Here is a 54,689-nt window from a genome sequence, read left to right as displayed (position 1 = left end):
CGGAGCCGCCCGGCCGCTTGCCGGTGACGCCTTCGAAGTGGCGCTTGCCGGCTTCGGCACTCTCGAAGACGAAGGTCGAGGTGAGGAAGATGGGCGGCTTCAACGCGCCTTCGGAGAGCGCCGGATCATAGCCGTGGCCCATCATCAGGGTGGACGGCTTGAGCCGGCGGCCGCCGATCTCGAGGACGTCGGGCTTCGGACGGCGGCGAGGGGTCGCGCCGGTCAGCTTGGCTTCGTCTACCATCATGGTCTCCGGCCCTCGCCGCGCGCATCGGCTCGCAAGCGCGCCGGCATCGGGGCCTCTCGAGGTTTTGATGGCGGTGCCCTAGCCGAAGCAGGGCGCGGCTATCTAGCCCCGGCGAAAGCCGCCGGCGGCGGATCTCCGGCCTCAGGCGGGGAGCGAGACGAGCGAGATCTGGCGGCCGTAATCGGCCTCGCTGCGATGGGTGGCGCGCCTGAAGCTGAAGAATCGGTCGGCGTCGCCATAGGTGTCCAGGCCGAGAGCCTCGACCCGCCGCAGCCCGGCCGCGCCGAGCCGGGCGGCGACATAGCCTTCCAGGTCGAACTGGTGATGCCCTTCGCGTCCCGACGAGAAGAAGCGGTCATTGTCCGGATCGGCCTCGGCGAAGCGCCGCGCGAAGCCATCGTCGACCTCGTAGCTCCGGCGCGCGATGCACGGGCCGATCGCCGCGGCGATGCGGCCGCGATCGGCGCCGAGCCCCTCCATCGCCGCCAGCACCGATTCGACGACTCCGCCGAACGCCCCCTTCCATCCGGCATGGGCGGCGCCGACCACCCCCGCCTGCGCATCGGCCAGCAGGACGGGCGCGCAATCCGCGGTGAGAATGCCGAGGACGAGGCCCGGCCGATCGGTGACGACCGCGTCGGCGCGGGGCCGCGCGTCGTCCGGCCAGGGCCCGACGGCGACCTCGGTCTGCGCGGAATGGACCTGATGGACGGTGACCAGCTGCGCGCCCGGCGCCACCGCTGCGACCGCGCGGCGGCGGTTCTCGACGATCGCGGTGCGGTCGTCGTCGGAGCCGAGGCCGACATTCAAGCCCGAGCAGATGCCCCGGGAGACACCGCCGCGCCGGCCGAGGAAGCCGTGCGGCACCGCCAGCAATCCGGACGTGATGACTTCGACCGTCACGAGGCCAGCCTCTTTCGCATGATCAGATCCTCGTCCGCATGGGTGCCGACCATGAAGGCATAGGTGCCGACATAGTCGAAGCCGTAGCGTTCGTAGAAGCGCCGCGCACGCTGGTTGTCGATGAAGACGGACAGATAGACGTCGCCGGCGCCGCGGGTGCGGGCCTCGTCGAGCACCCAATCCATTAGTTCCGCGGCGACCCCGGCGCCGTGCCAGGGCCGCAGCACGTAGAATTGGCGAAGCTCGATGCTGGCGGGACCGGCCTCGACCGGGAGCGACGGCGGCGCGAGCTTGGCATAGGCCGCCGGCCTGCCCTCCGATTCGCCGAGACGGACGGCGAAGCCCGGATCGGCCAGCTCCCGGCGCCATTTCTCCTCGGAATGATTGGCGAGAAAGGCGGCGAGATTCTCCGGCGTGTAGAGGTGGCCGAACGTCTCGATGAAGGTATCGCGGCCGAGATCCGCCAGGATCGGAGCATCGTCGGGGCCCGCCATCCGCCAGCTGATCGCCGCCATCAGAACCCCACCGGTTCCGGCCAGGACGGCGCGACCAGCGCCATCGCCTTGAACAGCCGGCCCATTTGCGACGGCGCGATCAGACGGTGGCGCGCGGCGGCGATCTCCGCGGTCCGCTCCGGCGCGGCCTTGGCGAGCGAAGCGGCGCGGATCTGGATCCCCATCGCCTCCAGCCAATCGCCCTGCGTCGTCGGACCGCAGATCCGGACACCTTCCGATCGCGCGGCCGCCGCCAGCGCGGCGAAATCGACATGAGCGGTGAGATCGCGGCTCCCCGGCGCCTCCCATGGATCGGCAAAGGCATGGCCGGCGACCGCCTGCAGCGTATCGCCGACCCCGGTCCGGTCGTGACCGTAATCGACGATGAGGGCGGCCCCGCTTTGGGCGACGAGGCGGCGCGAAAGATCCCGCACGATCGCGACCGACGCGGGCGAGGCCTCGGTGACCGGGGAGCCGTTCTCGCGGACGAACCGCCCGCCTTCGAGATGGACCCGGAGCTCGCGACCGTCGCCATATTGATGCACCGGCAGCGCATCGAAGAATTCGTTGGCGACGATCAGGAGCGGCCCCCGGTCGGGGACGGTGGAAAGATCGTCGTGCCAGCGGGCGGGCGGCAGCCGCTCCGACTGGGCCCGGCGCAGCACGGGGCTGGTCTCGACCAGCTCGAGCGGCGGCTCGAGCCCGGCGCCGCGCATCGCCCTCAGCGCATCCTGCGCGAGGGTACCCCGCCCCGGGCCGAGCTCGACATAGCGCAGGCCCGAAGGCCGGCCGGCGCGGATCCAGAGGTCGGCAAGCCAGATGCCGATCAGCTCTCCGAACATCTGGCTGATCTCCGGCGCGGTGACGAAATCGCCCGCGCGCCCGAACGGATCGCGGGTCGCGTAATAATGCGCGTTCGCCTCCGCCATATAGTCGGCGACGCTGATCGGGCCCTCGCGCGCGATCCGGCCGGCGAGGCGTTCGGCGACGTCCCCCCCAGCCGCGGCCGGGCGAGCCGACTCAGGCATTTTCGGGCACCGGCCGGACATTGGCCGCGCGCCGCCCGGCGGTCAGCACAAGATAAAGGCCGCCGAGGATCATCGGCAGGGACAGCCACTGGCCCATGTGGAGGTGGGTCATCCGGGCGAACTCCATCAGCTGGGCATCGGCTTCGCGGAAGAATTCGACGAAGAAGCGGCTGAGGCCGTAGACGAGCAGGAACGCGCCGACGAGCCGGCCGGGCTGGTAGCGCGCCCGCGTCCGCCAGAACATGTACCAGAGGATGAGGAAGAGGACGATGCCCTCGAGCAACGCCTCGTAGAGCTGGCTGGGATGACGGGGAAAGGGGCCGCCATCGGGAAAGACGATCGCCCAGGGCACGTCGGTGGTGCGCCCCCACAATTCGCCGTTCACGAAATTGGCGACGCGGCCAAGAAACAGCCCGAACGGGACGCAGCAGGCGACGTAGTCGTGGATCCGCAGCCAGTCGAGCTTGTGCTGGCGGGCCATCCACAGGATGCCGAGCGTGACGCCGATGACGCCGCCGTGGAAGGACATGCCGCCGTCCCACAGCTGCGGGATCTCGATCGGGTTCTGGAGATAGTAAAGCGGCCGGTAGAAGAGCACGTAGCCGAGGCGGCCGCCGAGGATGATCCCGAGCGTGGCGTAGAAGACCATGTCGTCGGCGTGACGCCGGGCCATGGGCGCCCCGGGCTGGCCGAGCAGCTTCATCAGGTACCACCAGCCGAGGACGATGCCCGCCAGGTAGGCGAGGCTGTACCAGCGCAGCTGGAAGAAGCCGAGGTCGAGCGCGATCGGGCTGAGACCGAGCTCTTCGAACCGGATCGCGCCCGTACTTATTGTCAGCGTTGTCAGTAGGACGTCGATCAAGGCTTCCCCCTCAAGGCTCGCGCCTTCATAGAGGGGGGAGAAAGAAAGGCAAAGCGAAGGAGAGGCGCGGAAATGCCGAGCATGCTCGACCGCAAGTATGACGCGGTCCTGGCCAAGGTGATCGGCGAGGGCGGCCGAGTCCAGATCGGGCGCGATCCCGACGGCCGCGCGATCGTCGCCAATTTCCCGCCCGCCCTGCCGGCCCTGTTCGATATCTTCTGCGCGCTCAACGGCGCCGCCGAGGGCGTCGTCGCCGGCGACGAACGGCTGACCTTCGCCGAGCTCAACCAGCATGCCACCCGCCTGGCGCGGGCGCTCGCCGGGTCCGGAATCGCCAAGGGCGACCGGATCGCCATCGCGATGCGCAATTGTCCGGCCTGGATCGTCTGCTGGATGGCCGTCCTCAAGGCCGGCGGGATCGCGACCTTGATCAACGGCTGGTGGCAGGCCGACGAGATGCGCCACGCCCTCGCCCTGACCGAGCCGAAGCTGGTCGTCGCCGACGCGCCGCGCGCGAAGCGGATCGAGGCGACCGGACTCGGCATGCCGGTGGTGACGCTCGACATCGACCGGCCGGTCGGCGAGGCGATCGCACCTTTGGTCGGCGAGGCCGAGGCGGACCTGCCGGAGATCGCGCCCGAGGACGACGCCACCATCCTGTTCACCTCGGGCTCGACCGGGCTGGCCAAGGGCGCGGTCTCCACCCACCGCGCCGTCACCACCGGCGTCTACGCCTATGCGATCGGCCTGATGACCCTGCTCGGCATCAAGGAAAGCGAAGGCCAGCCGCCGGTGTCGCCGCCGAGGACGCTGGTCAACGTCCCGCTGTTCCACGTCACCGGCGAGGTGCCGGTGCTGCTCAACAGCTTCGTCATCGGCCGGACCATGGTGCTGATGCCGCGATGGGATGCGGGCGAGGCGCTGCGCCTGATCGAGCGCGAGAAGATCACCTATTTCGTCGGCGTCCCGACGATGAGCCTGGAGCTGATGCAGCATCCGGACCGGGAGAAATACGACCTGTCCAGCCTCACCGACATCGCCGCCGGGGGCGCGCCCCGGCCGGTCTCGCACGTGACCCGGCTGGAGGAGAGCTTCACGGCGGCGCAGCCCGCTCTGGGCTACGGCCTGACCGAGACCAATGCGGTCGGGTGCAGCAATTTCTGGTCGAACTATCATGAAAAGCCGGCCTCGACCGGCCGGGCGCAGCAGCCGCTGGTGGAGATCGCGATCCTCGGCGACGGCGACCTCCATCTGCCGGCCGGGGAGCGGGGCGAGATCGCGATCCGATCCGCCGCGAACATCCGCGGATACTGGCGCGACGAAACGGCGACGCGCGCCGCTTTGACCGAGGACGGCTATGTGCGCACCGGCGACATCGGCTATCTCGACGAGGACGGCTACCTCTTCATCGTCGACCGCAAGAAGGACATCATCATCCGCGGCGGCGAGAATATCAGCGCCCAGGAGGTGGAGGCGGCGATCTACGCGCATCCGGCGGTATCCGAAGCGGCGGTGTTCGGGGTTCCGGACGAAAGGCTCGGCGAGGTGCCCGGAGCGGTCGTCTACAGCGAGACCGGCGGGGTCGATCCGGACGGACTGCTCGCCTTCCTCTCGGAGCATATCGCCCAGTTCAAGCTGCCGGCTTATGTCTGGATGGACGGCGAGCCGCTGCCCAAGCTCGGCACCGGCAAGATCGACAAGGTCGAGCTGAGGGAGCGCTATCACAAGCTGGCGGCCGAGGCCGCATGAGCCGGGAAGGCCGGGGCGCACGCCCCATTCAACGGAGAGCATGGTGAAGAATGCGGCGAGGGCCGAGGACATGAGGCGGGCGGCGAGGCAGGGGCTCATCGGAATGGCGGTCCTGGCCGCCGCCGGCTGCGATTCGCCGCCGGCGGCCGAGCCGCGGCCCCCGATCAAGATCACCAATCCCCATCACGACCAGCTGACCGCGCTGACTCCCGACATGCAGCGGCTCGGGCTGATGCGGGCGATCCGCGACAATGGCCGCCGCTGCCAGCGGGTCGAGGCGGCCGGCTACCAGGAGGATTACCGCCAGATGGCGCTGTGGGTGGCGCTGTGCAACGACGAGCGCCGGTGGGCCGTGTTCATCGCCCCCAATGGCGACACCCAGGTCCGGCAGTGCACCGAGATGCGCCAGCTCGGCCTGCCGGAATGCCGGCCGCTCGACGGTCCGCCGGCGGCGGCGTCGCGCGAGGGCTGAGCCGCACGCGCCTCAGCAATTCTCGTATTTCCAGTGGCGGCGCTTGCCCTCGGCCAGCCACTCGACGGCCAAAGCGAGCCGCTTCGTCCGCGTCTCGTCGCGCTTGGCGCCGCCGATCCAGTCGACATAGTCGCGCTGCGCCCCCGGCGGGAAGCCGTCGAAGGTCGCGGCCGCGGCGGCATTGGCATCGAGGGCGGCGCGCATGTCCTGCGGCACGGCGAGAGGCGCCTTGGGCTTCGTCGCGCGAGGCGGCCTCACGCCCGATTCGGCGAGCTCCATCGCCTTGCGGACCATCGCTTCGAGCTCGGCCTGCGGCGGCAGATCCTCGACACTGCGCAGGCGGCCGAACTGTCCCATCCCCTCGCCCTGCGCGCCGCCTTCGCCGACGATCTGGCTGCCCCGCCAGAAGCCGAAGGCGGCGTGCGTCCTGAACGCCGACATGCCGGCGAGCAGGATGCCGCGATAGGTGAAATAGGGCATGCCCCATTTCAGCGTCTCGACGCCGTCGGGACAGGCCGCGTGAACCAGCGCGCGCAGATGCTCGAGGATCGGCCGGGCGAAATCCGCCTGCCGCGCGATATAGGCGTCCACCCTGGGATCGGTCTGCATGTCGCCGCCTCCTGCCGGTCGCCTGAGGATAAGGCGATTCGCGGCGCCGACAAAGACGTCAGGAAGGAATCTTGGCGGTCCGGGAGCGGGCCGCCCGCACGCCTTCGACCGTGAAGATGGCGAGGGCAGTCCAGATCGCGCCGAAGCAGACCAGGTGCGGGACGGTCAGCGGCTCGCCGAACGCCAGCACCGCGAGCAGGAACTGGAGCGACGGCGCGACATATTGGAGAAATCCGAGGGTCGAATAAGGCAGCCGGCGCGCGGCGGCGGTGAAGAGAAGCAGGGGAATGGCGGTGATCATGCCGCCGAGCGCGAGCAGGATATCGGTGCCGAGTCCGACATGGCCGAAGGCGAGCTCCCCGGAAGCGCGCATCCACAGCAGCCAGGCGAGCGCGACCGGCGCGAGCATCGCCGTCTCGATCGACAGGCCCTCGGCCGAATCGACCGGCGCGACCTTGCGGACAAAGCCGTAGAGACCGAAGCTCGCGGCGAGGGTGAGGCTGATCCACAGCCCCGAACCTGCGCCGACCGCGAGCACCGCCACGCCGGCCCCGGCCAGCACGGTGGCGAAGACCTGCGGCCGGGTGAGACGCTCCCCGAGCAGGACGACGCCGAGCAGGACGTTGATCAGCGGGTTGAGATAATAGCCGAGGCTTCCTTCGAGCACATGGCCGCTGACCACCGCATAGATGTAGGTCAGCCAGTTGATCGCGATGAGCAGCGAAGTGACGATCAGGGTGACGACGACGCGGCCGCTGCCCAGCGCCGCACGGATCGCCGACCAGCGCCGCCAGAAGGTGATCAGCAAGGCCAGGAAGGCGATCGACCAGACGATCCGATGGGCGACGATCTCGAGTGCCGACACATGGGCGAGCGCCTTGAAATAGAGCGGGAGCACGCCCCAGAGGAGATAGGCGGTGAAGCCGAGCAGGAGCCCGGTGCGCTGGCTTCCGGCATCGGATGGCATGGCGCGCGCCCTAGGGTCCAAGCTCGATTAGGAGGCGGATCGGGATCGGCCGGAGGCGGCGGCTGGATAGGAGAGCGGCGCAGGCCGGGCTGGGGACCCGGCCGAGCCGATCGACGACGCCAGCCGCCGCCTCCGGCCGACCGCGAAGCGGCGGGCTGTGCACAGGTGCGGATTGCCCCCGGCAATCCGCAGCCATGTCCGGGGGACATGGCGACCTGCTGCACTTTGCCGCCCGGACGGCGTCGCTGCGTCGGTCACGATGCACAAGCATCGCTCCCTCCTTGCTCCTTGCCGGACAACAAAATCGAACCCGTCACGACCGTCTCCTAATCGAGCTTGGGCCCTAAGCCTCGCGCCAAGGGCCGGCAAGCCGGCGATTGTATTATGCATGTAACACAGCTAGTCTGACGCGAGGAGGTACGCCATGGCCCTACGTCTCACCCTGCTCACCGCGGCCGCGGCCGCCGCGCTCGGCGGCTGCGAGGCCCGGATCGGCAACGATGCGCCGCCCGTCGCCGAGAATGCCTCGGCCGAGGGCCGTGCCGAGGAAGGCCGCCTCACCGTCGAGGCCCCCGGCTTCAACCTGTCGATCGCCATTCCCGAGGGCGTCAGGTCAGACGTCGACCAGCAGGACGGGCTCATCTATCCGGGCTCGACCATGGCCGGCATCCACGTCCAGGGCCGTCCGGACCAAAGCGGCGGCGAGGGCGACGGCGAGGTCGAGCTTCGCTTCAGCTCCGGCGACGCGGTCGACAGGGTCGCCGCCTGGTATCGGGATCCCGCCCGCCGCGAGGACATCAGCGTCGAGGCGCAGGCGCCGGAGGGGAGCGGCCTGAGGCTCTCCGGAACCGCCGGCCGCGACGGCGGCCGGTTCACCTTGCGCCTGGCGCCGCGCGACGGCGGCGGGACGGAGGGCCGGTTGCTCCTGTCCGACCGCAATTGACAGGAGCGGCGGCGGCGGCAGGCTGGACGCCATGTCGCCGCTCGCCGATCCCGACGAAGTCCGCGCCCATCTCGTCGCCGCCGCGAAGGCGGGGATCGCCCTGACCTATTCGGAGCTGCTCGAGCGGCTCGGCTACGCCTTCTCCCGTCCGAAGATGCGGCAATTGTGCGCGATGCTCGGCGAGATCGACCGGGCCGCGGCGGCGCGCGGCGAGCCCGAGCTCGCGGTCCTCGTCGTGCGGCAGAGCGACGGCCTCCCGGGCCAGGGCTGGTGGGTGGGCGGCGGCGCCCGCGGCCGCTTCTACGAGGGGCCGTGGAAGGGTCCGGAAGCGGCGCGGTTCATCGCCGGCGTCCAGGCGGAAACCTTTGCCTGGTGGCGGTCCCGTTCCGGGACGGACGGGGCGGGCGGCACGGATTAACCATGGTTGGACACGCCTTGGCGGCCCGGCCTGGGTTATGAGGCGGCCAAGAGGAGCGACCACCATGCCCGACCGCCTTGCCAGACTGGCCCTCCCGGCCGCCTTCGCCGCCCTGCTCGCGCTCGGCGCCTGCAGCGGCGGAAGCGAGAACAATCTCGCCGAGATCGACAATGCCTTGCTCGCCAACGGCGCCGATCCCGCGCTGACCAGCGCGCTGGAGGACCAGATCCTGGTCGACCCCAATCTCGTCCAGCAGGCCCATCCGAACACGGTGCGCCCGCCGGAGGCACCAATGCAGGCGCAATATCCGGCCGGATCCGCCGCCGAGGGCGCCGGCCAGGCCGGCCGCGCCGGCGGGGGCGCGAGCGTCGCCCCGGCCTCGCTGTCGGCGAACGGCTGCGGCGTGCCGTTCGACTATGGCGCGCAATGGGCGCAGCGGCTGCCGCGGGAATTCCCGCTCTATCCGGGCGGACGGCTGACCGAGGCCGCCGGCAGCGATTCGGGCGACTGCCGGATGCGGGTGGTCACCTTCCGCACCGCCGATGCCTATGCGCGCGTGCTCGATCATTATCGCGCCCTCGCCAGCCGGGCCGGCTTCTCGGCCGAGCACCAGGTCCGCGGCGGCGACCATGTCCTCGGCGGGGTCAATCCGTCGACCGACGGCGCCTTCTACCTGATCGTCACCCCGCTCGCGCGGGGATCGGACGTCGCGCTGATCGTCAATCGCGGCGCCTGAGGCCTCCGGCGGGGCCGCCGCACTGGCGCGGCCGCCGGGGCATCGCTACATGCGCGGCGATGCCCGCTCACCTTTCCGTCCCACCAGAAGGCGCGCCCGCCTCGCGCAGGGCGGGGCACTGACATGGGCGCGTCCGACCAGGTCCGCACCTTCCGCGTGAACGAGGAGGATGACGGCATCCGCCTCGACCGCTGGTTCAAGCGCAACCTTCCGGAGGCGAGCTTCGGCATGGTGTCGCGCTGGGCGCGGACCGGGCAGATCAGGCTCGACGGCAAGCGCGCGGCCCCGGGCGACCGGATCGAGGCGGGGCAGACGATCCGAGTCCCGCCGATCGAGGAAAGCGAGAAGCCGCGGGCGCCGGCAGGGCCGAAGCGGGAGTCGCTCAGCCCGGACGAGATCGAGTTCGTCCGCTCCCTCGTCATCCACCGCGATGCGGCGGCGATCGTCGTCGACAAGCCGCCGGGGCTCGCGACGCAGGGCGGGACGCGCACCAACGTCCATCTCGACCGGCTGCTCGACGGCCTCGTCGAGGATGAGGAGGCGCCCCGGCCCAAGCTCGTCCACCGCCTGGACAAAGACACTTCGGGCGTGCTGCTGGTCGCCCGCACCGCCCGTGCGGCAGCCTTCTTCTCAAAGGCCTTTTCAGGCCGCACGGCCCGCAAGGTCTATTGGGCGCTGGTGGTCGGCGTGCCGTCGATCGAGGACGGGATGATCGAGCTTCCCATCTCCAAGCAGCCGGGCACGGGGGGCGAGAAGATGCATGTCGACGAGGAGAACGGGCAGCCGGCCCGGACCCGCTACCGCGTCCTCGAGCGGGCCGGCAACCGGGCGGCCTGGGTCGAGCTCCAGCCTTATACCGGCCGGACCCATCAATTGCGCGTCCATATGGCGGCGATCGGCCATCCGATCGTCGGCGACGGCAAATATGCGGGTCAGGAGGCGTTCCTGACCGGATCGATCAGCCGCAAGCTCCATCTCCACGCGCGCCGCCTCAGGATCGATCATCCGGACGGCGGCCGGATCGAGGTGACGGCCGAGCCGCCCGAGCATTTTCGCGAGAGCCTGGCCTCCCTGGGCTTCGATCCCGCGCTCGGCGACCTGCCCCTCGACGAGGTCCGCTTTTCCGAGACGCCCGAAGGCAAGCGCAAGGCCGTGTCGGCGGCGGCGAAGGCGAGACGCAAGGAGAGGCGAGGCGAGCGCCGCAGCCGGAGGCGCGGCTAATGCATCCCAATCGCGCCTTCACCTGGGAGGAACGCGGCGAGATGCTGGATTTCGTCCGGCGGATCTCCTTCTGCACGATCTGCGCCGAGGGCCCCGCAATCGCCCATGCTCCGGTCGTCGTCCTCGGCCAGGAGCGGCTGCTCTTTCACCTGTCACGGGCCAATAGCTGCGCTCGGCTGCTCGACGGATCCCGGGCGATCGTCTCCTGCCTGGGCGCCGATTCCTATATCAGCCCGGACTGGTACGGCACCGACGACCAGGTGCCGACCTGGAACTATGTCGCGGTCGAGGCAGAAGGCCCGGTGCGCCAGGTGGAGGAAGCGGAGCTGGCGGACATGCTCGATCGGCTCAGCGAGGAGCACGAGTCGCGGCTGGCGCCGAAGCCGGCCTGGACGCGCGGCAAGATGACGCCCGGACGTTTCGAGGCCATGCTCAAAGCCATCGTCGGATTCGAGCTGCGCATCGACGCGCTGAGGGGACGCGAAAGCTCGGCCAGAACAAGAAAGTCGCCGAGCGAGAGGGGGCCGCCGACGGCCTGGCGCCGCACCACCCGGCCATGGCCGAAATGATGCGCCCCGTGCCGGCGGCGAAGCCGGAGCGGTGAATCGCCTCGTCATCTTCGACTGCGACGGCACCCTCGTCGACAGCCAGCACAATATCTGTGCGGCGATGGAAGACTGCTTCGTCTCGGCGGGGCTCGAGCCGCCGGCGCGGGAGCGCACCCGCTCCATCGTCGGCCTCAGCCTGGTCGAGGCGATGCGCGAGATGCTTCCCGAGGCGGAGCCGGACTTCCACGCGGCGCTGGCGGAATCCTACAAGGCGACCTTCCTGGCGATGCGGCGGCAGGGGCTTGCCGACGAGCCGCTCTACGAGGGCATAAGCGACCTGCTCGCCCGGCTCGATGGCGCAGGCTGGCTGCTCGGCGTCGCCACCGGCAAGTCGGACCGCGGCCTCGCCTTGTGCCTCGAGCATCACGGCCTTTCCAGCCGATTCGTCACCTTGCAGACCGCCGACCGCCATCCGTCCAAGCCGCATCCCTCGATGGTGCTGCAGGCGATCGCCGACGCGGGCGCGGCGCCGGAGACCACGCTGGTGATCGGCGACACCAGCTACGACATGGCGATGGCATGCTCCGCCGGTGCGACGGCGATCGGCGCCACTTGGGGCTATCATGAGACGGATCGGCTGCTGCAGGCGGGGGCGCACCATCTCGCGGAACACCCGCTCGACATCCTCGAACTGACGAAGGTGCTCGCATGACCTCCCCCGACCAGGAACGGATGTGGCGGAACCGCTTCATCCTGATGAACCTGCTGCGCATCGGCGCGACCATCGCGGTCCTGCTCTCGCTCGCTCTGTGGCAAAGCGACCTGTTCGTCGCCGGCGGCTCGATCATCGGCTTCCCGCTCGCTCTGATCTTCCTCGTCATCAGCTTCTACGGCCCGAAATGGCTGGCTCGTCGCTGGCGAGAACCCGAGGCTTGAAGCGCTTCTACGAGGCGGCCCGCGTCGCGGCCGGCAGCACGATCGAGCTCGATGGGCGGCCGATCCGCACGCCAGGCCGGCAGCCGCTCGCCGTGCCGACCGCTGCGCTGGCCGAAGCCATATCCGAGGAATGGAACGCGCAGGGCGAGACGATCGACCCGCGATCGATGCCGTTGACCGGGCTCGCCAATGCGGCGATCGACCGGGTGGCGCCATCGGCCGAGGCGTTCGCCGGCGGCCTCGCCGTCTATGGCGAGAGCGACCTTCTCTGCTATCGCGCCGAAGCGCCGCCTCTGCTGGTCGAACGGCAAGCGCAGCGCTGGGACCCGCTCCTCGCCTGGGCGCGCCGCCGCTACGACATCGACTTCGAGATCGTCCCCGGAATCCTGCACCGGGCGCAGTCGCCGGTGACGGTGGAGCGCCTCGCCGCCGCGGTGCGGGCACGCGGCCCGTTCGAGCTGGCCGGCCTGTCCCCGCTGGTGACCGTTTCCGGCTCGCTCGTCATCGCGCTGGCGCTGGCGGAGGGCGAGTTCGATCCCGGCACGGCCTGGGCCGCCGCCTCGCTCGACGAGGAATGGCAGGCGGAGCAATGGGGCGAGGATGCCGAGGCCGCGAAGGCGCTCGAAGCCCGCCGCCGGGACTTCGAGGCCGGATATCGATTCCTGACCCTGCTCGCCGAAAAGCCGTAGCGGGCCTTGCCCCGTCAGACGTCCGTGGGGGCGTCGGCGGGCGGCGCCGACCGGGATACCGGCAGGAACCAGGCGACGACGATTCCGGCGGCGGCCAGCGCGAGCGAATCGGCGATGAACAGGTAGATGAAATGGCCCCAGCCATGGTGGAAGTAGATGGGCGACCCGAGGTGGGTGAAGGCCGCCGCGGCCACCGCGATGATCACCGCCACTCTCGCCCGCGAGCCGAAATCGGGCACGCGCCGGTCGATTCCGATCAGGGCCGCGCCGATCATCAGCGCCACCAGGAAGTTGAACACCAGGCCACCGAGCAGGGCGCCGGGATCGGTCGCGGCGAATCCGCCGGTATTGTAGTGGATCGTCGCGATCGGGCCCTGCCCGTACATCACCGTCTGCGCCGCGGAGCGCTCCGGCGAGGGCACGAAATAGGTGCCGGTGCCGGGGAGGTTGGCCGCCATCGTCTGCTGGACCGCGGCGGCCTGGCTATCGTCGAGGCTGCCGCTGGCGAGCCCGCTCAGGCCGACGGGCCCGAAGAAGATGAAGCCGATGACGAACATCGCGACCGATGCGGCCACCGACCCGATGATGACGCGTATCATGGACGATCCTCCCTGCTTTCGCCGGGAGCGTAAACCAGATCGGCGGCGCGGGGAATTGAGTCCGGCCAAGTGTGACGATTCGGAAATTCGCCAGAGCCGATGGCACGCCCAGTGCGAACTTCAAATCCGGCGCATCAGCCGATCAGCTCGCGGACGAAATCGTGCAGGAAGACCCGCCGGGTCGCCTTCAGCCGCTCGGCCTTGAGGATGTTGTGGACGAGCTCGCGGCACTTCTCGGCATTGTTGTTGATCAGCACATAATCATATTCGGCCCAATGGCTGATCTCCGCCGAGGCCCGCTCCATCCGGCGGCGGATCACTTCTTCCGCATCGGTGCCGCGCGAGCGCAGGCGGCGCTCCAGCTCCGCCATGGACGGCGGCAGGATGAAGACGCGGACGATGTCTGGATCGACCTGCTTGAGCTGCTGCGTTCCCTGCCAGTCGATGTCGAGCAGCACGTCGCGGCCCGACTCGATCGTCTTCAGGACCTCGCGCTTGAGGGTGCCGTAGCGATGGCCGAAGACATGGGCCCATTCGAGGAACTCGCCCTCGGCGACCATCGAATCGAACTCGGAATCGCTGACGAAGTGATAATCGCGGCCGTCCACCTCGCCCGGCCGGATCGGCCGCGTCGTGGCCGACACCGACATGGCGATCCCTTCGTCGGTGACGAGGAGCATGCGCGCGATGGTGGATTTGCCGGCACCGCTCGGGCTGGAGAGGACGAAGAGCAGCCCTCGGCGTTTAAAGGCGCTTGCGATTTCCATGCGCGCTAGTGGCGGAGCGCAAAGCCGGGCGTCAAGGTATTCGGGCGGGCCTCGGGCGGACAAACGTCATGAATCGTCGCGAAACCGGAAGCCGATTCGGGGAAGACGCGCGCGCCACACATGGTAGGATCGACTTATGGGGCGGATGATCGCGCTGCTGCGCGGGATCAATGTCGGGGGGCGGTCGCTGCCGATGGCGGAGCTTCGCACGCTCTGCGCCAAGCTCGGCTGGCAGGACGTCGCGACCTACATCCAGAGCGGCAACGTCGTCTTCTCGGCCGATGGCGAGCCGGCGGCTCTCGAGACAGCGCTCGAGCGGACCATCGCCGACCGGTTCGGGATGGAGGTCCCGACCATCGTCCGTGGGGAGGCGGAATGGCGCGCCTGCATCGAGGCCAATCCCTTTCCCGAGGTCGCGCGCGACACGCCCAACTGGCTGCTGCTCATGGTCGGCAAGACGGCGCCGCCGGAGGGGATCGCCCCGGCAATGGAAGCCACCGGCCAGGCCGGGGAGCGCGTGCGCAGCGCCGGCGGCCTCTTGTGGATCCACTATCCGGAAGGGATAGGCCGATCGAAGCTCAGCTGGCCGAGCAAATATGAAGGCCGGCCCTTCGTCGCGACGACGCGCAACTATCGGACGGCCGTGAAGCTTCGGGAGATGCTGTGACCGCGGGAACGATCCCGAGCCCCGCCGCCTCCCGGGTACCGGTGATCGAGCGCCGCTACTGGTGGATCGCCCTGGCCATGGTCGCGGCGACGGCGCTGATCCTGCTGTGGATGGGGCGGCCGCTCATCTGCACCTGCGGCGAGGTGAAGCCGTGGGTCGGCGAGGTGCACGGTCCCGACAACAGCCAGCATCTCGCCGACTGGTACACGCCCAGCCACATCATCCACGGCTTCCTCTTCTACGCCCTCGGCTGGCTGTTCCTGCGCCGCAATCCCGCCGGCGACCGGCTCATCGCGGCCGTGGCAATCGAGGCGTCGTGGGAAATATTGGAGAACACCAACTGGGTGATCGACCGCTATCGCGAGGCGACGATGGCGCTCGGCTATAACGGCGACAGCGTCGTCAACTCGGTCGCCGACATCGCCTGGATGATCGTCGGCTTCGCGCTGGCGCGACGGCTGCCTGTCTGGGCCACGATCGCGATCGCGCTGGCCTTCGAGCTGCTCACCCTCGCCATCATCCGCGACAACCTGACCCTCAACGTGCTGATGCTGGTGGCGCCGATCGACGCGATCGCGCAGTGGCAGGCGGACGGATAGGCAGCCGAGGCGGGTCAGCCGCCGGCCAGACCTTCGGTCACCTTGCCGGTGCCGCCACAGACCGGGCAGGGCTCGCCGTCATGCTCGCCGGTGCCGTTGCAGTGGCGGCAGAGATTCTCGCCCGTCCCGGGCGTGCCAGGCTCGGCTTCGTCGCCCGGTTCGGTTGGCGTCGGCATCGTCATCGGCCAGCTCCTGCGATGACGGAACAACCTCCCATCGGCCGGGAAGGTTTCGTCGCGCCCTCGGACATCTTCGTCGGGAGCCCGATTGATGCGGCGCGCCAGCTTTGCGAGGCGGCGCGGGTTGGAAGCGGGGGGGAAGGGAATGGCGCAGGTCCGCGCGATCTTCTGGTTCAGGTGGGTGTTCGTCGGCATCGGGCTGCTCGTCGCGGCCGGAACCGGCGCCTGGTATCTTGCCGAAAGCCGCGCGGCGGGCGCTGCCGCAGCCTGGCCGCAGGTCTCCGGCACCGTCGTCGAGACGCGGGTCGATCAGCGGCGAAGCCGCCATCGCAATACCGCCAGCTCGGCCTCCGCCCGCCGCTACCGCTACACCCCTGTCATCATCTACGACTACCGCGTCGAGGGCCAATCCTATCGCGGCGAGCGCGTCTGGCTGACCGACGACCGGGAGTGGCCGGATTCCCGCCCGGCGCGGGCTTTCCTCGCCGACTATCCACCGGGTCGCGAGGTCACGGTCCGCTACGATCCGGAGGAGCCCGGGGAAGCCGCTCTCATCGTCGACGGTCCGCCCGTCTGGATGCTGCTCTTCCCGGTGCTTGGCCTGCTCTTCGTGGTGGCGGGGTTGCTCCTGCCCCGCTTCGCACGCAGACCGACCTGAAGAGGAACCGCCGCCGAGCAGCAGCCGCGGGCGAGACGGGATCGGGATGGCGTCATGACGCCAGCGGCCAGGCGGCTCCGCCCGCGGGAAGCGGGCGAGCCGCCGCGCCCTCAGGCGGCGCCGGCCGGCTCGGGCGCCGGCTGCGCCGGGACCTCGCCATCTGCCGCGCGCTCCAGCGCCGCGACGTCGATCTTGACCATCTGCAGCATCGCCTGGGTCGCCCGACGCGCCCGATCGGGGTCCTTGTCGCTCATCAGCTCGAACAGCCGGCGCGGCGTGATCTGCCAGGACAGGCCCCAGCGATCCTTGAGCCAGCCGCACACGCTCTCCTGGCCGCCGCCGGCGGTCAGCGCCTGCCAAAGCCGATCGGTTTCCGCCTGATCCTCGGTCACCACCTGGATCGAGAATGCCTCGGTGTGGGGGAAGATCGGTCCGCCGTTGAGGCCCACATATTTGTTGCCGGCGAGGGTGAACTCGACGACGAGCACCGAGCCTTCGGGGCCGGACGGCGTGTCGGCCGGCGCCAGGACGATATTGTCGATGCGGCTGTCCGGCAGCAGCGTGACGTAGAAGCGTGCCGCCTCTTCGGCATTGTGGTCGTACCAAAGGCACTGTTTGATCTCGGTCATCATTCCTCTCCTCTCGAGCTTGCTCAGCGCCTGGTGGCGACAAGCGCGAAATGGGCACCCTGCGGATCGACGCACTGGACGATCCAGCTCCCGCCCGGCACCTCGTGCGGACCCATCAGGATCTGTCCGCCGCGCTCGGTGACTCGCGCGGCGGCGGCATCGATGGCCTCGACGTTGAAGTAATAGGCCCAGGCCGGCACGGGGATGTTCGGGGGCTTGTCCATCAGGCCGCCCATCTGGACACCGCCGCGGCCGAAGATGCGGTAGGTGCCCATCTCGCCCATCGGCATCTCGACGAGCGTCTCCCAGCCGAAAAGGCGGGAATAGAAAGCGAAGGCCAGCTCCTGCCCGTTTCCGGCATAGAGCTCGCGCCAGCTGACCAACCCGTCCGCATCCGGATCGTCCGGCGGAGGCATGTCGTCCGGGAAAGGCGCCATCACCTGGAAGACCGCGCCGCCCGGGTCGGCGACGACCGCAAAGCGGCCGACCTCGGGAATGTCGGCGGGCGGGCGATGGACGGTGCCGCCGGCGGCGATGATCCGATCGACCACGGAATCGCAGTCGGCAACGTGGATGTAGCCGACCCAGAATGGCGCGCCGCCGGCCTGGCAGACATGCTCCGGGAGGGCCATCGTCCCGGCCACGCCGCGCTCGCCGGCCGAGAAGACGGTGTAACCGCTATTCGGTCCACCAAAATCGGCAGCGGCCCAGCCGACGACATGGGTGTAAAAATCGGCCGCGGCCGCCGGATCCGTGGTCATCAGCTCGTACCAGAAGAACTGGCCGTCCCACGGGCTGGGGGACCGGGGCTGGCGCTGGGATGGGGCCGGGCCAGTCATCTGAATTGCGTCGGACATGGGTCAAGTCCTTTCGACGCGCCGGGGCGGCGCCTTCGCCGCCCAGGCGCCAGGGGTTCAAGCCGGCATCGGCTGCGCGGACTGTTCGGCGAGGTTGCCGGCCACGTCGAGGACCGGCGCGAATCCGCCGTAGATCATCCGCTTGCCGTCGAAGGGCGTGTTGGCGGGGTCGTGCTTCATCCGCTCGTCCGCCATCACCTTCTCCCAGGCGGCATCGCGGGCCTCCTTGGATGGCCATTCGATCCACGAAAAGACGACCTTCTCGCCATCCTCGCCGATGACGGCGCCGCGGAAATCGGTGACCTTCCCGTCCGGAACGTCATCACCCCAGGCCTCGACGACGCGCACCGCGCCATGATCGATGAAGACCTCCGACGCCTTCTGCGCCATGTCCCGGTAAGCCTCGCGATTCTGCTCGGGCACGGGGACGAGGAAGCCGTCGACATAGCCGGCCGCGCCGGTGCCGCCTTCCTGGACCATCGGCTCGAAGCCGGCGAAGATCATCCGCTGGCCGTCGAACGGCATGTCGCCGAGCGCCTGCATGCGCGGGTCGCTCCGGATCCGCTCGTTGGCGGCGTCGCGCGCCTCCTTCGACGGATATTCGAGCCAGGAGAAGACGACGACCTCGTCCTCCTTCGCCTTCACCGAACCCCTGAAGTCGTTGACCTTCCCCTCGGGGATGTCGTCGCCCCAGCATTCGACCAGCCGGGTGGCCCCGAACTCGCCGAAGAGCGGCGCCGCGGCCGCGGCATGCTTGCGATAGGCTTCCTTGTTCGCGGCGGGAACGGCTGCGACGAATCCTTCGATGTAACGCATAGTCTCTCTCCTCATTGATGGTTGTCGTGGTCGATCATCGGCGGAGCGGCAGCAGCGCACGCACCCGCGGATCCCGCAGCCAGAGGCCGCCCCATGCGAGGAGGCCGATATACACCCCGAACAGGACATGGCTGAAGAGGGGGCTGGCGATCCGAACGTGCGTAGCGACCGCTCCGCCGAGATATCCGGTGAGCAGGATCGCGCCGAGCATGGCTGTGCGCGGCACCGCATAGAGCAGGGTCGAGCCCAGGAGCAGGATGCCGAGCAGGTTGATCGTCGCGGGATCGTTCGGCCAGCCGAGCTGGCCGCTGGTCTCGCTGACGATCGGCAGCTGCGACAGCTTCATCGCCCCGTCCATGGCCAAAAAGGCGATGACGAGGCCGGACATCGCCCAGCCCGCGCGGAAGGCGGTGTTGCGGGAACGCGGCAGCGCGGCGTCAGGCGCGGGCGTTTGCAGTGCAAGGGTCATGGCTCCACTCCTTCAGGTGGCCGCCCATGCCAATGACGGCACGGACGGGCTCAAGCCGCACTCGGCTCCGGCTGCATTTCCATCGCGGCGGTGGCGGCGGCGAGGTCCATCCACATCGGCTCCCAGATATGTCCGTCCGGATCCTCGAAGCTGCGGCTGTACATGAAGCCGTAGTCCTGGCGGTCGCGCGACTCGCGGCCCCCGGCGGCGAGCGCGCGATCGGTGATGTCGTCCACCCCCTCGCGACTGTCGGCCGAGATGGCGATCAGCACCTCGCTCGTCTGGTGGGCATCGGCGATCCGCTTCGGCGTGAACTGAGCGAACTTTTCGTGGGTGAGCAGCATCACGTGGATGGTGTCCGAGAAGACCATGCAGGCCGCGGTCTCGTCGGTGAACTGCGGATTATTGGCCGCGCCGATGGCCTCGTAGAAGGCCTTGGCGCGGGGCAGGTCGGCAACGGGCAGGTTCACGAAGATCAGCTTGGTCATCTCGTCTCTCCTTGCGAATCGGGTTTGACGCTGATGCGCCTTTGAGTTATGAAAAGCAACTATGGAGTTAGATAAAATAACTGATTCGTCCACAGCCTCCCGTCGGCGCTATGACGACGCCTGCGGCACCGCCCACGCGCTCGACCTAGTCGGCGAGCGTTGGGCCTTGCTCGTGATTCGCGAGCTTATGCTCGGGCCGAAACGGTTCAGTGACATCCGCGCCGACCTGCCGGGGATCAGCGCCAACGTTCTGACCCAGCGGCTGGAGGGACTCGAAGCGTCCGGAATCGTGGTGCGCCGCCGGCTGCCGCCGCCGGCCTCGACCCAGGTCTACGAGCTGACCGATTGGGGCTACGAGGCCGAGCCGATCATCCAGGAGCTGGGCCGGTGGGCGGCGCGATCCCCGGCCCACGATCCATCGCTCCAGCTCAGCGGCACCTCGCTGATGCTTTCCTTCCGGACGATGTTCGATGCGGCGCGCGCGCAGGCGATGAACGGAACCGCGGGCTTCCGGATCGGCAACGAGACTCTGGTGGCGCGGGTGGCGGACGGCCGGCTGGAAGCGGGCCGGGGCGATACCGCGCAGGCGGACGTCGTCTTCACCGGGCCCGCGCCCGCCGTCGCCGCCTTCGTCTATGGCGGCGTCCCGCTCGCGGCGCTCGAAGCCGAAGCGGGACTGGCGGTGACAGGCGACCGCGGCTTCGCCGCCCGCTTCGCCGGGCTGTTCAACCTGCCCGCGAAAGCGGTCGTGCCGGCGGCGGACGCCTAGTCGCGATTGGCCAGCGCCTGCCCGACCGCGCGCGCCAGGGCGACGCCGATGCCGATCACGTTGAGGCCCGACGTGCATTGCTGGTCGCGGCCGACCGGAGTGCAGCGGCTCGAATCGACCGCCAGCGCGGCACGCTGCTCGCCGCCGGCGCGATCGGCTCCCTGCGGCGAGGCCGAGACGATGGGCTCGACCCGATAGCGGCGAGTGTCGTCGCGGCGGCCGCAGACGACGATCTCCTCCTCGTCGCCGGCCTCGCTCGCCGGCGGACAGTCGAGACGCAGCGCCTCGCGCATGGCGGAGCGCTGCGCCTCGATCCTCTGCTCGACGAGGCTCGACTGGGCGGGGGCCGGCACGGCCCAGACCGCGATCAAAGCGGGGATCGCCATTCTCGACTTTGTCATGACGCTCGCCTATCCGCTCGGCCCACACACTCCCCGCCAGGAAGGATGACAGGAATCATGATGAAGGGAAGCCACGTTCTCGACCGACTGCTGGTGCTGGAGATGGTTCGCGTCACCGAGGCGGCGGCCGTGGCGGCCTCGAACCTGGTCGGCCGCGGCGACGAGCGCGCCGCCGACCATGCGGCGGTGGAGGCGATGCGCAACGCGCTCAACGAGCTCGATCTCGACGGCACGATCGTCATTGGCGAGGGCGAGCGCGACGAGGCACCGATGCTCTATATCGGCGAGAAGGTCGGCGCCCGCCGCGACGATCCAAACGCGCCGCGCATCGATATCGCGCTCGATCCGCTCGAGGGGACCACGATCACCGCCAAGGCCGGCGCCAACGCGCTCGCCGTGCTTGCCATCGCCGAGGAAGGCGGCCTGCTCAACGCGCCCGACGTCTATATGGAGAAGCTCGCCATCGGGCCGGGCTATCCCGAGGGAACGATCGACCTGTCGCGCTCCGCTTCCGAGAATATCCGGTCGATCGCCAAGGCGAAGGGCGTGGATCCGTCGGAGATCATCGTCTGCGTCCTCGACCGTCCCCGCCATGCGGCGCTGATCGCCGAGCTGCGCGGCCTCGGCTGCGGCATCAACCTTATTCCCGACGGCGACGTCGCCGGCGTCATCGCGGTCACCGATCCCGACACCACCATCGACGTCTATATGGGCCAGGGCGGCGCGCCCGAAGGCGTGCTGGCGGCGGCGGCCCTGCGCTGCGTCGGCGGGCAGTTCCAGGGCCGGCTCGTCTTCCGCAACGACGACGAGCGTGCCCGCGCCGCGAAATGGGGCGTCACCGACCTCAACCGGATCTACAGCCTCGAGGAGCTCGCCCAAGGCGACGTCATCTTCGCCGCCACCGGCGTCACCGACGGAACGCTGCTGGAAGGCGTGAAGCGGCGGAAGAATGCGATCACGACCGAAAGCGTCGTAATGCGGGCCAGCACCGGAACCGTCCGCTGGGTGCGCGGCGAGCACCGGCGCGAGCCGGGCGGTCAGGACTAAGGGCTTCCCTCGCGCGGCTCCCGCTGCGCTTACTGCACCGTCACCGCCAGCTCGAGATCGCTGCCGTCGCTGCCGCGGAAGCGCAGATGCGCCGGCTCGCCCGTCTCCACCCGAAGCGCGGGCGAGCCGAGCAAGGCGCCGCTGCCGGCCCGGTAGAGGGTGGAGCGGACCATATAGGCTCCGCTTTGGCCCGTGCCGGGGGCGATCGGATCCATGCGAAGCCGGAGCGCAAAGGCGCCGGCGCTGAGCGCCGCCGGCCGACCGGCCCGGACCGTCAGCCGTTCCGCGGCGACGAGCTGATCGTCCTCCCGCAGCTCCAGCGATACGGTTCGGCCCGGATCGGGCACCAATGCCGGCTGGACCGCCGCCGCCATGTCAGCGAAGGCGACGATCAGGCAGATCGGAAGGACGAAGCTGCGCATGGGAGGGCTCCACAACCAATTCCCCAGGCCACCATCCACCCGCGGCGGTAAAGGCATAAGTAAGAAGCACGGTTAATGCGCGGGCGGGGGATTCACGCGGGGCGGTCGATCGCCTAGAGTAGCGACATGCTCATGAGCCCGTCCTTCGTCTGCGGCGTATCGCGATCGATCCTAGGCCAGCCGTGGCGCTGGCGCGGGGCCGGCGATGGAGATGCGGGATTCCAGCCGGACGCGCTCGTCGATCAGCTCTTGCTCGGCCGCGGCGTGCCGCGCGACGATCTCGAGCGGCACCGGCGGCCGACGCTGCGCGCCTTCATGCCCGATCCGTCGGGCTTCCGCGACATGGACAAGGCCGCCGAACGGCTCGCCGACGCCGTCGAGGCGCGCGAGCCGGTCACCATCTTCGGCGACTATGACGTCGACGGCGCCACCTCCGCGGCGCTGCTCGTGCGGCTGCTGCGCCAGGTCGGATCCGACCCGGGCACCTACATCCCTGATCGGCTGATGGAGGGCTATGGCCCGTCCGGCGAGGCGCTGGTCCGGATCGCACAGGGCGGCGCTCGCCTCATCGTCACCGTCGATTGCGGCGCCCAGGCGTTCGAGGCGCTGGACATGGCGAAGGCGGCCGGTGTCGACGTCATCGTGATCGACCATCACAAATGCGCCAGCCGCCTTCCGGCCGGCCTCGCCATCGTCAATCCGAACCGTCTCGACGAGGAAGCCGGAGCGGCTGCGCACGGGCACCTCGCCGCCGTCGGCGTCGCCTTCCTCCTCGGCGCTGCGCTGCTGCGAACCCTGCGCGGCCGCGGCTTCTTCGCGCGGCGCGACGAGCCGAAGCTGATCGAGCTTCTGGATCTCGTCGCGCTCGGCACGGTCGCCGACGTCGCCCAGCTCAAGGGGCTCAACCGCGCCTTCGTCACCCAGGGGCTCAAGGTGATGGCGCAACGCCGGAATATCGGCCTCGCCGCTCTCGCCGATGCCGCCCGGCTGACCCGGGCGCCGACCTGCACCGATCTCGGCTTCGCGCTCGGGCCCCGGATCAATGCCGGCGGCCGCGTCGGCAAATCGGATCTGGGCGTACGGCTGCTCGTCACCGAGGATCCCGCCGAGGCGGAGGCGATCGCCGCCGAGCTGGACCGGCTCAACGAGGAACGCCGCGCGATCGAGGCGCTGGTGTGCGAAGCCGCCGAGGGGCTGTGCGCCGCGCAGGGGAACCGTGCCGTCGTCACCGTCGCCGCATTGGGCTGGCATCCCGGGGTGATCGGGATCGTTGCCGGCCGGCTGAAGGAGCGGCTGCACAAGCCCGCCATCGTCATTGCCCTCGACGAGGACGGCGTCGGCAAGGGCTCCGGCCGATCCATCTCCGGAGTCGACCTCGGCGCCGCCGTGCTCGCGGCCAAGGATAGCGGCCTGCTCGTCGCCGGCGGCGGCCACGCCATGGCGGCCGGGCTGACCGTAGCGCCGGGCCGGATCGAGGCGCTCGCGGAATTCCTCGACGCGCGACTGGCGGAGGACGTCGCCCGCAGTCGTGACGACCGCGCCCTCACTCTCGACGCCCTGGTGGCGCCGCGGGGAGTCTGCCCCGACCTGTGCGACGCCCTGGATTCCGGCGGCCCCTATGGCGCCGGCTGGCCAGCGCCGCGGATCGCCGCCGGCCCGGTGGGAATCGTCAAGGCGGACATCGTCGGCAACGGCCATCTTCGGCTGATCGCTGCCGGAGACGACGGCCGCCGGATCAAGGCGATCGCCTTCAGAATGGCGGACACTCCGCTCGGCGAGGCGATCCTCGCCGCGCCGCCCCACCGCAAGCTGTGGCTGGCCGGCCGGGTGCGCCGCGACGAATATGGCGGCAATGTCGCGGCCGAGCTCCATCTCGAGGACGCCGCCTGGGCCGATTGAAAATCGCAGCAGGCCACAGCCCGCCCTGACACAGACAATGACGGCCCCGAACGGCTGACGTACGCGTCACTTGCGGCGGAGCGATTCTTCGTTTCTAAAGATCGTGACGCGGGAGCAACGGCAAAGCCGGCCCGCTCATCCGGCAATTCGCGAAGACTAGGGGAGGCGCGACGTGATCGGCAAGTGGATGACAGCGCTGTCGGCGGCTTTGTGCCTCGCCGTCGCAGGGCAGGCCGAGACGGCGCAGACCTCGCCGAGGATCGAGCGGCTGATGTCGCGGATGACGGCCGCCGAAAAGGTCGGCCAGCTCAACCAGATCGCCGGCGGGCGCCAGAAAGCGGTGAACAGCCGGATCGACGACGCCCTGCGCGAACGGGTCCGCCGCGGCGAGATCGGATCGCTGCTGAACGTCGCCGGGGCCGAGGCGACGCGAAACCTCCAGCGCATCGCCGTCGAGGAATCGCGGCTCGGGATTCCGCTCCTCTACGGCCTCGACGTCATCCACGGCTATCGCACCATCTTCCCGGTGCCGCTCGCCATGGCGGGGAGCTTCGATCCCGCCGTTCCGCAGCGGGCAGCCGAGGTCGCGGCGGCGGAGAGCCACGCCGCCGGCGTCCACTGGACCTTCTCGCCGATGGTCGACATCGCACCTGACCCGCGCTGGGGCCGGATCGTCGAGGGCGCCGGCGAAGATCCCTATCTCGGCTCGGTCATGGCCGTCGCCCAGGTGCGCGGCTATCAGGGCGAAAGCCTCTCCGCGCCCGGGACGATCATGGCGACGGCCAAGCATTTCGCCGCCTACGGCGCCGCGATCGGCGGGCGGGATTATGATTCGGCCGACATCAGCCGGCGCAGCCTCGAGGAGGTCTATCTCCCCCCTTTCCACGCCGCCGCCCGCGCCGGGGCAGGCACGTTCATGGCCGCGTTCAACACCGTCGGCGGCGTGCCGATGCATGCCCATGAAGCGCTGCTTCGCGGCACCTTGCGCGATCTTTGGGGCTGGCACGGCCCGGTCGTCAGCGACTGGATGGGTGTCGCCGAGCTGGTTCCGCACGGCGTCGCCGCGGACGGCGCCGAGGCGGCGGTGCGGGCGCTGTCCGCTGGAATCGACATCGACATGGCGAGCCAGCTTTATTCCGGGGAGCTCGCCGCGGCGGCGGCGCGCGATCCGGCGCTGATGGCGCGCCTGGACGAGGCGGTGCGGCGGGTGCTCGCGGCCAAGGAGCGGCTCGGCCTGTTCGACGATCCCTATCGCGGCGCCGATCCGGCGCGGGAGACCGCCACCCTGCTGTCGCCGGCGCATCGCGAAGCCGCGGCCGAGGCGGCCCGGCGATCGATCGTCCTGCTCAAGAACGAAGGCGAGCTGCTGCCCCTGGCCGGAAATGCGCGCCGGATCCTCGTCGCCGGCGCGCTGGCGGACGATGCCAACAGCCAGCTCGGCTCGTGGCGGGCGCTCGGCCGCGCCGAGGACGTCCGGCCGCTGCTGCCGGCGCTGCGGGCAGCCCTGCCCGCGAGCACCGAGCTGACCTACCGGGCCGGCGCCTCCCCGCGCAGCGACGACACCTCCGGAATCGGCGCCGCCGTCGAGGCCGCCCGGGACGCCGACCTCGTCCTCCTCGTCGTCGGCGAGGATTTCGACCATAGCGGCGAGGCGCGCAGCCGGTCCGATCTCGGCCTTCCGGGCGCGCAACAGGCGCTCGCCGACGCCTTGCTCGATACCGGCAAGCCGGTGGTCGTCCTGCTGATGAACGGGCGGCCCCTCGCCATCGACCGGCTGGCCGAGCGGGCCCCTGCCATCCTCGAAACCTGGTTCCTGGGCGTCGAGGCCGGACCGGCGATCGCGGACGTCCTGATCGGCCGGTCCTCCCCCGGCGGGCGTCTGCCGGTCAGCTTTCCGCGCCGCAGCGGCGCCGTTCCCTTCACTTACAACCGCCTGCCGAGCGGCCGCCCTGCCGATCCGGACCCCACACGGGACACCGTCCGCTACGGCGACCTCCCGATCACGCCGCTCTTCCCGTTCGGTCACGGCCTCAGCTATTCGCGGTTCGACTATGGCGAGCTGGCGATCGACCGCGAACGCGTAGGGCCAAGCGAGCAGGTCACGGTCAGCGTCACCGTCCGCAATGCCGGGACCCGGCCGGCCGACGAGGTCGTCCAGCTTTATGCCCGCGACCCGGTCGCCAGCGTCTCGCGCCCCATCCAGGAATTGCGCGGCTTTCGACGGGTCTCGCTCCGGCCGGGCGAGGCGAGGCGGATCCGCTTCACGCTCGATCCGGCCCAGTTCGCCGTCTGGCACGAAGCGGGCTGGCGGATCGAAGCGGGCGAAATCCAGTTGATGGTCGGCGCCTCGTCGGCCGACATACGCCGCCGCGGGGCCTTCCGGATCGAAGGCCATGGGACGAGCGACCGGCCGGCGGCGGCGATCGAGACACGGATCGAGGAGGAGGTGATCGGATGAAGACCTTGCTGATGGCGACCGCCTTGATCCTGGGCGCCTGCACCGCCGCCGCCTCGACCCCGCGGGCGAAGATCGGCGAGGTCGTGCGCGAGGCACCGGCGCTCGACGCGCTGATCGCGCCGGGTGCCGAAATCGAGAAGCTCGCCGAGGGCTTTGCCTGGGCGGAGGGACCGGTCTGGATCGGCGGCGACGACGGCTATCTGTTGTTCACCGACGTCCCCGGCAACCGCATGCATCGCTGGTCGGAGGCGGACGGCGCCTCGGTCTTCCTCGAGCCCTCGGGACTTGCGGGCGGCGACCTCTCGGCCTTCCGCGAACCCGGCGCGAACGGCCTTATCCGGGGAAACGAGGGGACGATCCTCCTCGCCGATCACGGCAATCGCGCCATCGCCAGCCTCGATCTGACGACGAGGGAGAAGAGGCTGCTGGCAACGCAGTATCAGGACCGGCGGTTCAGCTCGCCCAACGACCTCGTCCGCGCGCGCAATGGAGCGATCTACTTCACCGATCCGCCTTACGGCCTGGCGGGACTCGACGAGTCGCCGCTCAAGGAGCAGCCGCATAACGGCGTCTACCGGCTGGCCCCCGACGGCAGCGTGACGCTGATCGACGCCGAGCTCAGCCGGCCCAACGGCATCCTGCTGTCGCCGGACGAGCGCACGCTCTACGTCGCCAATTCCGATCCCGAACGCGCGATCTGGGTCGCCTACGCGCTGGACGAAAGCGGCAACGTCGCCAGCCGCCGCCTCTTCGCCGACGCCACGGCACAAGTCGGCGAGGCCAATCCCGGCCTTCCCGACGGCATGGCGATCGACGTCGAGGGGAATCTGTTCGCAACCGGGCCTGGGGGGGTCATCGTCTTCTCGCCCGACGGGCGCCGGCTGGGCCTGATCCGCACCGGCACCGCGGTCGCCAATTGCACCTTCGGCGGCGGCGACGGATCGACGCTCTATCTCGCCTCGCACAACATGCTGGCGCGGATGCCGACGCGGACGAAGGGGCTGGGGTTCTAGCGCAATCCCCGCGCCTTGACCGCATCGGAGGCAGCGCTTAAGTCGCGGCCTCGCTTCACGGCCCCATCGTCTAGCGGTCTAGGACGTCGCCCTTTCACGGCGAAAACACGGGTTCGAGTCCCGTTGGGGTCACCACATCCAGGGGGTGGCAGTCTGGTTCGGCGTTCCGGCTCGGACGTGCAGAATTGTCCCCAAGGCGCCCTGGCTCACCGGCCGATTTCCGCAGCGCCCTCACGCATCGCCTTTTCGCCGGCATCCGAAACCTCGACCCATTTCTCGTCGGGCACGGCATCGGCGACATAGGAATCGTGCCAGTTCCACCATTTGTAAGGCGGGGTCTGCGGATAGCCGGCGGGCGAGTCTTCCCAGGTTTCCTGGCGGCCCAGCGGGGTGATGTCGAGATAGTTCCAGGTACCTCCCATCTGCTCGTCGCCGCGCTTGTCGACGAAGTAGGTCCGGAACACGCGGTCGCCGTCGCGGAAGAAGACGTTGGTGCCGTGCCACTCGTCCACGCCGAAATCGGCGTCGAAGCGGTCGGTGAGGGTGAACCAGGGCATCGTCCAGGCCATCCGCGCCTTCAGCCGCGCGATGTCCGCCTGCGGCGCGCGAGAGACGAAGACGAGGCTGGTATCGCGCGCGTTCAGATGTGCCGGATGCGCCACCTGGTCCGCGACCATCGAACAACCGCGGCAGCCATGTTCGGGCCAGCCGAACACGCCCGGCTCGAAGAAGGCGCGGTACACGATCAGCTGGCGCCGGCCGTCGAAAAGATCGAGCAGGCTCGCCTTGCCTGCCGGGCCGGCGAAGACATAATCCGTGCGCACCTCCATCCACGGCATCCGTCGGCGCTCGGCGGCGAGAGCGTCGCGGGCGCGGGTCAGCGCCTTCTCCTTGACGAGCAACTGCGCGCGCGCCGCTTCCCATTCCGAGGGAGGGACGATGGCGGGTGTTTGCATGGCGGGGCCTCCACCGGGCCCTCCGTTTGCTGCCGATCTGGTCATGATGTCGAATCCTCCTCATCTTGCCGCTCACGCCCGAAGGCCGTCGGTCGAGGCGGTGGTGAGCGGGATAGGCGCGAACGCGCGGGCCGGAGGAGTAACAAGTGTGGCGGCATTCCGCGAAGAGGCAGCGGCCCTGGCCCTTTCAGCGGAGGCCCGGCGACCATCGATCGACGTCGCGCGCAAGCTCCGCCGGCCGACGCGTCAGCGACCGATGAACGGCTTCGCCTGGATAATCTGCTCCTTCTCGAACGCGTCGAGGATGAAGGCCGGGTCCTCGCGAAGCGCAGAACGCGTCACTCCTCGAACGCGCGCTTCAGTTCCTCGAGCCATGGGCCTGCCGTGCCGTCGCTCGGCGCGCGCCAGTCGCCGCGGGGGCTCAGCGCGCCGCCGGCCGAGACCTTGGGCGAGTTGGGAATCGCCGAGCGCTTGAACTGGCTGATCTGGAAGAAGCGGAAGAGGAAGACCTCGAGCCATTTGCGGATGGTGGCGAGGTCGTATTCGCGCTTGAGCCCTTCGGGATAGTCGATCGGCCACAGGCCCGCCTTGGCGTCCTTCCACGCCTGCCAGGCCATGAAGGCGACCTTCGACGGCGGCTGGCCGCTGCGAAGGGTGTGGAACAGGAAGAAATCGTGCAGCTCGTAGGGGCCGATCCGCTCCTCGGTGCTCTGCATGCCGCTCTTGTCGTCCGCCGGCACCAATTCGGGCGAGATCTTGGTTTCAAGGATCGCCTGGAGCACCGTGTCGGTCGTCTCATCGAACTGGTTCGAGGCGATCGCCCAGCGGATCAGATACTGGATCAGCGTCTTGGGCACGCCGGCATTGACGCCATAATGGCTCATCTGGTCGCCGACGCCGTAGGTCGACCACCCCAAGGCGATCTCCGACAGATCGCCGGTGCCGACGACGAAGCCGCCGCGCTGGTTGGCGAGGCGGAAGAGGTAGTCGGTGCGCAGGCCCGCCTGCACATTCTCGAAGGTGACGTCGTAGACCGCCTCGCCCTTGGCGAAGGGGTGGCCCATATCGCCGAGCATCTGGCGGGCGGCGGGACGGATGTCGATCTCCTCGCCGACGATGCCCAAGGCGTCCATCAGCTTCCAGGCATTGCCCTTGGTCTCCTCGCCGGTGGCGAAGCCGGGCATGGTGAAGCCGAGGATGGTCGAGCGCGGCAGGCCGAGATAGTCGCAGGTCTTGGCGGCGACGATCAAAGCGTGGGTCGAATCGAGGCCGCCGGAGACGCCGATGACGAGATGGGTGCCGCTGGTCGCCTGGAAGCGGCGGGCGAGCCCCTGCACCTGGATGTTGAACGCCTCGTAGCAATCCAAATCGAGCTGCTCGCGGCGATTGGGCACGTAGGGAAAGCGGCGCAGCCGGCGCGCGAAGCCGATGTCGGCGAAGCTCGGCTGATGCTCGAAGCGGACCACGCGCACCCTTTTCTCGGGATGGCCGGCGGCGAGCGCATTGTCGTTGAAGGTGGCGTTGCGCATCCGCTCGAGCCGCAGCCGCTGGACGTCGACATCGGCGACGCACAATTCCGGCTCGCACGAGAAGCGCGACGATTCGCACAGCAAATCGCCCAGCTCGTAGATCGAACCCTGGCCGTCCCAGGCGAGGTCGGTGGTGCTCTCGCCCGGCCCGGCGGCGGAGAAGATGTAGGCGGCGAGGCAGCGGCTCGCCTGGCTGGCGCAGAGCAACTTGCGCTCGTCCGCCTTGCCGATCGTGATGTTGGACGCTGAGAGATTGCAGAGGATGGTCGCGCCGGCGAGCGCGCCGACCGTCGAGGGCGGCTGCGGCGCCCAATAATCCTCGCATATCTCGATGTGGAAGACGAAGTCGGGAAGATCGTCGGCGGCGAAGATCAGGTCGGGGCCGAACGGCACCCCCTGCCCGGCCACCTCCATCTTCAGTCCCTCGAGGCCGATCCCCTGCGCGAACCAGCGCTTCTCGTAATATTCGCGGTAATTGGGAAGGAAGCTTTTCGGCACCACGCCGAGGATTCGGCCGCGCGAGAGAGCGAGGCCGCAATTGTAGAGGCGGCCGTTGCGCCTGAGCGGGGCGCCGACGACCAGGACCGGCGCGAGCGAAGCCGTTTCCGCGGCGATGCGGGCGATTCCGCGCTCGACCTCGTCGAGGAAGGCGTCCTGGAGGAAGAGATCGTCGACGGAATAGGAGCTGATGTTGAGCTCCGGGAAGACGAGGATGTCGATGCCGCGCTCGTCTGCCTGGCGGGCGAGGGCCATCGTCTGATCGACGTTGAGGGCGACGTCGCCCGCCGAGGCGACAGGCGTCGCCGCGGCGACCCGGACGAAGCCGTGGCGGTGGATGGCGCCGAACGGCGCCTTGCGCGTGCCTGGAACATCCTGGCCCTCCGCCATCACAGCATCTCCGTCATCATCTCGACCGCCACCCGCATGCATTCGATCCGGGTGGCGCCACGCCCGATGGGCCCGAAATGCTCCTCCCGGTGCGCCGTCTTACGACCGGCGCGGGCGCAGGCAAAGTGGACGAGGCCCGGCTCGTCGCCGCTGTCGGCGAAGCCGGTGATCGCCAGGGCAATATTGGCATCGGAGCGTGCAAGGGCGCCTTCGGCCATGGCAAGGGCGACCTCGCGCGACACCGCGCCCTTCTCGGCAATGAGCGCCGCAGGAACGCCAAGCAGGTCGGTCTTGGCCGCCTCGCTATAGGTGACGAAGCCGCGGTCGAACGAATGGGCGACCCCCTGCACGTCGGTCAGCATGGAGGCGAGCATGCCGCCGGTGCAGCTCTCTGCCGTCGCGAAGGCGATGTCGCGCTCGCACGCCTTCGACAGCAGACGTCGCGTCGCTTCCTCGATCGCGTCCGGGAGCACCGGCGAGAGAGTCTCGGTATCGTTCAATTCTTGATCCTCGTCTGCGCCTAACCGCGGAACCGGCGCCTTGCTCCGATTGTTCCACCCCCGCAATCAGGAGATGAAGAGTGGCGAGCGCAGACAAGCTGGACGGGCTGCAATTACTGGCAGCCGATCACCGGAAGGTGGAAGATCTGTTCGAGCAGTTCGAGAAAGCGAGCGGCGACGGCGCGAAGGAGAGGATCGTCCGCCAGATCTGCACCGAATTGAAGGTGCATACGATGATCGAGGAGGAGATCTATTACCCGGCGGTGCGCGGCAAGGTGGAGGACGGGGATCTCGACGAGGCCTATGTCGAGCATGACAGCGCCAAGCTGCTGGTCAACGAGCTCGAGGCGGCGGAGCCGGACGAGAGCTATTACGACGCCAAGGTGAAGGTGCTGAAGGAGCTGATCGAGCATCACGTCAAGGAAGAGGAAAAGCAGCGCGACAACCTCTTCCAGCAGACCCGCGCCGCGGATATCGACTTGGAGGCGCTCGGCGAGCAGCTCGCCGCGCGCAAGGCGGAACTGATGGCGCAGGCCGAAAGCGGCGGGCTCGGCCCGGCCGAGCCGGCGACGCTGAAGCACGAAGAGGTGTGACCATGCCCTGGAATCGAAACCGGACCTATTTCGCGGCCGCCGGCGCCGCCGTCGCCGGACTGGCCGGCGCGCTATTCGCGCGGCGCTGGTGGGGGCGCGAGGAAGACGAGCGGCCAGCGGCCGCCCATGCCCGCGGCAAGACGGCGCCGGGCCCGGTCGGTCATTCCGGAAGCGCCCGTTCGGCCGGCGCGGACGCCATGCGAGACCCGCCGAAGGATTGGGACAAGATCGACGAATCGGTCGACGAGAGCTTCCCCGCGAGCGATCCGCCCGCAGTCAGCCCGAAGGTGGATTGACGACGGGCGCCACCGAGGCCCGCCGCGACAGCGGTGCATCGCGATCGGGCCCGGCGGCGAAGATCGTCTCGCGCGCATCGACAAGCTCGCAGATCGCCGTGGCGGTGGCGCTGCCCCAGACCAGATGCGCGCCGATCATCAGCGCGTTCCGCCGCGCCGGATGATCGGTGGCGGGCTTGAGCAGGCTCACCGCCGGGATCCAGCCCATATAGCTCGCGACCCAGATCGCCGCGCCGGCGGCGGCGCCGCTCGCCTTTCCGGGCCGCTCGCTCGCCGCCGCCAGCAACGCGCCGCAGGCGGCGCCGTAGAGGAAATGCGCGACGAGGGTGAGGTCCCGTGCAGCCTCGTCCTCGCCCACCCCGGCGGAATCGATGATCTCGCGCGGGGTGAGCGGGTAGCGCTCCTTGCCCGGGAGACGGGCGTGAAGCTTCCGCATCGCGCCGGTCATCGCCATGGTGCCGACGAAGCCGGCGACCGCGCCGACGACGAGACGCGAGGACAGCCTCACCAGTTGATCTCCGGACGGGCGATCATCAGCCAGAAAATGGCGAGGACCGCGAAGAAGGCGGGAAAGCCGAAGGCGAACCAGAGCCGGTAGAGGCGATGATAGGCGGCCGGCAACGGCGCTCCCGCCGCCACCGCCGCCGTCGCCAGATCGCGCATTCGAACCTGCATCCAAACCACCGGCAACCAGAAAGCCCCGGTGAACAGGTAGAGCGCGATCGAGGCCAGAATCCAGCCCTCGGCGAACGAATAGCCGACGCTGCGCACGAGCAGGATACCGGTGACCGGCTGCGCGACCACCGCCGTGGCGGTGAAGACGAAATCGGCGATGACGACGATGCGCGCCGTGGCGGCCACCGCGGCAGGATCGCCGGTGCGGTGGGCCATCAACATGAAGAAGGCGATCCCGGCACCGGTGCCCAGCAGAATGGTCGAGCCGATGACGTGCAGCCATTTGAGGATCAGATATTCGATCATCTCTCGTCCAGTATCGCCAGGCAGACCAGGTTGAGGGCGAGAATCGGCCAGACCTTCATCATCGGCCCGAGCGAGTCCGCCCACAAGGGCGGCAGCAGCCAGCTGCCGAGCAGCAAATAGAGCAGCGACACGCCGAGCGCGGCGATCAGCGCCGGCTTCGTGGTGCGGCGATAGAGCATGGCGGCACCGACGACGAGATCGATCAGCGCGCCGGCGACGACGGTGAGCTCGGCGAAGGGCGCGGCCACCGTCATCTCCATCACGCTGACGGCATGGGCCCAGCCGGGACCGAGCGAGACGAGGCCGGTCATCAGCCAGAACAAGGCGAAGGTGCCGATCGCCACCGGCTTCAGCAGATAGAGCCGCGCGAACCAGCGCTCCTGGACCGAGGCCGGAGCGGCGGCCAAGGCGGCGCCGAGGGCCTGCGGCCGAATCCCCGTCGCCTCGATCCACGCGCGCGGATCGCCGGTCGCGCCGCGCACGATCTCGCGGCGGCCGGTGCTCCGGACCGGCGGGCGCCACCCCAGCCGGCCGGCGAGGTCGCCGAGCCGCCATCCCAGTCCCAGGACGAATCGCGGGACCGAGATTTCGCGGGCGGGCGGCCAGCCAAGCCAGTGCCGATAGGCGGCGACCACTTCGCCGAAGGTCAGCCGTTCCGGCCCGGCGAGCTCGAGTGCCACACGCGACGCCGCCGCCGGTTCGAGCAGCCGGCTCACCGTCTCCGCCACGTCGTCGAGCTGGACCACGTCGATCGGCCCGGCTTCGGGGATGCGGGGGAGGATGGGGAGCGAGGCAAGGCCGCGGAACAGCGCGCTGCCGCCATAAGCGGCGGGGCCGACCACGACCGACGGCCGGAGGATTACCCAGTCGAGCCCGCTCGCCTGCAGAGCGGCATCGCCCCGGGCCTTGCTATCGGAAAAGGCGCTGAGGCCGCCGCGGTCGACGCCTATCGCCGAGAAATGGATGACGCGCCTCACTCCCGCCCGGGCGCAAGCCGCCCACAAGGCGGAGGGCGCCTGGTCATGGACCCGACCCGTCGAATCGCGTCCGCTGTCCTGCAGGACGCCCGCGCAATTCACCACCGCTTCGACCCCGGCGAGGTGGGGAAGCCAGTCTTCCGCCCGGAGCAGATCGCGCAGGTCGAGCAGGAGCCAGCGATCGACCGGAACCCGCCGGGCAAGGCTGTCGAGCCGCCGGGCGATTCCGGTCACCGCGTGACCGTCGGCACGGAGCCGCGCCGCGACGGCCGATCCGATCAGGCCGGTTGCGCCGATCAGCAGAACGCGCATCCTGTCTCCTCAGCCGGGGATGGGAATTACCGGTGGAAGCCCGTGCGTCCCACTTCCGTCGCGGCGAGGCAAGAGCGCCTTTGCCAGGGCCCAAACCCTACAACTCCACCCCGCTGGCGATCGCCTCGAGCTTCTTCACGCGTTCGCGCATCGCGGCCATTTCGATCCGCATGCCGACATCCTCTTCGGCGGGCTGCCGCCTCGGCTCCTGGCCCAGCTCAAGACGGCGAAGGCCGAGCCAGCCATGCCAGGCGTGAAGGCCGGCGCCGCAGACCATGGCGGTGACGCCGAGGGTGGTGAGGGAGGGGAGAAGCTGTTCGAACATCGGATATCCTATTCGTACCTGAGAGCCTTGATCGGGTTGGTCCGGGAAATGCGCAAAGCGTGGCTGGCGACCGTGCCTACGGCGATGGCGAGGGCGAGGAGGCCGGCGAAGAGGAACGGGCCGACGCCCAGGTCGATGCGCGCGTCGAAGCCGTTGAGCCAGTCGCGCATGACCCACCAGGCGACCGGCCACGCGATCAGGTTCGCGACGATCACCGGCTTCGAGAATTGCCAGGCGAGCAGGCGGACGATGTCCGCCGAACGGGCGCCGAACACCTTCCGGATCCCGATCTCGCGAGTGCGCCGCTCGGCGGTGAAGGCGGCGAGGCCGAACAGGCCGAGGCAGGCGATCACCACGGCGAGCGCCGCGAAGCCGGCAAAGGCCTGGCCGCGGGCGGCATCCGTCGCGTAGAGCTCGGCCAGCTGGTCATCGGCATATTCCCCCTCGAAGGGCACGTCTGGCACCGTGCTGCGCCACAGGCGCGCGATGCTCTGCCGGACGGCCTCAGGGTTCGACGAACGATAGCGAACGACCATTCCACGATAGATGCCGCGATCGTAGAACAGGCTGGGCTCGACCGACTCCCTCACCGACCGGAAGCGGCTATTCTCGACGACGCCGACGATCGTCGCCGGAAGCAATCCGATCTCGTCGGGAAAGACGTCGAGCCGGAGTTGGCGGCCGATCGCCGCCTGCGGATCGGCAAAGCCCATCTGTTCGGCCGCGAGCCGGTTGACGACGATATTGAGCCCGCGATCGACCAGCAGGCGCATCGCCGGCTCCGGATCGGCGTCAGGCCCCCAGGGAAGGTCGAGCCGGTCGCGCGCCTGCGCCGGCGACAGCGTCCGGCCTGCGAGCAACGGCACACCCATGGTCCGGAAGAAGTCGGGATGGACGCTGTAGTTGCCGAGCAACAGCGGATCGGACCGCCCGGGCACCAGGGCATTGGTGTTGGTGGTGTTGCCGGTGGCGACGGTGATGCTGGCGCCGGCAGCGCTCTCGACCCCGTCGATGGCGGCGATGCGGCGCAGGAGCGTCTCGGTCTGCGGAATGACCTCGGTCCGGTTCATGTTGGCGATCTGGATGAGGCCGGCCCGCTCGAAGCCGAGGTCGGTGGTCTGGGCGAACCGGGTCTGCGAATAGACGACGATGGTGCAGATGATGAGCCCGATCGACACCGCGAACTGACCCACCACAAGCAGGCTGCGCAACCGGCCGCTGCCGAGCGGCTCCGCCGTCGATTTGTTCGCCTTCAAGATCAAAGCCGGCTGGTAACGGGACAGATAGAAGGCCGGGTAGAGTCCGCCGGCGAGGCCGACGAGGAGGAACATGGCGATCACCGGCAGCAGGACCCCGTCCGGGCCGAGATAGACCAGTTCGAGGTCGGCATCCAGGAAGACGCCGAGCCAGGGCAGGCCGACCTCGACCAGAGCGAGCGCGATCAGGGTGGCCAAGCCGGTGATCAAGAGCGATTCGCCGAGGAACTGGGCGACGAGCTGCTTGCGCCGAGCGCCGAGGACCTTGCGCAGCGCGACCTCGCGGGCGCGTTGGCTGGCGCGCGCGGTGGCGAGATTGACGAAGTTGATCGAGGCCATGGCCAGGATGAGCAGGGCCACTACGCTGAAGGTGAGGATCGTCCGCCGGTCGTTTCCAGGCCGCTCCAGCTCCCCCTCGGCCCCGCTGAGATGGACGTCGCGGACATTGACCAGTCGCCAGTCGAACAGGTCGCCCTCGCTCACCTGGCGGCCGCCGACATCGACCGGCGGGATATTGCGCCGCTCCCAGGCGTGGAGGTGGCCGTTGATCGCCTCGGCATCCGCGCCGGGCCGAAGCTTGAGATAGACGTAGCCGTTGATGCAGCTCCACCCGCAATCGGCCTTCTCCGCCTCGCTGATCCGACCGATCGCGCGGAATCCCATATGGCTGTTGCGGGGAATGTCCTCGAAGATGCCGGTCACGCGCAGGCTATATTGCTGGCCGCCGCGGATCGCCGTCACCGTCCGGCCGACGATGTCGAGGCTGCCGAAGCGGTTCATCGCCTCGGTGCGGCTCAGCACCAGACTGTCCATGCCGGCGAGCGCGGTCGCCGGATCCCCGCGCAGGAACGGAAGAGCGAGGATCCGGAAGAAACTGTCCTCGGTCAGGTGCATCTCGACGAAGCTCGGCTGGCCATCGCGCAGGAACACCGTGTTGAAGCCCTCCGCCCGGGCGATCGCCTCGATCTGCGGGAAATCGGCGGCCAGGCTCTCGGTGATGACGCCGTGCGTCCCCTGCTGCGCCACCGGCTCGGCATTGTCTTCCGAGGTGCTGATCGACTGAACCTGATAAATTCGCTCGGCATCCGGCAGCCAGCGATCATAGCTCGTCTCGTAGCGGACATAGATGAGCAGCATCAGGCACGCGGCGAGCCCGAGCGAGAGGCCGAAGATGTTGATGAAGGCGTAGGTGCGGTTGCGGGTCAGCGCCCGGAATCCGACGATCAGATAGTTGCGCCACATGGCCGGCCCCTCACTCGTAGCGCAAAGCGTGGATCGGATTGGCCCGCGCGACCCGGATGGCGTGGGTGGCGATGGTGCCGATCGCGATCGCCAAGGCGATCAGCCCGGCGAGCACGAAAGGTGCCGGGCCGAGATCGATCCGCGCGTCGAAATTGTTAAGCCAGTCGCGCATCATCCACCAGGCCACTGGCCAGGCAATGAGGTTGGCGACAATGATCGGTTTCGAGAATTGCCAGGCGAGCAGCCGGACGATGTCGCGGGTGCGCGCGCCGAGCACCTTGCGGATGCCGATCTCCTTGGTCCGTCGCTCGGCGGTGAAGGCAGCCAAGCCGAACAGGCCCAGACAGGCGACGACGATCGCCAGCATGGCGAAGGCGGCGAAGGTCTGCGCGCGGGCATCCTCCGCCTCGTAGAGCTCGGCCATGATGCCGTCGCTGAACTCCGCCTCGAACGGCACCTCGGTGGTGACGCCCTTCCAGACGCGTTCGATCCCTGCCCTCACCTGAGCGGGATCGCCGTTGAAGCGGACGATGATGTTGCTGTGACCGGTGTTCGTATTCTGGAACATGATCGGGTCCATCGGCTGGCGCACCGAGCGGAAGCGGGCGTCACGGACGACGCCGATGACGGTGACCGGCACCAGGCCGAGCTCGTTCTGGATCAATCCGGCGCGGAAGGTGCGCCCCACCGCGCGCGCCGGATCCTCGAAGCCGAGGCGGCGGGCGGCGAGCTCGTTGATCACGATGTTGCCGCCACGGGCGGCCAGCGCGCGCTGCGACGCCGGTTCCGGCGGGTAGGGCAAGGTCATGTCGTCCATCGGACGCGCGGCGTCGAACCAGCGGCCGGCGACCAACTCCATCCCCATCGCTCCCAGGAAACCCTCATCCACCTGGTAGATGCCGATCGTCACCGGGTCCGGCCGACCCGGCACCATGACGCCGGTATTGTTCTGATTGTCGGTGGCGACGCCGATGGTGGTCAGTCCGGCCGCTTCGACGCCCGGCACGCGGCGCATCCGCTCGGCCAGCATCTCGCCCTTGTCGAGGAGCTGGTAGCGGGAGAGTTCGTCCACCTGCAGGATGTGATCGCGGCGGAAGCCCGGATCGACGGTGCGGGCATAGACGGTCTGGCCATAGATGATGGCGGTGCAGATGATGAGCCCTATCGACACCGCGAACTGGGCCACGACGAGGGCGCTGCGCAGACGGCCGGTGCCGGGCGTTTCAGACGAGGATTTGTTCGCCTTGAGCACCGACGCGGGCTCGAAGCGAGAGAGGAAGAAGGCGGGATAGAGGCCGCCCAAGATCCCGACCACAAGCACGAGGCCGAGCACGGGCAATCCGATGCCGTCCGCACCGAGATAGGCGACCTGGAGATCCGCCTCGAGAAAGGACGCGAAGGGCGGCACGAGCAGTTCGAGCAAAGCGAGCGCGATCAGCATGGCGACCACCGCGACGATGATCGACTCCCCGACGAACTGCATGACCAGCTGCCGCCGGGTCGCGCCGAGAGCCTTGCGGAGTGCGACCTCGCGCGCGCGCTGGCTGGCTCGGGCCGTGGCGAGGTTGGTGAAATTGACGACGGCCATGCCGAGGATGAGCAAAGCGACGATGGCGAAAGTGATGATTGTGGTGCGGTCGTTGCCCGGCGACATGGCGCCGCCCTGGGCACGGCCGAGATGCACGTCCTCGAGGTTGACGATGTGCCAGTCCTGATCGTCGCCGGCGTTGAAGCGCGCTTCGCCGGCGGTCTCGTCGGGGATCGCGCGATCTTCCCACGCCGGCAGGCCGGCCTCGATCGCTCCGGCGTCGGCGCCGGGCCGCAGCTTCACATAGACCCAGCCATTCTGGCAGCCCCAGCAGGTGAGGACATCCGGCGTGTCGCCCAGATAGGCCGGATAATCGATGCGGATCAGGCTGTTGATCCGGAAATGCGAGTTGCGGGGCAGATCCTGGAGGATCCCGGTGATCCGAAAGTCCCGGGCGACGCCGCGGGTGATCAGGGTCATCGTCTGACCGATCACGTCGTCGGTGCCGAACCGCCGCCGCGCCTCGGACTGGGTGAGCACCGCCGAATTGACCTGGCCGAGGGCGGAGGCGTCGCCGCGGACCATGGGCAGCGGCACGACGTCGAGGAAATTGCCGTCGACCCAGAGATAGTCTTCGGTCGAGGTGGCTTGGCCGTCCCTCGAGAAGACCGGATTGTTGTTGGAGACGTAGACCTCGGATTCGATCTGCGGGAAGCTGTCCCGGATCGACTTACCCGAGATGTAGGGAGTCATCTGGAGCTGCGCTTCCTGGCCGGTCTCCTGCGACTTGTACCAGCTCTGGACCTGGTGGATCCGGTCCGAGCCCGGAATCCAGCGGTCGTAGCTCAGCTCATAGCGGACGTAGAGCAGGATCATCAGGCAAGCGGTCATGCCCATGGCGAGGCCGAAGATGTTGATGAAGGCATAGGTGCGGCTCTTCGCCAGCGCGCGGATCCCGACCGTCACGTAATTGCGCCACATGCCTGCTCTCCCCTTCTCGCTGCCCCTTCGGCCTCATTCGTATCGCAGCGCGTGAATCGGATTGGTCCGGGCGACGCGGATCGCATGGCCCGCAATGGTGCCGATCGCGATGCCGAACGCGATCAGCCCGGCCAGGGCGAACGGCGTCGGCGTCAGCGCGACCCGCACGTCGAAGGTGTTGAGCCAGTCCCTCATCGCCCACCAGGCGACCGGCCAGGCGACGAGGTTGGCGAGGACCACCGGCTTGGTGAACTGCCAGACGAGGAGGCGGACGATGTCGCGCACCCGCGCGCCCAGCACCTTGCGGATGCCGATCTCCTTCGTCCGCCGCGCCGCGGTGAAGGCGGCGAGACCGAACAGGCCGAGGCAGGAGATGATGATGGCGAGGACGGCGAAGCCGGCGAAGATCGCGCCGCGCGCGCGCTCCTGCGCGTAGAGCTCCGCCACCAGATCCTCGGAATAGGCCCCTTCGAAGGGGATGTCGGAAAGGAAGCGCCGCCAGACATTCTCGAGCCCGGTCATGACCGCGGCCGGATCCGCCGAGCGATAGCGGACGATGAGCTGGGTCGTGCGCAGCGGATCGTAGGTGAAGACCAGCGGCTCGATGGTGTCGCGAGCGGTGCGGATGCGGGTATTCTCGACGACGCCGACGATCGTGCAGGGGATCATCGCATCCCCCTCGACGCTGGTGCGGATCTGGCGGCCCACCGCCTCGGCCGGATCCCGGAAGCCGAACAGCTCGGCCGCCCGACGGTTGACGACGATATTGAGTCCCCGGCTGGGGAGATCGGCGAGCGCGTCGCCGAAGGGCTCGCTGCGCTCGATCCGGTCGTTGGCATAACGCTCGCCGAGCAGCCTGCCGGCCAGGCGCTGCATGCCCATCGAAGTGAAGAAGTCCGCGTCGGCGCCGTAGACGCCGACGTTGAGCCCTTCGATCCCACCCGGAACGTTGACCGCCTGGATCGACTTGTTGGTCGCGGCGATTCCGAGACTGGTCCGACCGACCGAGACGACGCCGGGTACGGCTTCGATCAGCCGCTTGGCGGCGTCGTAATTGCCGCCGAGACGCCAGGCGCCGGCGACCTGGATGAGGCCCTCGCGCTCGTAGCCTGGATCGACGGTCTGCACGAAACGCGTCTGAGCCCAGATGACGACCGTGCAGACGATGAGGCCGATCGAGACCGCGAACTGGACGACGACCAGGACGTTGCGCAGCCGGCCGCTGCCATAGGGCTCCGCCGCAGATTTGTTCGCCCGCAGCACCTGCGCAGGTTCGAAGCGCGCCAAATAGAAGGCCGGATAGAGCCCGCCGAGCAACCCGACGAGAAGGATGAGGGCGAACGCCATGCTGAGCATGCCGTCGGTCCCCAGATAGGAGATTCCGAGATCGGCATCGAGCCAGGCCCCGAGCATCGGCGCGGTCAGCTCCACCAGAGCGAGCGCAATCAGCATCGCCAGAGCGGCGAGCAAAATCGATTCGCCGAGGAACTGACCGACGAGCTGCCCCCGCCGTGCGCCGAGCACCTTTCTCAAGGCGACTTCGCGGGCCCTCTGCCCGGCCCGGGCGGTCGAGAGGTTGATGAAGTTGATGCAGGCCATCACCAGGATCAGCAAGGCGACGATGGAGAAAGTGGCGACGGTGCGACGGTCGTTGCCCGGCGTCATCGCGAAGTCCTGCGCCTCGCCGAGATGGACGTCGCGGACAGCGACCAGGCTCAGGTCCATGATGTCGGCCTGGCTCGAGCTTCTCCCGTCGATCAATTGGGGCGGGATCGTGCGACGCTCCCATGCCGGCAAGGCGGCATTGATCGCCGCGGCGTCGGCGCCGGGCCGAAGCTTCACATAATGATATTGGCCCATCGCCCCCCATTGGCGCAGCCGCTCGGGATTTTCGGCATAGACGTTGGGATCGAACCGGATCAGCGCCTGGAAATCGAGCTGGCTGTTGTTCGGCAGGTCGCGGAGGATGCCGGTGACCTGGAAGTCGCGCCGCTGCTCGCCGTCGCTCGTGGTGATGCGCCGGCCGATCGCGTCGATCGTGCCGAACTGGCGGATCGCCTCGCTCTGGGTGAGCACGACCGAGCCGGTGTCGCGAAGGGCGGTCTCGGCCGATCCGCGCACGAAGGGCAGGCGGAAGATCTCGAGGAAGGCCGGATCGACCCAGAGCGCGTCGACATAGAGGGGCGCGCCGTCGCGAAGGACGATGGCCCGGCCCGGATCGGCGATGCTGAGCGCCTCGATCTGCGGAAAGCCGCCGGCCAGCGCCTCCCGCAGCGGCAGCGGGCTCCCTTGGCTCGCCGTGACCGGCTGACCCGGCTCCTGCCAGGTCGCCTGCACCTGGTAGAGGCGATCGCCGTCAGGCAGCCAGCTGTCGTAGCTCGTCTCGTAGCGGACGTAGAGAATGAGCATGATGCAGGCGGCGAGGCCGACCGCGAGGCCGAAGATGTTGATGAAGGCGTAGGTGCGACTGCGGGTCAGTGACCTGAAGCCGACCAGGAGATAGTTTCGCCACATCCCCGTCATCCCTTCTTCGTCGATCGCCTCCCGGGCTCGTCACTCGTATCTCAGCGCATGGATCGGATTGGCCCGGGCGACCCTGAAGGCGTGGCCGGCGATGGTGCCGATCGCGATCACCAGGGCGAGCAGCCCGGCGAGAACGAACGGCGTCGGCCCGAGCGGGATGCGCGCGTCGAACGTGTTCAGCCAGCCCCGCATCGCGAACCAGGCCGCCGGCCAGGCGATCAGATTGGCGGCGATCACCGGCTTCGAGAACTGCCAGGCGAGCAGGCGGACGATATCCCGCGTGCGGGCGCCGAGCACCTTGCGGATTCCGATCTCCTTGGTCCGGCGCTCGGCGGTGAAGGCGGCCAGGCCGAACAGGCCCAGGCAGGCGACGACCACGGCGAGGAGGGCGAAGCCCGCGAAGACCTGCGCGCGCGCCTGCTCCGCCTTGTAGAGGTCGGCGATCCGTTCCTCGCTGAACACGCCATTGAAGGGCACGTCCGGCGCCAGCCGCTTCCAGGCCTGCTCGACGCGATCACGAACGCCCTGCGGATCCGAGGTGTCGTAACGGATCAGCAGATAGTCGGCGAAAGCGCGATCGTAGCGGAACATGATCGGCTCGAGCGGCGTGCGGATCGAGCGGAAGCGCGAGTCGCGGACGACACCGATGACGCGGGTCGGGACCAGGCCGTCCTCGGGATCGAAGAAGCTGACCCCGAAGGTCTTGCCGACCGCGTCCGCTGGATTCTGCCAACCCATACGCCGCGCGGCGAGCTCGTTGATGACGACGTTGACGCCCCGGGCAATCAGCGGCCGCTCCTGTTCGTCGGTCGACGGATAAGGCAGGGTCGAATCGTCGGCCGGGCGGCTCTCCTCGAACAGGCGTCCGGCGACGCGCTCGATCCCCATCGTCTCGAAGAAGTGCAAGTCGACCGCATAGGTGCCGATGCTGACCCGCTCCTGCTGGCCGGGCACCTGCACGCCGGTCGTGCTCGTGCTGCCGGTCGCGATGCCGATGTTCGAACGCCCGACCGAGACCACGCCCGGAATCCGGCGCATCTCCTCGACGATGGTGTCGGCGCGATCGAGCAGCTGGCGGCGGCCGAGATTGGTGATCTGGATCAGGCCTTCGCGGCGAAAACCCGGATCGGCGGTCCGCGCATAGACGGTCTGGGCGTAGACCACGGCGGTGCAGATGATGAGGCCGATCGACACCGCGAACTGGGCGACGACGAGGGCGTTGCGCAGGCGTCCCGAGCCGGCCGCCTCGGCCGTCGACTTGTTGGCCTTGAGCACCTGCGCCGGCTGAAAGCGGCTGAGATAGAGCGCCGGATAGACGCCGCCTGCAGCGCCGACGAGCAGGGTCAGCAGCAGGATCGGCAGCAGCATGCCGTCGACGCCGAAATAGCCCATGGCAAGCTCGGCATCGAGGAAGTTGGAGAGCATCGGCAGCAGCAGCTCGACGAGGGCAAGCGCCAGGATCATCGAGATGCCGGCGATGAGCACCGATTCGGTGAGGAACTGGGTCACCAGCTGACGGCGGTTGGCGCCGAGCACCTTCCTCAGCGCAACCTCGCGTGCGCGCTGGCTCGCGCGGGCGGTGGCGAGGTTGGTGAAGTTCACGCAGGCCATGCCCAGGATCAGGAAGGCGATGATCGTGAAGGTGACGATCGTGCGCTGGTCGTTCCCCGCCGTCATCGTCGCCGCCTGAGCAGGCCCGAGATGGACGTCGCGGATGTTGGCGACGTTCCAGTCCTGGTCCTCACCGGCGTTGAACGTCTGGGTCCCGTATTGCTCGTCCGCGATGTTGCGCCGCTCCCAGGCCGGAAGCGCGGCTTCGATCGCCTCCGGATCGGTCCCGGGACGGAGGGAGAAATAGTACCAGCCGGATTGCCAGCCCCAGTTTGTAAGGAAGTCCGGCTGCTCGGCAAAATAGGTCGCCGGATCGAAGCGGGCGACGAGCTTGAAGCGGACGTGGCTGTTGCGGGGCACATCACGGGCGATGCCGGTGACGCGATAGTCGATCGTCGTGCTGCCGGCGACCATGGTCACCGTCTTGCCCATCGCGCTCTCGTCGCCGAAGATCCGGCGCGCCTCGCTCTCGGTAAGGACGACCGTGCCGGCCTGGGACAGCGCGGTGCCCGGATCCCCCTGCACCAGCGGGAATTGCAGCACGTCGAAGAAGAGATTGTCGACCAGGAGGGCGTCCTCGGTCTCGAGCGCCTCGCCGTCGCGCATGATGACGGGATCGCTGCTGAGGGCGTAGACCGAACGCTCGATCTGCGGAAAGTCCTGACGGACCCGCTGACCGGCGATGTAGGACGTCATCTGGAGGAGATTCTCCTCGCCGGTGTTCGGATTCCTGTAGTGGCTCTGGAACTGGTAGGTATTCTCGCTGTTCGGCAGCCACTCGTCATAACTGGTCTCGTAGCGGACGTAGAGCAGCAGCAGCAGACAGGCGGCGAGGCCGATGGCGAGGCCGACGATGTTGATGAAGGCGTAGGTGCGGTTCTTCGCCAGCGCCCTCAATCCGACGGTCATGTAGTTGCGCCACATCGGCCTCTCTCCTGGTCAGTTCGCTGTGGTCGCGGGCGCCGGCCGGCGAGCGACGATCTTGATCTCGGTGATTCCGCGGTCGGGGATCAGGCGATCGACGTCGATCGCGGTCCAGGCCGGGAAGGGTGCGGTGACGTAGCGACGATGGACCGAGACGATGGCCTCCATCTGCGTCGTCACGTCGGTGTGGTAGCTGGTGATGTCGACAACATCGTCCCAACTCGCGCCCGCGCGGCGCAGTATCTCGCCGATATGGCGGTAGGCGCGGTCATAAGCGGCGGCGAGATCGGTCTCCCCCTCGCGCAGGCCGACGACGATCCCGGAAAGGTAGATGCTATCGCCGGCGACGACCGCGTCGGAATAGCCCCATTCCTCCTGTCCGCGCCGCGCGCCCTCATTCTCCGACATGAGCACGGTCGCTTGCCGGCGCGCCTGGCCGGCGGCGGCGCCGGGCGTGAGGAGGAGAGCACCGAGGAGCGCGAGCCCGACGGCCCTCCTTTGCATCGGGAGGGCCGCTGCTTCGAGGCGAAGCCGCACCGGCATCAGGCGGCGCGCCGGTGCTCGACGAGGATGCGGCCGTCGAGCATGTTGACGACGCGGCCGGCATAATCGGCGTGGCTCGGCGAGTGGGTGACCATGACGATGGTCGACCCTTCCGCGTTGAGCGCCTGCAGCATCTTCATCACCTCCTCGCCATGGGCGGTGTCGAGATTGCCGGTCGGCTCGTCGGCGAGGATCAGCTTGGGGCTGGCGACAAGTGCCCGGGCGACGGCGACGCGTTGCTGCTGTCCGCCGGACAGCTGGCTCGGCCGGTGCTTGGCACGATGGGCGATGCCCACCTTGTCCATCACCTCGTCGACCCGGGCGCGCCGCTCTGCCGCGGGGACATTGTGGTAGAGCAGCGCAAGCTCGATATTCTCGCGGACGGTCAGCTCGTCGACGAGATTGAAGCTCTGGAAGATGAAGCCGATGTTCCGCTTGCGAAAGTCGGCGAGCTTGGATTCCGTCAGGCCGGCCACCTCGGTCCCGTTGAAGACGTAGGAGCCGCTGGATGGGCTGTCGAGCATGCCGATGACGTTGAGCAAGGTCGACTTGCCGCAACCCGACGGTCCCATGATCGCGACGAACTCGCCGTCGGCGACATCGAGGAAGATGCCGTCGAGGGCGGTCGTCTCGACCGTATCGGTGCGGTAGACCCGCGACAGTTCGCGCATGCTCAGCATAAGTCTGTTCCCTTCGTTGCCCACGATCGAATCCACTTCCTTCACTGTCCGCTGAGGCTCAGCCGATCGCGCTCGGCAAAGCCCGTATAAGGCGAGGTGATGACGCGCTCGCCCGGGTCGAGCCCCTCGAGCACCTCGATATGATCGGCATTGCGGCGGCCGAGACGAACCTGGCGCTTCACGGCGGCGCCGCCGTCCGGCGCGACCACGAAGACCCAGTTGCCGCCCGTTTCGTTGTAGAAAGCGCCGTTCGGGATCAGCAGAGCCGGCGCCGGATCGCCCAAGGTCAGGCGGATCTGCACCGTCTGGCCTCGCTGGAGGTCCGCCGGCTCCTGGCCGATGAACTGCAGGTCGATCTCGAAAGCCCCGTTGCGGACCTGCGGATAGATCTTGCTGACCCGCATCCGATACGGGCGGCCGGCCACCTCGGCGGAGGCGATCTGCCCCTCGGTGACGCGGCCGAGATAGAATTCGTCGACCTGAGCGCGCAGCTTGTTGCGGCCGGCGCTGTCGATCTGGCCGAGGCGCTCGCCGCGATTGAACGACTGGCCGACTTGAATCGAGAAGGCGGTGAGCTGACCCGCGACCGGCGCCCGCAGGTTGAGCGCGTCGAGGCTGGCCCTGGCGAGGTCGAGACTCTGGTTCAGCCCCGTGGTCGAGGCCCGCAGCTGCGCCAGCTGGCTCGACTGCAGCCGCTCGTCGGTCGTCTGGGTACGCCGGAGCACGGCCAGGCGATCACGCGCCGCTTCATAGGCGTCGCGGCTGTCGGCGAATTGGCGGGCGGGGACGAAGCCGCGCTCGGCGAGCGGCCGCTGCGTCTCATATTGGCGCCGCGCGGTCTGCACGGCGAGCTCTGCCTCGATCACCGCCCGTTCGTTGGCGAGGCGATTCTGGGAGAGGGCCAGCTCCTGGCTGCGCATCGAGTTGATCTGTTGGGTGACCTCGGTCTGGCGGGCGAGGACGTTCAGCTGAAGGTCCGAATTGGACAGGACGGCGAGCAGCTGGCCAGCCTGGACCATCGCGCCGTCCTCGACCATGACCTGCTCGACCCGGCCGCCCTCGACCGCGTCGAGATACACGGTCACAAGCGGCTCGACCCGCGCCCGCAGTGGCAGGAAGTCGTCGAAGCGGCCGCGCTCGACCGTAGAGATGGTAAGGCGAGAAGCCTCGACCGTCTGGCTGTTCGCACTGGGCGCAAAGTAATAGAAGAAGGCGAGGAGCAGGACGACGACGACGGCGCCGAGCGCGATCTTGATCCGATTGGACAGACCCCGGCGCTCGACGACCTTGTCCATGCCGCCGCCGCTCTCCGGACGATCCGGTTTGGGAATTCTAACCACGCTCATTCACGCCCGCTCCCCGGCAATGAATGGCGACGGACTGTCCGATTCCGGACGAAACATGTCCGCCGCCGTACACTCGCACCGCTTACGCCAGCGGCAGCGCGACGAAGGTGACGAGAGCCGTCATTACGAGACCGATGGTGAAGCTCAGAGTTTCGAACCGTGCCATGACCTTGCTCCTCGTGCGGGACTGCCCCTGTCCAATTCCTTCCAGCACGAGGCGTGCCAACCGCCGAAAAAGGCGGATTTTTGCGAATTCCGCCCGCCTGACGGGAAAGAAGGGCGGTTCCTGGATCGTCCGCTTTCGAACAGCTTTGTCCGCGTCCGGACGCCGCGGCTCCGGCTGGCACGGATGTTGATTGTCCGTTACCGGACAACGGCGAGGGGAAAGGCTCAGCTCATGGTGGACCACGGGACCAGATTCGGCCGTTGCATCGTCGTCGACGATGACGAAGACATCCTGCTGTCGGCGCGGCTGCTGCTGCGCAACCTGTTCCGCGACGTTGCCGTCTTTCAGGCGCCCGACCAGGCGATCGCGGCGATGGAGCAGGAACAGCCCGACGTCATCCTCCTCGACGCCAATTTCGGCCGCGGCGCCACCGACGCGTCGGAGGGCTTCAGCTGGCTTGCGGAGATATTGAAGCGCGACCCGCAGGCGGTGGTGGTGATGATCACCGCCCATGCCGGCGTCCAGATCGCCGTCGAGGCGATGAAGCGGGGGGCCACCGACTTCGTGTCGAAACCCTGGTCCAACGAGAGGCTGCTCGCGACCGTCCGCACCGCGGCGGCGCTGCGAACCTCCCGCGAGGAGGCGGTCACCGAGCGGCGGCGGGCGGCGGCGGTGACCACGCCGGTCGCCGGCGGCGAGATTCCGCTGCTCGGCCGCTCACCGGGCATGGCGCGGGTCTATTCCCTGGTCGAGCGAGCCGCTCCGACCGAGGCGAACGTGCTCATCCTGGGCGAGAACGGCACCGGCAAGGAGCTGGTCGCCCGCGAGCTGCATCGGCGCTCGCGGCGCGCCGACCAGGTCCTCGTTTCGGTCGATCTTGGCGCGATCGCCGAGAATCTGTTCGAATCCGAGCTGTTCGGCCACGTCAAGGGCGCCTTCACCGATGCCCGCAGCGACCGGATCGGGCGGATGCAGGCGGCCAATGGCGGGTCGCTTTTCCTCGACGAGATCGGCAACCTGCCTCTGCACCTACAGCCCAAGCTGCTGACCGCGCTCGAGCAGAGGCAGATCGTCCCGGTCGGCGCCAACAAGCCGGTGCCGATCGACATACGCGTGATCGCCGCCACCAATTGCCCGCCCGAGCAGCTCGCCGACGAGGCCCGATTCCGCCAGGACCTGCTGTTCCGGCTGAATACGGTCGAGATCGAGCTGCCCCCCTTACGCGAGCGGCGGGAGGACATCATGCTCCTCGTCGATCATTTCCTCGGCCTCTACGCCCGCAAATATGGCAAGCCGGCGCGCCGGATTCCCTCGGACGTCGCCGCAGCGCTCGAGGCCTATGAATGGCCGGGCAACGTCCGGGCGCTGCGCCACGCGGCGGAGCGGGCAGTCATCCTTGCCGACGGGGACGATTTCACTGCCGAGGATTTCTCCCTGTCCCGCGCGAGCCAGCCGCCCCGTCCGGCGGCGCCCGCCCCGGCGCCGACGGTGCGCGACGATCTCAATCTCGATCGCGCCGAGAAGCAGATGGTCGAGCAGGCGCTGAAGAAGCACAGCTACAACATCTCGCTGGCCGCCGCCGAGCTCGGCCTCACCCGCGCCTCCCTCTATCGCCGGATGGAGAAGCATGGGCTCTGATTCGGACCCTGGACCGCTCTGATGCGCTTGCGCAGCCACTTCCTCATCGGCCTGATCTGGCGGCTGGCGCTGCTGCTCGCCTTGACCCTGGCCTTCGTCCAGTCGCTCCACACGCCCGGCCTGGGCGCCGCCCGGATCGTCGCCGCCATGCTCGTGATCGGCGCCGCCGCCTTGCTGTGGAAGCATGTCCAGCGCACCAACATGGAGCTTGCGCGTTTCATCGACGCGGTTCGCTTCGGCGATTTCAGCCAAGGCTTCATCCATCGCTTCGACGGCAGCGGCTTTGCCGAGCTCGGCGCCGTCCTCGACGATGCGCTCAAGCGGATGCGCGACGAGAAGCACAAGCTGATCGATGCCAACCGCTTCTACGAGGCGGTACTCGACGACGCGCCGACCGCCCTGCTCACGGTCGAGGGGAACGGCAAGGTCGAGCTCACCAACAAGGCGGCGCGGCGACTGCTGATGCGCCATCGCGGGGTCCGCGTGGAGGATTTCCGCGAATATGGCGAAGCCTTCTCCCAGGCTCTGGAAGGCGGTGCTGTCAATCGGCCGCGGCTGGTGCCTTTGCTCATCGACAGCGTGCCGCAGACGATGCTGGTCAGCGCCGCCGTCGTACATCGTCTCGGCGGTCTCGTCCGTGTCGTGGCGGTGCAGCCCATCCAGGGCGAGTTGAACGCGATCGAAATCGCTGCACAGAGCGATCTCATCCGCGTCCTCACCCATGAGATCATGAATTCGATGACGCCGGTCACTTCGCTGGCCCACAGCGCGGTCGAACTGATGCGGCGGATCGACGGCGGCGCCGACGCGGACATTGCCGATGCCCGCGCCGCGGTCGAGACGCTCGCCCGCCGCGCCGATGGGGTGATGCATTTCGTCGAGAGCTACCGGCAGATCAGCCGTGCCCCCCAGGTGCGGCCTCGGCCGATCGACATCGCCGCCTGGAGCGCCGAACTCGAAGCGCTGTTCCGGGCCAGCGACCGCACCGAGGGCATCGCCTTCAGCCTCGAGGCCGACCGCGCCTTGCCCGCGCTCGAGGCCGATCCCGACCTGATGAGCCAAGTGCTCATCAACCTGCTGCGCAATGCCGCGGAGGCCGCGCGCGGCCATGCCGAGGCGCCGCGCGTCAGGCTCGCCTTCAGCCACACGCGATCGGGCCGCACCCAGATCGAAGTCGAGGATAATGGCCCGGGCGTACCCGACAATCTGCGGCAGGACATCTTCCTACCCTTCTTCACCACCAAGGCGAAGGGCACCGGGGTCGGCCTCAGCCTCGCCCGCCAGGTGGTCCTCGCCCATCGCGGCTCGATCAACGTTGCGGAGGGCAAGGAGGGCGGCGCCCTATTCCGGATCGTGATCTGAGGCTTCGAGCGTCGGCACGAACCGCGAAACGTTCAGGCCTCGGCGGGCGCAACACCCGCCGGCTCGAGCAGGCTTCCGATCGGCGCCACCTGGTCCACCGGATCGGCCAGGGTCAGGCCGTCGAGTATGCGGGCAGTCTCGTCCCGAACGAGCAGCATGGCCCGGTGCAGGCGGCACTTGTCCTCGCTGATGCAGTTGCGGCACGGCTCGTGGGCGAGCCGGCTGGCACAGGGCAGCAGGCCCAGCGAGCCGCGGGTCAGCCGGACTATCTCGCCATAGCTGATCTCCGCGGGCGGGCGGGCAAGCCAATAGCCGCCCTCCCGGCCGCGAAGCGTCGCGACCAGGCCGGCACGTCGCATCTGCGACAGGATCACGGTGAGGAACTTTGGCGGCAGATTCTGCGCCTCGGCAATCTCGGCGAGCTGCACCGGACCTTCGCCGTAGCGGTCCGCGAGGTGCAGCAGCGCCCTGATTGTGTACCGCGTCCGTTGAGAAAGCATGATGTCCCCATGAACTTCCGACCCGGGATTCGCAACCGGCCGCGCGACGACGACTGACAGCCGGCCGAAAGGATCCTATCCTGGCCCCGCGCGATCGGCGGGAGGGGGAGGCATGCAGCAGGCGCGACCGCCATTCTGGCGCACGCTCTATTTCTGGGTGCTGGTGGGAATCGTCCTCGGCGCGGCCGTCGGCTGGCGATGGCCGGATGCCGGCGCGTCGCTGAAGCCGATCGCCGACGGGTTCATCAAGTTGGTGAAGATGATCATCACGCCCGTCATCTTCCTGACAGTCGTGACCGGCATAGCCGGCATGGCCAGTCTGAAGGCGTTCGGCCGCGTCGGCCTCAAGGCGATGGGCTACTTCCTGACCTTCTCGACGCTGGCGCTCGCCGTCGGTCTCGTCGTCGGCAATGTCGTCCGCCCGGGAGCCGGCCTGAACATCGATCCGGCAACCCTCGATCGGGCGGCCGTCGACAGCTACGTCACCCAGGCGGAGCGACAGAACTTCGCCGATTTCGTCCTCCAGATCATCCCCGACACCGCCATCAGCGCCTTCACCTCGGGCCAGATCCTGCAGGTCCTGTTCGTCGCCATCCTGTTCGGAATCGCGCTCGCCCTGATCGGCGCGAAGGGGGAGCGGCTGCTCGACAGCCTGCGGGTCCTCACTGCCGTGGTCTTCAGGATGGTCCACATTCTCATGTACGCGGCGCCGGTCGGGGCGGCGGCGGCGATGGCTTACACGATCGGCGAATATGGAATCGGCACGATCGTCAATCTCGCCGCCTTGGTGGTGACCTTCTACGCCACCTCGCTGCTGTTCATCATCGCCGTGCTCGGCCTGGTGGCGCGGGGCGCGGGTTTCTCGCTGCTCGGGCTGATCGCCTACATCAAGGACGAGCTGCTGCTCGTACTCGGCACGTCGAGCTCCGAAAGCGCGATGCCGCTGCTAATGGAGAAGCTCGAGCGCGCCGGCTGTCCGAAATCGATCGTCGGCCTGGTCGTGCCGACGGGCTACTCGTTCAACCTCGACGGCACCAACATCTATATGTGCCTGGCCGCCTTGTTCATCGCCCAGGCGACCAACATCGAGCTGACGCTGGCCGACCAGCTGCTGCTGATGGGCGTGGCGATCATCTCGTCCAAGGGAGCGGCCGGCGTGACCGGATCGGGGTTCATCGTCCTCGCCGCCACCCTGTCGGTGGTGCCGTCGGTCCCCGTCGCCGGCATGGCGCTGATCCTCGGTGTCGACCGCTTCATGAGCGAGTGCCGCGCCCTCACAAACTTCGTCGGCAATGCGGTGGCGACGATCGTCGTCGCCCGCTGGGAGAGAGCCGTCGAGCCGGCACAGCTCGCCGCCGCCTTCCGCGGTGCCGGCGGCGTGCTGACCGAGACGGAAAGCGATGCGCTGCAGATAGAGGGGCGCAGCGACGTCCCCGCCTGAGCGGATCAGGCGCGGCGGTGCGGCATTCGGTCGCGACGGACGCGCAGCCCCTTTATCGCGAGCCGGATCTCCCAGAGGAAGGTCAGCAGGCCGACGATCAGCAGCAACATGGCGAGGATGAACAGCCAGGCGATGGCCCGGCCGAAGCCGACGTCGAGCAGGTTGGCCAGGAACATCATCGCGACGAGGACGCAGACGAACAGTGCGGCCGCGGTGCAGCAGGTGATGGCGACGTTGATGACGCCCATCCGCTGGTCGAGCAGCAGCAGTTCGGCCCGCGCCACGGAACGCATCTGCTCGTCCAGCCCGTCATAATCCTGCTCGAGGCTTCGGCTGCGCTCGAATATCCGGGCGAGACGGCTGGTGAGGACGCCGAGCAAGGCGCCGATGCCGGCCAGCAGGAAGACCGGAGTGACCGCCAGCTGTATCTGGTGCGCGATCGCAGAGACGGCGACGGGCTCGGCCATCCCGCGCACCTACCGCCGGAAGATACGGACGATCAAGCGCCGGGTGAGGAATGCACGCCCGCTCCCGCCATGTCCTAGCATCACCTGCGCGTCCTGGTTTAGGTCCGGCGGGGCGGCGGGAGACAGTGGGACTTGGGCGCGCATCACGGGCATCATCACCATCAAGGTCATGGCCACAGCCATGCCCCGGCCGATTTCGGCCGCGCGTTTGCGATCGGCATCGCCCTCAACATCCTGTTCGCCTCCGCCGAAGCGGCGGCGGGGCTGGCTTATGGCTCGATGGCCCTGCTCGCCGACGCGGGACACAATTTCTCGGACGTCCTCGGCCTCGCCGTCGCGTGGGTGGGCGCCGGCCTTTCGAAGCGACCGCCGACGCGGCGGTTCACCTGGGGCTATCGCGGCGCATCGATCCTCGCCTCGCTGATCAATGCGCTGCTCCTGCTGGTCGCGCTCGGCGCCATCGTGCTGGAAGCGGCAACCCGCTTCTCCGATCCGCCGCCGGCGCCGGGCCGGACGATGATCGTCGTCGCCGCCATCGGCGTCGTCATCAACTTTGCCACCGCGCTGCTGTTCGTCCAACGCGGCAAGCGCGACTTCAACATCCACGGCGCCTATCTGCATATGGCCGCCGATGCCGGCGTCTCGCTCGGCGTCGTCCTTGCCGGCATCCTGATCCTCGTGACAGGCGCGGGTTGGATCGATCCCGCCATCACCCTGGTCATCGCCGCCATCATCTTCTGGAACACCTGGGGACTGCTCAAGCAGTCGGTGTTCATGTCGCTGGGCGCAGTACCCGAGGGTATCGAGCCCGAAGAGGTCGAAGCCGCCCTCGCCGAGCTTCCCAGCGTCTCGGCGGTCCACGACCTTCACATCTGGCCGATGGGCACGTCCGATACGGTAATGACGGCGCATCTGGTGATGATCGGCGGCCATCCCGGCAACGACTTTCTCGGAGCAGCGAGGCGGATGATGCACGACCGATTCGGCATTGCCCACGTGACCTTGCAGATCGAGCTCACCACCGCCGAAGATGGAGATTGTGCCACCGGCACGGGCAGCGCCCACTGACTGCGGGAGGAGGATGTCGCCATGGCGGATCTCGACCTGGAGCGGTTCGTCACCGCCCAGGCAGGAATCTACGAGCAGGCGCTCGGCGAGCTCCGCCGCGGCCGCAAGAGCGGCCATTGGATGTGGTTCGTCTTTCCCCAGATCGCCGGCCTCGGCCGCAGCGCCAATGCCTGGCATTTCGGATTGCGCGACATCGACGAGGCCAGAGCCTATCTCGGGCATTCCATCCTCGGGCCTCGGCTCCTCACCTGCGTCGAGGCGCTGCTCTCCCAACGCGGCCGTTCGGCGGATGCAATCTTCGGACCGCTCGACGCGATGAAGCTGCGTTCGTCGATGACTCTGTTCGAACGGGTGGCCGAGCATCCGGCTCCCTTCGCCGAGGTGCTTGAAGCCTTCTTCGACGGTGAGCGCGACGGACTGACGCTGGAGCGGGTCGCCGCTGCCGATCGCCCTTAGCCAGGTTCAAGCGCGGCAGCCGGCGGCGAAGCGCCGCCCGA

59 protein-coding genes and 1 tRNA gene (2 of these 60 cut by a window edge) are annotated in these 54,689 nt (G+C 68.6%); 26 read left to right on the top strand and 34 right to left on the bottom strand.

The window, feature by feature from the left end; genetic code table 11:
- The 5 genes from DDE10_RS17550 to lgt form a co-directional block, all read right to left on the bottom strand.
- Positions 1-244, bottom strand: the 5' end (the start) of a protein-coding gene (locus tag DDE10_RS17550; protein ID WP_114954084.1) for a cystathionine gamma-synthase family protein. The gene continues 1,058 nt to the left of window position 1, outside the view; 244 of the gene's 1,302 nt are visible here — the first part of the coding sequence; its start codon is at positions 242-244; the stop codon falls past the left edge of the window.
- 144 nt (positions 245-388) lie between these two features.
- The gene (pgeF, locus tag DDE10_RS17545) at positions 389-1,150 is read right to left on the bottom strand and encodes a peptidoglycan editing factor PgeF (RefSeq protein WP_114954083.1); all 762 of its coding nucleotides are present in this window, start codon (positions 1,148-1,150) and stop codon (positions 389-391) included.
- Positions 1,147-1,665, bottom strand: a complete 519-nt coding sequence (locus DDE10_RS17540) for a GNAT family N-acetyltransferase (protein WP_284734742.1) — start codon at positions 1,663-1,665, stop codon at positions 1,147-1,149. Before DDE10_RS17540 ends, pgeF begins: the two co-directional genes overlap by 4 nt.
- Positions 1,665-2,672 carry a class I SAM-dependent methyltransferase gene (locus DDE10_RS17535; protein WP_114954082.1) on the bottom strand — a complete coding sequence of 336 codons (1,008 nt, stop codon included), beginning with the start codon at positions 2,670-2,672 and terminating at the stop codon, positions 1,665-1,667. Before DDE10_RS17535 ends, DDE10_RS17540 begins: the two co-directional genes overlap by 1 nt.
- Positions 2,665-3,534, bottom strand: coding sequence for a prolipoprotein diacylglyceryl transferase (lgt, locus tag DDE10_RS17530; protein ID WP_284734741.1), 870 nt, complete (start codon positions 3,532-3,534; stop codon positions 2,665-2,667). The genes DDE10_RS17535 and lgt overlap by 8 nt, the downstream gene beginning before the upstream one ends.
- Before the next feature lie 72 nt (positions 3,535-3,606).
- Between lgt and DDE10_RS17525 the strand changes: the two genes are divergently transcribed.
- Both DDE10_RS17525 and DDE10_RS17520 read left to right on the top strand, forming a co-directional pair.
- Positions 3,607-5,283 (top strand): class I adenylate-forming enzyme family protein, encoded by a 1,677-nt coding sequence (locus DDE10_RS17525; RefSeq protein WP_114954081.1) that lies wholly within the window; start codon positions 3,607-3,609, stop codon positions 5,281-5,283.
- 43 nt (positions 5,284-5,326) lie between these two features.
- Entirely contained in the window at positions 5,327-5,755 is a 429-nt protein-coding gene (locus DDE10_RS17520; RefSeq protein WP_162806703.1) for a hypothetical protein, read from the top strand.
- Positions 5,756-5,767: 12 nt separating this feature from the next.
- Here DDE10_RS17520 and DDE10_RS17515 read toward each other — a convergent pair whose 3' ends face one another.
- Together DDE10_RS17515 and rarD are read right to left on the bottom strand one after the other, a co-directional pair.
- Positions 5,768-6,364 (bottom strand): YdeI/OmpD-associated family protein, encoded by a 597-nt coding sequence (locus DDE10_RS17515; protein ID WP_114954079.1) that lies wholly within the window; start codon positions 6,362-6,364, stop codon positions 5,768-5,770.
- Between the two features lie 58 nt (positions 6,365-6,422).
- Entirely contained in the window at positions 6,423-7,331 is a 909-nt protein-coding gene (gene rarD, locus DDE10_RS17510; protein WP_114954078.1) for an EamA family transporter RarD, read from the bottom strand.
- A gap of 424 nt (positions 7,332-7,755) precedes the next feature.
- Here rarD and DDE10_RS17505 point away from each other — a divergent pair, with 424 nt between their 5' ends.
- The 8 genes from DDE10_RS17505 to DDE10_RS17470 all read left to right on the top strand — a co-directional run bounded on the left by DDE10_RS17505 (position 7,756) and on the right by DDE10_RS17470 (position 12,822).
- Complete coding sequence (locus DDE10_RS17505) at positions 7,756-8,274, top strand: hypothetical protein (protein WP_114954077.1); 519 nt, start codon at positions 7,756-7,758, stop codon at positions 8,272-8,274.
- A gap of 31 nt (positions 8,275-8,305) precedes the next feature.
- The gene (locus DDE10_RS17500; RefSeq protein WP_114954076.1) at positions 8,306-8,692 is read left to right on the top strand and encodes a ribose-phosphate pyrophosphokinase; all 387 of its coding nucleotides are present in this window, start codon (positions 8,306-8,308) and stop codon (positions 8,690-8,692) included.
- A gap of 64 nt (positions 8,693-8,756) precedes the next feature.
- Positions 8,757-9,428 (top strand): hypothetical protein, encoded by a 672-nt coding sequence (locus DDE10_RS17495; protein ID WP_114954075.1) that lies wholly within the window; start codon positions 8,757-8,759, stop codon positions 9,426-9,428.
- A gap of 123 nt (positions 9,429-9,551) precedes the next feature.
- Positions 9,552-10,649: an RluA family pseudouridine synthase gene (locus DDE10_RS17490; protein ID WP_114954074.1), complete on the top strand. Its 1,098-nt coding sequence runs from the start codon at positions 9,552-9,554 to the stop codon at positions 10,647-10,649.
- Positions 10,649-11,218 carry an FMN-binding negative transcriptional regulator gene (locus DDE10_RS17485; protein ID WP_284734740.1) on the top strand — a complete coding sequence of 190 codons (570 nt, stop codon included), beginning with the start codon at positions 10,649-10,651 and terminating at the stop codon, positions 11,216-11,218. Before DDE10_RS17490 ends, DDE10_RS17485 begins: the two co-directional genes overlap by 1 nt.
- Positions 11,219-11,249: 31 nt before the next feature.
- Positions 11,250-11,909 carry an HAD-IA family hydrolase gene (locus DDE10_RS17480; RefSeq protein WP_114954073.1) on the top strand — a complete coding sequence of 220 codons (660 nt, stop codon included), beginning with the start codon at positions 11,250-11,252 and terminating at the stop codon, positions 11,907-11,909.
- Positions 11,906-12,133, top strand: coding sequence for a hypothetical protein (locus DDE10_RS17475; RefSeq protein ID WP_114954072.1), 228 nt, complete (start codon positions 11,906-11,908; stop codon positions 12,131-12,133). The genes DDE10_RS17480 and DDE10_RS17475 overlap by 4 nt, the downstream gene beginning before the upstream one ends.
- Positions 12,130-12,822, top strand: a complete 693-nt coding sequence (locus DDE10_RS17470; protein ID WP_114954071.1) for an ATP12 family chaperone protein — start codon at positions 12,130-12,132, stop codon at positions 12,820-12,822. The genes DDE10_RS17475 and DDE10_RS17470 overlap by 4 nt, the downstream gene beginning before the upstream one ends.
- Before the next feature lie 14 nt (positions 12,823-12,836).
- Here the strand turns inward: DDE10_RS17470 and DDE10_RS17465 are convergent, their stop codons facing one another.
- Positions 12,837-13,421, bottom strand: coding sequence for a hypothetical protein (locus DDE10_RS17465; RefSeq protein WP_114954070.1), 585 nt, complete (start codon positions 13,419-13,421; stop codon positions 12,837-12,839).
- A 134-nt stretch (positions 13,422-13,555) separates the two neighbouring features.
- Positions 13,556-14,188 (bottom strand): guanylate kinase, encoded by a 633-nt coding sequence (gene gmk, locus DDE10_RS17460; protein WP_114954069.1) that lies wholly within the window; start codon positions 14,186-14,188, stop codon positions 13,556-13,558.
- 136 nt (positions 14,189-14,324) lie between these two features.
- Between gmk and DDE10_RS17455 the strand changes: the two genes are divergently transcribed.
- Both DDE10_RS17455 and DDE10_RS17450 read left to right on the top strand, forming a co-directional pair.
- Positions 14,325-14,855 carry a DUF1697 domain-containing protein gene (locus DDE10_RS17455; RefSeq protein ID WP_114954068.1) on the top strand — a complete coding sequence of 177 codons (531 nt, stop codon included), beginning with the start codon at positions 14,325-14,327 and terminating at the stop codon, positions 14,853-14,855.
- Positions 14,852-15,454, top strand: a complete 603-nt coding sequence (locus DDE10_RS17450) for a DUF2585 domain-containing protein (RefSeq protein ID WP_432653741.1) — start codon at positions 14,852-14,854, stop codon at positions 15,452-15,454. Before DDE10_RS17455 ends, DDE10_RS17450 begins: the two co-directional genes overlap by 4 nt.
- 14 nt (positions 15,455-15,468) lie before the next feature.
- Here DDE10_RS17450 and DDE10_RS23910 read toward each other — a convergent pair whose 3' ends face one another.
- On the bottom strand, positions 15,469-15,636 hold the full coding sequence (locus DDE10_RS23910) for a hypothetical protein (RefSeq protein ID WP_284734739.1): 168 nt from the start codon (positions 15,634-15,636) through the stop codon (positions 15,469-15,471).
- Between the two features lie 142 nt (positions 15,637-15,778).
- Here DDE10_RS23910 and DDE10_RS17445 point away from each other — a divergent pair, with 142 nt between their 5' ends.
- Positions 15,779-16,291, top strand: coding sequence for a DUF3592 domain-containing protein (locus tag DDE10_RS17445; RefSeq protein WP_162806702.1), 513 nt, complete (start codon positions 15,779-15,781; stop codon positions 16,289-16,291).
- A gap of 110 nt (positions 16,292-16,401) precedes the next feature.
- Here DDE10_RS17445 and DDE10_RS17440 read toward each other — a convergent pair whose 3' ends face one another.
- From DDE10_RS17440 to DDE10_RS17420, 5 genes are read right to left on the bottom strand one after another with little or no spacing between them, the layout of a single operon-like run.
- Positions 16,402-16,920, bottom strand: a complete 519-nt coding sequence (locus DDE10_RS17440; protein WP_349356547.1) for a VOC family protein — start codon at positions 16,918-16,920, stop codon at positions 16,402-16,404.
- 23 nt (positions 16,921-16,943) lie between these two features.
- On the bottom strand, positions 16,944-17,777 hold the full coding sequence (locus DDE10_RS17435; RefSeq protein ID WP_284734738.1) for a VOC family protein: 834 nt from the start codon (positions 17,775-17,777) through the stop codon (positions 16,944-16,946).
- A 57-nt stretch (positions 17,778-17,834) separates the two neighbouring features.
- Positions 17,835-18,593, bottom strand: a complete 759-nt coding sequence (locus tag DDE10_RS24110; protein ID WP_114954064.1) for a DUF1428 domain-containing protein — start codon at positions 18,591-18,593, stop codon at positions 17,835-17,837.
- A 34-nt stretch (positions 18,594-18,627) separates the two neighbouring features.
- Positions 18,628-19,062 carry a DoxX family protein gene (locus DDE10_RS17425; protein WP_114954063.1) on the bottom strand — a complete coding sequence of 145 codons (435 nt, stop codon included), beginning with the start codon at positions 19,060-19,062 and terminating at the stop codon, positions 18,628-18,630.
- A 50-nt stretch (positions 19,063-19,112) separates the two neighbouring features.
- The gene (locus DDE10_RS17420) at positions 19,113-19,550 is read right to left on the bottom strand and encodes a VOC family protein (protein WP_114954062.1); all 438 of its coding nucleotides are present in this window, start codon (positions 19,548-19,550) and stop codon (positions 19,113-19,115) included.
- 61 nt (positions 19,551-19,611) lie between these two features.
- Between DDE10_RS17420 and DDE10_RS17415 the strand changes: the two genes are divergently transcribed.
- Positions 19,612-20,319, top strand: coding sequence for a winged helix-turn-helix transcriptional regulator (locus DDE10_RS17415; RefSeq protein ID WP_114954061.1), 708 nt, complete (start codon positions 19,612-19,614; stop codon positions 20,317-20,319).
- On the opposite strand, the gene DDE10_RS17410 is transcribed toward DDE10_RS17415, so the two are convergent.
- The gene (locus DDE10_RS17410) at positions 20,316-20,720 is read right to left on the bottom strand and encodes a hypothetical protein (RefSeq protein ID WP_162806701.1); all 405 of its coding nucleotides are present in this window, start codon (positions 20,718-20,720) and stop codon (positions 20,316-20,318) included. The genes DDE10_RS17415 and DDE10_RS17410 overlap by 4 nt on opposite strands.
- A gap of 57 nt (positions 20,721-20,777) precedes the next feature.
- Here DDE10_RS17410 and glpX point away from each other — a divergent pair, with 57 nt between their 5' ends.
- Positions 20,778-21,767: a class II fructose-bisphosphatase gene (gene glpX, locus DDE10_RS17405; RefSeq protein WP_114954059.1), complete on the top strand. Its 990-nt coding sequence runs from the start codon at positions 20,778-20,780 to the stop codon at positions 21,765-21,767.
- 29 nt (positions 21,768-21,796) lie between these two features.
- On the opposite strand, the gene DDE10_RS17400 is transcribed toward glpX, so the two are convergent.
- Positions 21,797-22,189, bottom strand: coding sequence for a hypothetical protein (locus tag DDE10_RS17400; RefSeq protein ID WP_114954058.1), 393 nt, complete (start codon positions 22,187-22,189; stop codon positions 21,797-21,799).
- A gap of 132 nt (positions 22,190-22,321) precedes the next feature.
- Here DDE10_RS17400 and recJ point away from each other — a divergent pair, with 132 nt between their 5' ends.
- The 4 genes from recJ to DDE10_RS17380 all read left to right on the top strand — a co-directional run bounded on the left by recJ (position 22,322) and on the right by DDE10_RS17380 (position 27,694).
- Entirely contained in the window at positions 22,322-24,088 is a 1,767-nt protein-coding gene (gene recJ, locus DDE10_RS17395) for a single-stranded-DNA-specific exonuclease RecJ (protein ID WP_114954134.1), read from the top strand.
- A 172-nt stretch (positions 24,089-24,260) separates the two neighbouring features.
- Positions 24,261-26,546 (top strand): glycoside hydrolase family 3 N-terminal domain-containing protein, encoded by a 2,286-nt coding sequence (locus DDE10_RS17390; protein WP_284734737.1) that lies wholly within the window; start codon positions 24,261-24,263, stop codon positions 26,544-26,546.
- The gene (locus tag DDE10_RS17385; RefSeq protein WP_114954057.1) at positions 26,543-27,559 is read left to right on the top strand and encodes an SMP-30/gluconolactonase/LRE family protein; all 1,017 of its coding nucleotides are present in this window, start codon (positions 26,543-26,545) and stop codon (positions 27,557-27,559) included. Before DDE10_RS17390 ends, DDE10_RS17385 begins: the two co-directional genes overlap by 4 nt.
- A 59-nt stretch (positions 27,560-27,618) precedes the next feature.
- A tRNA-Glu gene (locus DDE10_RS17380) sits at positions 27,619-27,694 on the top strand.
- Positions 27,695-27,765: 71 nt separating this feature from the next.
- Here DDE10_RS17380 and DDE10_RS17375 read toward each other — a convergent pair.
- The 3 genes from DDE10_RS17375 to DDE10_RS17365 form a co-directional block, all read right to left on the bottom strand.
- A complete protein-coding gene (locus tag DDE10_RS17375) occupies positions 27,766-28,515 on the bottom strand; it encodes a DUF899 domain-containing protein (RefSeq protein WP_284734736.1) in 750 nt (249 codons plus the stop codon).
- A gap of 338 nt (positions 28,516-28,853) precedes the next feature.
- On the bottom strand, positions 28,854-30,932 hold the full coding sequence (locus DDE10_RS17370; RefSeq protein WP_114954055.1) for an NAD(+) synthase: 2,079 nt from the start codon (positions 30,930-30,932) through the stop codon (positions 28,854-28,856).
- Positions 30,932-31,432, bottom strand: coding sequence for a CinA family protein (locus DDE10_RS17365; RefSeq protein WP_114954054.1), 501 nt, complete (start codon positions 31,430-31,432; stop codon positions 30,932-30,934). Before DDE10_RS17365 ends, DDE10_RS17370 begins: the two co-directional genes overlap by 1 nt.
- An 80-nt stretch (positions 31,433-31,512) precedes the next feature.
- Between DDE10_RS17365 and DDE10_RS17360 the strand changes: the two genes are divergently transcribed.
- On the top strand, positions 31,513-32,025 hold the full coding sequence (locus tag DDE10_RS17360) for a hemerythrin domain-containing protein (protein ID WP_114954053.1): 513 nt from the start codon (positions 31,513-31,515) through the stop codon (positions 32,023-32,025).
- A 2-nt stretch (positions 32,026-32,027) separates the two neighbouring features.
- Positions 32,028-32,321, top strand: coding sequence for a hypothetical protein (locus DDE10_RS17355; protein ID WP_114954052.1), 294 nt, complete (start codon positions 32,028-32,030; stop codon positions 32,319-32,321).
- Here DDE10_RS17355 and DDE10_RS17350 read toward each other — a convergent pair.
- From DDE10_RS17350 to DDE10_RS17300, 11 genes are all read right to left on the bottom strand, one after another.
- Positions 32,302-32,829 carry a hypothetical protein gene (locus tag DDE10_RS17350; protein WP_114954051.1) on the bottom strand — a complete coding sequence of 176 codons (528 nt, stop codon included), beginning with the start codon at positions 32,827-32,829 and terminating at the stop codon, positions 32,302-32,304. The two genes, DDE10_RS17355 and DDE10_RS17350, sit on opposite strands and share 20 nt — an antisense overlap.
- Positions 32,826-33,302, bottom strand: coding sequence for a DUF2269 family protein (locus DDE10_RS17345; protein ID WP_284734735.1), 477 nt, complete (start codon positions 33,300-33,302; stop codon positions 32,826-32,828). The genes DDE10_RS17350 and DDE10_RS17345 overlap by 4 nt, the downstream gene beginning before the upstream one ends.
- Positions 33,299-34,591 (bottom strand): SDR family oxidoreductase, encoded by a 1,293-nt coding sequence (locus tag DDE10_RS17340; protein WP_114954050.1) that lies wholly within the window; start codon positions 34,589-34,591, stop codon positions 33,299-33,301. The genes DDE10_RS17345 and DDE10_RS17340 overlap by 4 nt, the downstream gene beginning before the upstream one ends.
- Positions 34,592-34,688: 97 nt before the next feature.
- Positions 34,689-34,916, bottom strand: a complete 228-nt coding sequence (locus DDE10_RS17335; RefSeq protein ID WP_114954049.1) for a hypothetical protein — start codon at positions 34,914-34,916, stop codon at positions 34,689-34,691.
- An 8-nt stretch (positions 34,917-34,924) separates the two neighbouring features.
- Entirely contained in the window at positions 34,925-37,414 is a 2,490-nt protein-coding gene (locus DDE10_RS17330) for an ABC transporter permease (RefSeq protein ID WP_114954048.1), read from the bottom strand.
- 10 nt (positions 37,415-37,424) lie between these two features.
- A complete protein-coding gene (locus tag DDE10_RS17325; protein ID WP_114954047.1) occupies positions 37,425-39,923 on the bottom strand; it encodes an ABC transporter permease in 2,499 nt (832 codons plus the stop codon).
- Positions 39,924-39,956: 33 nt separating this feature from the next.
- The gene (locus tag DDE10_RS17320) at positions 39,957-42,437 is read right to left on the bottom strand and encodes an ABC transporter permease (protein WP_114954046.1); all 2,481 of its coding nucleotides are present in this window, start codon (positions 42,435-42,437) and stop codon (positions 39,957-39,959) included.
- 39 nt (positions 42,438-42,476) lie between these two features.
- The gene (locus DDE10_RS17315) at positions 42,477-44,981 is read right to left on the bottom strand and encodes an ABC transporter permease (RefSeq protein WP_114954045.1); all 2,505 of its coding nucleotides are present in this window, start codon (positions 44,979-44,981) and stop codon (positions 42,477-42,479) included.
- Positions 44,982-44,996: 15 nt separating this feature from the next.
- Positions 44,997-45,485, bottom strand: a complete 489-nt coding sequence (locus DDE10_RS17310; RefSeq protein WP_162806700.1) for a Rid family hydrolase — start codon at positions 45,483-45,485, stop codon at positions 44,997-44,999.
- A gap of 38 nt (positions 45,486-45,523) precedes the next feature.
- On the bottom strand, positions 45,524-46,204 hold the full coding sequence (locus DDE10_RS17305) for an ABC transporter ATP-binding protein (protein WP_114954043.1): 681 nt from the start codon (positions 46,202-46,204) through the stop codon (positions 45,524-45,526).
- A gap of 41 nt (positions 46,205-46,245) precedes the next feature.
- The gene (locus tag DDE10_RS17300; RefSeq protein WP_284734734.1) at positions 46,246-47,550 is read right to left on the bottom strand and encodes an efflux RND transporter periplasmic adaptor subunit; all 1,305 of its coding nucleotides are present in this window, start codon (positions 47,548-47,550) and stop codon (positions 46,246-46,248) included.
- Between the two features lie 397 nt (positions 47,551-47,947).
- Here DDE10_RS17300 and DDE10_RS17295 point away from each other — a divergent pair, with 397 nt between their 5' ends.
- Both DDE10_RS17295 and DDE10_RS17290 read left to right on the top strand, forming a co-directional pair.
- Positions 47,948-49,354, top strand: a complete 1,407-nt coding sequence (locus DDE10_RS17295; protein WP_114954041.1) for a sigma-54-dependent transcriptional regulator — start codon at positions 47,948-47,950, stop codon at positions 49,352-49,354.
- 21 nt (positions 49,355-49,375) lie between these two features.
- Positions 49,376-50,716, top strand: coding sequence for a sensor histidine kinase (locus tag DDE10_RS17290; RefSeq protein ID WP_114954040.1), 1,341 nt, complete (start codon positions 49,376-49,378; stop codon positions 50,714-50,716).
- Between the two features lie 32 nt (positions 50,717-50,748).
- On the opposite strand, the gene DDE10_RS17285 is transcribed toward DDE10_RS17290, so the two are convergent.
- Positions 50,749-51,216, bottom strand: a complete 468-nt coding sequence (locus tag DDE10_RS17285; RefSeq protein WP_114954039.1) for an RrF2 family transcriptional regulator — start codon at positions 51,214-51,216, stop codon at positions 50,749-50,751.
- A 112-nt stretch (positions 51,217-51,328) separates the two neighbouring features.
- Between DDE10_RS17285 and dctA the strand changes: the two genes are divergently transcribed.
- A complete protein-coding gene (dctA, locus tag DDE10_RS17280; RefSeq protein ID WP_114954038.1) occupies positions 51,329-52,657 on the top strand; it encodes a C4-dicarboxylate transporter DctA in 1,329 nt (442 codons plus the stop codon).
- A gap of 5 nt (positions 52,658-52,662) precedes the next feature.
- On the opposite strand, the gene DDE10_RS17275 is transcribed toward dctA, so the two are convergent.
- Positions 52,663-53,124: a DUF2721 domain-containing protein gene (locus tag DDE10_RS17275; RefSeq protein ID WP_114954037.1), complete on the bottom strand. Its 462-nt coding sequence runs from the start codon at positions 53,122-53,124 to the stop codon at positions 52,663-52,665.
- 132 nt (positions 53,125-53,256) lie between these two features.
- Here DDE10_RS17275 and DDE10_RS17270 point away from each other — a divergent pair, with 132 nt between their 5' ends.
- On the top strand, positions 53,257-54,192 hold the full coding sequence (locus tag DDE10_RS17270) for a cation diffusion facilitator family transporter (protein WP_114954036.1): 936 nt from the start codon (positions 53,257-53,259) through the stop codon (positions 54,190-54,192).
- 21 nt (positions 54,193-54,213) lie between these two features.
- Complete coding sequence (locus tag DDE10_RS17265; protein ID WP_114954035.1) at positions 54,214-54,648, top strand: DUF1810 domain-containing protein; 435 nt, start codon at positions 54,214-54,216, stop codon at positions 54,646-54,648.
- A 6-nt stretch (positions 54,649-54,654) separates the two neighbouring features.
- Here DDE10_RS17265 and DDE10_RS17260 read toward each other — a convergent pair whose 3' ends face one another.
- On the bottom strand, positions 54,655-54,689 hold the end of the coding sequence (locus tag DDE10_RS17260; RefSeq protein ID WP_114954034.1) for a hypothetical protein. The gene runs 814 nt beyond the window's last position; the window shows 35 of its 849 coding nt (coding positions 815-849); the start codon falls outside the window, past its right edge — the gene reads right to left on this strand; it ends in the stop codon at positions 54,655-54,657.

Source organism: Sphingosinicella terrae (assembly GCF_003347635.1).
GTDB lineage: Bacteria > Pseudomonadota > Alphaproteobacteria > Sphingomonadales > Sphingomonadaceae > Allosphingosinicella > Allosphingosinicella terrae.
Note: the sequence above shows the minus strand (reverse complement) of the source record. Positions and strands in the feature narration are given on the sequence as shown.

Bases quoted from the DNA above. Each gene is read 5' to 3' on its own strand.
- DDE10_RS17540 (WP_284734742.1), bottom strand. From the start codon at position 1,665: ATGGCGGCGATCAGCTGGCGGATGGCGGGCCCCGACGATGCTCCGATC.
- DDE10_RS17535 (WP_114954082.1), bottom strand. From the start codon at position 2,672: ATGCCTGAGTCGGCTCGCCCGGCCGCGGCTGGGGGGGACGTCGCCGAA.
- DDE10_RS17525 (WP_114954081.1), top strand. From the start codon at position 3,607: ATGCCGAGCATGCTCGACCGCAAGTATGACGCGGTCCTGGCCAAGGTG.
- DDE10_RS17515 (WP_114954079.1), bottom strand. From the start codon at position 6,364: ATGCAGACCGATCCCAGGGTGGACGCCTATATCGCGCGGCAGGCGGAT.
- rarD (WP_114954078.1), bottom strand. From the start codon at position 7,331: ATGCCATCCGATGCCGGAAGCCAGCGCACCGGGCTCCTGCTCGGCTTC.
- DDE10_RS17505 (WP_114954077.1), top strand. From the start codon at position 7,756: ATGGCCCTACGTCTCACCCTGCTCACCGCGGCCGCGGCCGCCGCGCTC.
- DDE10_RS17500 (WP_114954076.1), top strand. From the start codon at position 8,306: ATGTCGCCGCTCGCCGATCCCGACGAAGTCCGCGCCCATCTCGTCGCC.
- DDE10_RS17495 (WP_114954075.1), top strand. From the start codon at position 8,757: ATGCCCGACCGCCTTGCCAGACTGGCCCTCCCGGCCGCCTTCGCCGCC.
- DDE10_RS17490 (WP_114954074.1), top strand. From the start codon at position 9,552: ATGGGCGCGTCCGACCAGGTCCGCACCTTCCGCGTGAACGAGGAGGAT.
- DDE10_RS17485 (WP_284734740.1), top strand. From the start codon at position 10,649: ATGCATCCCAATCGCGCCTTCACCTGGGAGGAACGCGGCGAGATGCTG.
- DDE10_RS17475 (WP_114954072.1), top strand. From the start codon at position 11,906: ATGACCTCCCCCGACCAGGAACGGATGTGGCGGAACCGCTTCATCCTG.
- DDE10_RS17465 (WP_114954070.1), bottom strand. From the start codon at position 13,421: ATGATACGCGTCATCATCGGGTCGGTGGCCGCATCGGTCGCGATGTTC.
- gmk (WP_114954069.1), bottom strand. From the start codon at position 14,188: ATGGAAATCGCAAGCGCCTTTAAACGCCGAGGGCTGCTCTTCGTCCTC.
- DDE10_RS17455 (WP_114954068.1), top strand. From the start codon at position 14,325: ATGGGGCGGATGATCGCGCTGCTGCGCGGGATCAATGTCGGGGGGCGG.
- DDE10_RS23910 (WP_284734739.1), bottom strand. From the start codon at position 15,636: ATGACGATGCCGACGCCAACCGAACCGGGCGACGAAGCCGAGCCTGGC.
- DDE10_RS17445 (WP_162806702.1), top strand. From the start codon at position 15,779: ATGGCGCAGGTCCGCGCGATCTTCTGGTTCAGGTGGGTGTTCGTCGGC.
- DDE10_RS17440 (WP_349356547.1), bottom strand. From the start codon at position 16,920: ATGACCGAGATCAAACAGTGCCTTTGGTACGACCACAATGCCGAAGAG.
- DDE10_RS17435 (WP_284734738.1), bottom strand. From the start codon at position 17,777: ATGTCCGACGCAATTCAGATGACTGGCCCGGCCCCATCCCAGCGCCAG.
- DDE10_RS24110 (WP_114954064.1), bottom strand. From the start codon at position 18,593: ATGCGTTACATCGAAGGATTCGTCGCAGCCGTTCCCGCCGCGAACAAG.
- DDE10_RS17425 (WP_114954063.1), bottom strand. From the start codon at position 19,062: ATGACCCTTGCACTGCAAACGCCCGCGCCTGACGCCGCGCTGCCGCGT.
- DDE10_RS17420 (WP_114954062.1), bottom strand. From the start codon at position 19,550: ATGACCAAGCTGATCTTCGTGAACCTGCCCGTTGCCGACCTGCCCCGC.
- DDE10_RS17415 (WP_114954061.1), top strand. From the start codon at position 19,612: ATGGAGTTAGATAAAATAACTGATTCGTCCACAGCCTCCCGTCGGCGC.
- DDE10_RS17410 (WP_162806701.1), bottom strand. From the start codon at position 20,720: ATGACAAAGTCGAGAATGGCGATCCCCGCTTTGATCGCGGTCTGGGCC.
- glpX (WP_114954059.1), top strand. From the start codon at position 20,778: ATGATGAAGGGAAGCCACGTTCTCGACCGACTGCTGGTGCTGGAGATG.
- DDE10_RS17400 (WP_114954058.1), bottom strand. From the start codon at position 22,189: ATGCGCAGCTTCGTCCTTCCGATCTGCCTGATCGTCGCCTTCGCTGAC.
- recJ (WP_114954134.1), top strand. From the start codon at position 22,322: ATGAGCCCGTCCTTCGTCTGCGGCGTATCGCGATCGATCCTAGGCCAG.
- DDE10_RS17385 (WP_114954057.1), top strand. From the start codon at position 26,543: ATGAAGACCTTGCTGATGGCGACCGCCTTGATCCTGGGCGCCTGCACC.
- DDE10_RS17375 (WP_284734736.1), bottom strand. From the start codon at position 28,515: ATGCAAACACCCGCCATCGTCCCTCCCTCGGAATGGGAAGCGGCGCGC.
- DDE10_RS17370 (WP_114954055.1), bottom strand. From the start codon at position 30,932: ATGGCGGAGGGCCAGGATGTTCCAGGCACGCGCAAGGCGCCGTTCGGC.
- DDE10_RS17355 (WP_114954052.1), top strand. From the start codon at position 32,028: ATGCCCTGGAATCGAAACCGGACCTATTTCGCGGCCGCCGGCGCCGCC.
- DDE10_RS17345 (WP_284734735.1), bottom strand. From the start codon at position 33,302: ATGATCGAATATCTGATCCTCAAATGGCTGCACGTCATCGGCTCGACC.
- DDE10_RS17340 (WP_114954050.1), bottom strand. From the start codon at position 34,591: ATGCGCGTTCTGCTGATCGGCGCAACCGGCCTGATCGGATCGGCCGTC.
- DDE10_RS17335 (WP_114954049.1), bottom strand. From the start codon at position 34,916: ATGTTCGAACAGCTTCTCCCCTCCCTCACCACCCTCGGCGTCACCGCC.
- DDE10_RS17330 (WP_114954048.1), bottom strand. From the start codon at position 37,414: ATGTGGCGCAACTATCTGATCGTCGGATTCCGGGCGCTGACCCGCAAC.
- DDE10_RS17325 (WP_114954047.1), bottom strand. From the start codon at position 39,923: ATGTGGCGCAATTACGTGACGGTCGGGATCCGCGCGCTGGCGAAGAGC.
- DDE10_RS17320 (WP_114954046.1), bottom strand. From the start codon at position 42,437: ATGTGGCGAAACTATCTCCTGGTCGGCTTCAGGTCACTGACCCGCAGT.
- DDE10_RS17315 (WP_114954045.1), bottom strand. From the start codon at position 44,981: ATGTGGCGCAACTACATGACCGTCGGATTGAGGGCGCTGGCGAAGAAC.
- DDE10_RS17310 (WP_162806700.1), bottom strand. From the start codon at position 45,485: ATGCAAAGGAGGGCCGTCGGGCTCGCGCTCCTCGGTGCTCTCCTCCTC.
- DDE10_RS17305 (WP_114954043.1), bottom strand. From the start codon at position 46,204: ATGCTGAGCATGCGCGAACTGTCGCGGGTCTACCGCACCGATACGGTC.
- DDE10_RS17300 (WP_284734734.1), bottom strand. From the start codon at position 47,550: ATGAGCGTGGTTAGAATTCCCAAACCGGATCGTCCGGAGAGCGGCGGC.
- DDE10_RS17295 (WP_114954041.1), top strand. From the start codon at position 47,948: ATGGTGGACCACGGGACCAGATTCGGCCGTTGCATCGTCGTCGACGAT.
- DDE10_RS17290 (WP_114954040.1), top strand. From the start codon at position 49,376: ATGCGCTTGCGCAGCCACTTCCTCATCGGCCTGATCTGGCGGCTGGCG.
- DDE10_RS17285 (WP_114954039.1), bottom strand. From the start codon at position 51,216: ATGCTTTCTCAACGGACGCGGTACACAATCAGGGCGCTGCTGCACCTC.
- dctA (WP_114954038.1), top strand. From the start codon at position 51,329: ATGCAGCAGGCGCGACCGCCATTCTGGCGCACGCTCTATTTCTGGGTG.
- DDE10_RS17275 (WP_114954037.1), bottom strand. From the start codon at position 53,124: ATGGCCGAGCCCGTCGCCGTCTCTGCGATCGCGCACCAGATACAGCTG.
- DDE10_RS17265 (WP_114954035.1), top strand. From the start codon at position 54,214: ATGGCGGATCTCGACCTGGAGCGGTTCGTCACCGCCCAGGCAGGAATC.